47 protein-coding genes and 2 tRNA genes (2 of these 49 running past the window's edge) are annotated in these 57,321 nt (G+C 72.8%); 15 read left to right on the forward strand and 34 right to left on the reverse strand.

Going from position 1 to position 57,321, the window contains the following annotated elements:
• The 4 genes from kynU to GLX25_RS09530 form a co-directional block, all read left to right on the forward strand.
• On the forward strand, positions 1–532 hold the end of the coding sequence (gene kynU, locus GLX25_RS09515; protein WP_155842246.1) for a kynureninase. It extends 764 nt beyond the left edge of the window; 532 of the gene's 1,296 nt are visible here — the last part of the coding sequence; the start codon falls outside the window, past its left edge; it ends in the stop codon at positions 530–532.
• A gap of 83 nt (positions 533–615) precedes the next feature.
• On the forward strand, positions 616–2,169 hold the full coding sequence (locus tag GLX25_RS09520) for a PucR family transcriptional regulator (RefSeq protein WP_155842247.1): 1,554 nt from the start codon (positions 616–618) through the stop codon (positions 2,167–2,169).
• An 82-nt stretch (positions 2,170–2,251) separates the two neighbouring features.
• On the forward strand, positions 2,252–2,437 hold the full coding sequence (locus tag GLX25_RS09525; RefSeq protein WP_155050358.1) for a DUF1918 domain-containing protein: 186 nt from the start codon (positions 2,252–2,254) through the stop codon (positions 2,435–2,437).
• An 80-nt stretch (positions 2,438–2,517) separates the two neighbouring features.
• Positions 2,518–3,285: an SGNH/GDSL hydrolase family protein gene (locus GLX25_RS09530; protein WP_155842248.1), complete on the forward strand. Its 768-nt coding sequence runs from the start codon at positions 2,518–2,520 to the stop codon at positions 3,283–3,285.
• 119 nt (positions 3,286–3,404) lie between these two features.
• On the opposite strand, the gene GLX25_RS09535 is transcribed toward GLX25_RS09530, so the two are convergent.
• Complete coding sequence (locus GLX25_RS09535; protein ID WP_155842249.1) at positions 3,405–3,899, reverse strand: FBP domain-containing protein; 495 nt, start codon at positions 3,897–3,899, stop codon at positions 3,405–3,407.
• 279 nt (positions 3,900–4,178) lie between these two features.
• A complete protein-coding gene (locus GLX25_RS09540) occupies positions 4,179–5,528 on the reverse strand; it encodes an aminotransferase class V-fold PLP-dependent enzyme (protein WP_155842250.1) in 1,350 nt (449 codons plus the stop codon).
• A 308-nt stretch (positions 5,529–5,836) separates the two neighbouring features.
• Here GLX25_RS09540 and GLX25_RS09545 point away from each other — a divergent pair, with 308 nt between their 5' ends.
• Positions 5,837–7,441: a stealth family protein gene (locus GLX25_RS09545; RefSeq protein ID WP_271192626.1), complete on the forward strand. Its 1,605-nt coding sequence runs from the start codon at positions 5,837–5,839 to the stop codon at positions 7,439–7,441.
• A gap of 28 nt (positions 7,442–7,469) precedes the next feature.
• Here GLX25_RS09545 and GLX25_RS09550 read toward each other — a convergent pair whose 3' ends face one another.
• From GLX25_RS09550 to GLX25_RS09560, 3 genes are all read right to left on the reverse strand, one after another.
• Positions 7,470–8,468 (reverse strand): phosphodiesterase, encoded by a 999-nt coding sequence (locus GLX25_RS09550; RefSeq protein WP_166548659.1) that lies wholly within the window; start codon positions 8,466–8,468, stop codon positions 7,470–7,472.
• A gap of 131 nt (positions 8,469–8,599) precedes the next feature.
• Positions 8,600–9,175 carry a hypothetical protein gene (locus GLX25_RS09555; RefSeq protein WP_155842252.1) on the reverse strand — a complete coding sequence of 192 codons (576 nt, stop codon included), beginning with the start codon at positions 9,173–9,175 and terminating at the stop codon, positions 8,600–8,602.
• 120 nt (positions 9,176–9,295) lie between these two features.
• On the reverse strand, positions 9,296–10,117 hold the full coding sequence (locus GLX25_RS09560; protein ID WP_166548660.1) for a universal stress protein: 822 nt from the start codon (positions 10,115–10,117) through the stop codon (positions 9,296–9,298).
• 106 nt (positions 10,118–10,223) lie between these two features.
• On the opposite strand from GLX25_RS09560, the gene GLX25_RS09565 reads away from it, so the two are divergent.
• Positions 10,224–11,942 (forward strand): GAF domain-containing sensor histidine kinase, encoded by a 1,719-nt coding sequence (locus tag GLX25_RS09565; RefSeq protein WP_155842254.1) that lies wholly within the window; start codon positions 10,224–10,226, stop codon positions 11,940–11,942.
• The gene (locus tag GLX25_RS09570; protein WP_155842255.1) at positions 11,939–12,580 is read left to right on the forward strand and encodes a response regulator transcription factor; all 642 of its coding nucleotides are present in this window, start codon (positions 11,939–11,941) and stop codon (positions 12,578–12,580) included. Before GLX25_RS09565 ends, GLX25_RS09570 begins: the two co-directional genes overlap by 4 nt.
• A 74-nt stretch (positions 12,581–12,654) precedes the next feature.
• Here GLX25_RS09570 and rhaS read toward each other — a convergent pair whose 3' ends face one another.
• Genes rhaS through GLX25_RS09590 form a run of 4 tightly spaced genes read right to left on the reverse strand, consistent with a single transcriptional unit; the run spans position 12,655 to position 17,388 of the window.
• Positions 12,655–13,701 carry a rhamnose ABC transporter substrate-binding protein gene (gene rhaS, locus GLX25_RS09575; RefSeq protein ID WP_155842256.1) on the reverse strand — a complete coding sequence of 349 codons (1,047 nt, stop codon included), beginning with the start codon at positions 13,699–13,701 and terminating at the stop codon, positions 12,655–12,657.
• 56 nt (positions 13,702–13,757) lie between these two features.
• The gene (locus GLX25_RS09580; protein ID WP_155842257.1) at positions 13,758–14,831 is read right to left on the reverse strand and encodes an ABC transporter permease; all 1,074 of its coding nucleotides are present in this window, start codon (positions 14,829–14,831) and stop codon (positions 13,758–13,760) included.
• Positions 14,828–15,868 carry an ABC transporter permease gene (locus GLX25_RS09585; protein ID WP_166548661.1) on the reverse strand — a complete coding sequence of 347 codons (1,041 nt, stop codon included), beginning with the start codon at positions 15,866–15,868 and terminating at the stop codon, positions 14,828–14,830. The genes GLX25_RS09580 and GLX25_RS09585 overlap by 4 nt, the downstream gene beginning before the upstream one ends.
• Positions 15,865–17,388: a sugar ABC transporter ATP-binding protein gene (locus tag GLX25_RS09590; protein ID WP_166548662.1), complete on the reverse strand. Its 1,524-nt coding sequence runs from the start codon at positions 17,386–17,388 to the stop codon at positions 15,865–15,867. Before GLX25_RS09590 ends, GLX25_RS09585 begins: the two co-directional genes overlap by 4 nt.
• A 137-nt stretch (positions 17,389–17,525) precedes the next feature.
• On the opposite strand from GLX25_RS09590, the gene GLX25_RS09595 reads away from it, so the two are divergent.
• Entirely contained in the window at positions 17,526–18,542 is a 1,017-nt protein-coding gene (locus GLX25_RS09595; protein ID WP_155842258.1) for a LacI family DNA-binding transcriptional regulator, read from the forward strand.
• A gap of 62 nt (positions 18,543–18,604) precedes the next feature.
• On the forward strand, positions 18,605–19,174 hold the full coding sequence (locus GLX25_RS09600; RefSeq protein ID WP_155842259.1) for a GIY-YIG nuclease family protein: 570 nt from the start codon (positions 18,605–18,607) through the stop codon (positions 19,172–19,174).
• Positions 19,175–19,274: 100 nt separating this feature from the next.
• On the opposite strand, the gene GLX25_RS09605 is transcribed toward GLX25_RS09600, so the two are convergent.
• Both GLX25_RS09605 and GLX25_RS09610 read right to left on the reverse strand, forming a co-directional pair.
• Positions 19,275–21,314 carry a DEAD/DEAH box helicase gene (locus GLX25_RS09605; protein WP_166548663.1) on the reverse strand — a complete coding sequence of 680 codons (2,040 nt, stop codon included), beginning with the start codon at positions 21,312–21,314 and terminating at the stop codon, positions 19,275–19,277.
• A gap of 70 nt (positions 21,315–21,384) precedes the next feature.
• Complete coding sequence (locus GLX25_RS09610) at positions 21,385–22,401, reverse strand: aldo/keto reductase (protein WP_166548664.1); 1,017 nt, start codon at positions 22,399–22,401, stop codon at positions 21,385–21,387.
• A 116-nt stretch (positions 22,402–22,517) separates the two neighbouring features.
• Here GLX25_RS09610 and GLX25_RS09615 point away from each other — a divergent pair, with 116 nt between their 5' ends.
• Entirely contained in the window at positions 22,518–23,153 is a 636-nt protein-coding gene (locus GLX25_RS09615) for a hypothetical protein (RefSeq protein ID WP_155842260.1), read from the forward strand.
• A gap of 185 nt (positions 23,154–23,338) precedes the next feature.
• Complete coding sequence (locus GLX25_RS09620; RefSeq protein ID WP_155052478.1) at positions 23,339–23,626, forward strand: iron-sulfur cluster assembly accessory protein; 288 nt, start codon at positions 23,339–23,341, stop codon at positions 23,624–23,626.
• A 131-nt stretch (positions 23,627–23,757) separates the two neighbouring features.
• On the opposite strand, the gene GLX25_RS09625 is transcribed toward GLX25_RS09620, so the two are convergent.
• The 4 genes from GLX25_RS09625 to GLX25_RS09640 all read right to left on the reverse strand — a co-directional run bounded on the left by GLX25_RS09625 (position 23,758) and on the right by GLX25_RS09640 (position 29,776).
• Positions 23,758–25,149: an MFS transporter gene (locus GLX25_RS09625; protein WP_155842261.1), complete on the reverse strand. Its 1,392-nt coding sequence runs from the start codon at positions 25,147–25,149 to the stop codon at positions 23,758–23,760.
• Between the two features lie 18 nt (positions 25,150–25,167).
• A complete protein-coding gene (locus GLX25_RS09630; RefSeq protein WP_155842262.1) occupies positions 25,168–26,076 on the reverse strand; it encodes an alpha/beta fold hydrolase in 909 nt (302 codons plus the stop codon).
• A gap of 94 nt (positions 26,077–26,170) precedes the next feature.
• The gene (locus tag GLX25_RS09635) at positions 26,171–27,562 is read right to left on the reverse strand and encodes an MFS transporter (RefSeq protein ID WP_155842326.1); all 1,392 of its coding nucleotides are present in this window, start codon (positions 27,560–27,562) and stop codon (positions 26,171–26,173) included.
• A gap of 171 nt (positions 27,563–27,733) precedes the next feature.
• Positions 27,734–29,776 (reverse strand): zinc ribbon domain-containing protein, encoded by a 2,043-nt coding sequence (locus GLX25_RS09640; RefSeq protein ID WP_155842263.1) that lies wholly within the window; start codon positions 29,774–29,776, stop codon positions 27,734–27,736.
• 248 nt (positions 29,777–30,024) lie between these two features.
• On the opposite strand from GLX25_RS09640, the gene GLX25_RS09645 reads away from it, so the two are divergent.
• Positions 30,025–31,821, forward strand: a complete 1,797-nt coding sequence (locus tag GLX25_RS09645) for an acyl-CoA dehydrogenase family protein (protein ID WP_155842264.1) — start codon at positions 30,025–30,027, stop codon at positions 31,819–31,821.
• Between the two features lie 486 nt (positions 31,822–32,307).
• Here GLX25_RS09645 and GLX25_RS09650 read toward each other — a convergent pair.
• The 3 genes from GLX25_RS09650 to GLX25_RS09660 all read right to left on the reverse strand — a co-directional run bounded on the left by GLX25_RS09650 (position 32,308) and on the right by GLX25_RS09660 (position 33,081).
• Positions 32,308–32,381: transfer RNA gene (locus tag GLX25_RS09650), tRNA-Met, on the reverse strand.
• A 33-nt stretch (positions 32,382–32,414) separates the two neighbouring features.
• Positions 32,415–32,486: transfer RNA gene (locus GLX25_RS09655), tRNA-Thr, on the reverse strand.
• Positions 32,487–32,562: 76 nt separating this feature from the next.
• The gene (locus GLX25_RS09660) at positions 32,563–33,081 is read right to left on the reverse strand and encodes a DUF4190 domain-containing protein (RefSeq protein ID WP_155842265.1); all 519 of its coding nucleotides are present in this window, start codon (positions 33,079–33,081) and stop codon (positions 32,563–32,565) included.
• 341 nt (positions 33,082–33,422) lie between these two features.
• Between GLX25_RS09660 and GLX25_RS19150 the strand changes: the two genes are divergently transcribed.
• Positions 33,423–35,834 (forward strand): BTAD domain-containing putative transcriptional regulator, encoded by a 2,412-nt coding sequence (locus GLX25_RS19150; protein WP_155842266.1) that lies wholly within the window; start codon positions 33,423–33,425, stop codon positions 35,832–35,834.
• Positions 35,835–35,876: 42 nt separating this feature from the next.
• On the opposite strand, the gene GLX25_RS09670 is transcribed toward GLX25_RS19150, so the two are convergent.
• The 16 genes from GLX25_RS09670 to GLX25_RS09740 all read right to left on the reverse strand — a co-directional run bounded on the left by GLX25_RS09670 (position 35,877) and on the right by GLX25_RS09740 (position 55,373).
• On the reverse strand, positions 35,877–36,446 hold the full coding sequence (locus GLX25_RS09670; protein WP_155842267.1) for a phage tail protein: 570 nt from the start codon (positions 36,444–36,446) through the stop codon (positions 35,877–35,879).
• Between the two features lie 2 nt (positions 36,447–36,448).
• Positions 36,449–38,392, reverse strand: coding sequence for a putative baseplate assembly protein (locus tag GLX25_RS09675; protein ID WP_155842268.1), 1,944 nt, complete (start codon positions 38,390–38,392; stop codon positions 36,449–36,451).
• Positions 38,389–38,802: a GPW/gp25 family protein gene (locus GLX25_RS09680; RefSeq protein WP_155842269.1), complete on the reverse strand. Its 414-nt coding sequence runs from the start codon at positions 38,800–38,802 to the stop codon at positions 38,389–38,391. The genes GLX25_RS09675 and GLX25_RS09680 overlap by 4 nt, the downstream gene beginning before the upstream one ends.
• Positions 38,803–38,829: 27 nt before the next feature.
• Positions 38,830–40,656, reverse strand: coding sequence for a VgrG-related protein (locus GLX25_RS09685; protein WP_155842270.1), 1,827 nt, complete (start codon positions 40,654–40,656; stop codon positions 38,830–38,832).
• Positions 40,640–41,404 (reverse strand): CIS tube protein, encoded by a 765-nt coding sequence (locus GLX25_RS09690; RefSeq protein ID WP_155842271.1) that lies wholly within the window; start codon positions 41,402–41,404, stop codon positions 40,640–40,642. The genes GLX25_RS09685 and GLX25_RS09690 overlap by 17 nt, the downstream gene beginning before the upstream one ends.
• 11 nt (positions 41,405–41,415) lie before the next feature.
• Positions 41,416–41,859 carry a phage tail protein gene (locus GLX25_RS09695; RefSeq protein WP_155842272.1) on the reverse strand — a complete coding sequence of 148 codons (444 nt, stop codon included), beginning with the start codon at positions 41,857–41,859 and terminating at the stop codon, positions 41,416–41,418.
• Between the two features lie 14 nt (positions 41,860–41,873).
• The gene (locus tag GLX25_RS09700; protein WP_155842273.1) at positions 41,874–44,138 is read right to left on the reverse strand and encodes a hypothetical protein; all 2,265 of its coding nucleotides are present in this window, start codon (positions 44,136–44,138) and stop codon (positions 41,874–41,876) included.
• A gap of 159 nt (positions 44,139–44,297) precedes the next feature.
• On the reverse strand, positions 44,298–44,456 hold the full coding sequence (locus GLX25_RS18380) for a DUF6760 family protein (RefSeq protein WP_165307598.1): 159 nt from the start codon (positions 44,454–44,456) through the stop codon (positions 44,298–44,300).
• A complete protein-coding gene (locus GLX25_RS09705; protein ID WP_155842274.1) occupies positions 44,453–44,926 on the reverse strand; it encodes a hypothetical protein in 474 nt (157 codons plus the stop codon). Before GLX25_RS09705 ends, GLX25_RS18380 begins: the two co-directional genes overlap by 4 nt.
• Entirely contained in the window at positions 44,926–45,372 is a 447-nt protein-coding gene (locus GLX25_RS09710) for a phage tail protein (protein WP_155842275.1), read from the reverse strand. The genes GLX25_RS09705 and GLX25_RS09710 overlap by 1 nt, the downstream gene beginning before the upstream one ends.
• Positions 45,373–45,430: 58 nt before the next feature.
• Positions 45,431–47,002 (reverse strand): phage tail sheath family protein, encoded by a 1,572-nt coding sequence (locus tag GLX25_RS09715; protein WP_155842276.1) that lies wholly within the window; start codon positions 47,000–47,002, stop codon positions 45,431–45,433.
• Positions 47,003–47,131: 129 nt separating this feature from the next.
• On the reverse strand, positions 47,132–51,031 hold the full coding sequence (locus GLX25_RS09720; protein WP_205719856.1) for a phage tail protein: 3,900 nt from the start codon (positions 51,029–51,031) through the stop codon (positions 47,132–47,134).
• 72 nt (positions 51,032–51,103) lie between these two features.
• Complete coding sequence (locus GLX25_RS09725) at positions 51,104–51,820, reverse strand: eCIS core domain-containing protein (protein WP_155842277.1); 717 nt, start codon at positions 51,818–51,820, stop codon at positions 51,104–51,106.
• Between the two features lie 133 nt (positions 51,821–51,953).
• Positions 51,954–54,005: an ATP-binding protein gene (locus tag GLX25_RS09730; RefSeq protein ID WP_155842278.1), complete on the reverse strand. Its 2,052-nt coding sequence runs from the start codon at positions 54,003–54,005 to the stop codon at positions 51,954–51,956.
• 1 nt (position 54,006) lies between these two features.
• Positions 54,007–54,645, reverse strand: coding sequence for a Pvc16 family protein (locus GLX25_RS09735; protein WP_155842279.1), 639 nt, complete (start codon positions 54,643–54,645; stop codon positions 54,007–54,009).
• Between the two features lie 104 nt (positions 54,646–54,749).
• Complete coding sequence (locus GLX25_RS09740; protein ID WP_155842280.1) at positions 54,750–55,373, reverse strand: response regulator transcription factor; 624 nt, start codon at positions 55,371–55,373, stop codon at positions 54,750–54,752.
• A gap of 165 nt (positions 55,374–55,538) precedes the next feature.
• Here GLX25_RS09740 and GLX25_RS09745 point away from each other — a divergent pair, with 165 nt between their 5' ends.
• Together GLX25_RS09745 and GLX25_RS09750 are read left to right on the forward strand one after the other, a co-directional pair.
• Complete coding sequence (locus GLX25_RS09745) at positions 55,539–55,856, forward strand: PAAR domain-containing protein (protein WP_155842281.1); 318 nt, start codon at positions 55,539–55,541, stop codon at positions 55,854–55,856.
• A gap of 104 nt (positions 55,857–55,960) precedes the next feature.
• Positions 55,961–57,321 carry the 5' portion of a COG1470 family protein gene (locus GLX25_RS09750; protein ID WP_155842282.1) on the forward strand. 784 nt of this gene lie beyond the right edge of the window, so 1,361 of the gene's 2,145 nt are visible here — the first part of the coding sequence; its start codon is at positions 55,961–55,963; the stop codon falls past the right edge of the window.

Here is a 57,321-nt window from a genome sequence, read left to right on the forward strand (position 1 = left end):
GGCGGCCTCGCGCCACCACGAGGCGGCGCGGCCGGCGCTCACCGGGTGGCACGGGCACGCCAGGCCGTTCGAGTTCGAGGTCGGGTACGACCCGGTCCCGGGGATCGGCCGGTTCCGGGTCGGCACGCCGCAACTGCTCTCGCTGTCGGCGCTCGAGGCGAGCCTCGACGTCTGGGACGACGTCGACATGGCGCTGGTGCGCGAGAAGAGCCTCCGCCTCACCGAGCTGTTCATCTCGCTCGTCGACCGGCGACTCGCGCACTGGGATGTCGAGGTCGTGACCCCGCGCCGCTCCTCGTTCCGCGGAAGCCAGGTGGCCCTCCGCCACGCGGACGGCTACGCCGTCATGCAGGCGCTCATCGAGCGCGGCGTCATCGGCGACTTCCGCGCACCGGACCTCATGCGATTCGGGTTCACGCCGCTGTACGTGTCGCACGCGGACGTGTGGGACGCGGTCGACGTGCTCCACGACGTCCTGTCGAGCGAGGTGTGGCGCGACCCGCGCTTCGCGCGTCGCGGCGCCGTCACCTGAGGCGTTCCCGAACCACCGGGCTGTACACTCGGCGCTGAATGTTCGACTCGTCGTACATTCAGAACCGATGCGAGGAGCACCCGATGAAGCCCACCGTGCGCACCCTGCTCGCCCGCGACGACCTCGCGCTCACCCTGCTGACCGACGAGGCCTCGCTCCCCGGCACCGCGCTCGACGCGCCCGTGCCCTGGGTGCACAACTCCGACCTCGACGACCCGGCCCCGTTCATCGAGCCCGGGCAGGTGCTGCTCACGACCGGAACGCAGTTCGGCGCCGACGCCGGCAGCGACGATCCGGCGGGCTTCGACGCGTACGTCGCCCGCCTCGCAGGCGCCGGGATCTCGGCACTCGGCTTCGGCACGGAGGTGGTGCGCGCCGGCACGCCCGCGCTCCTGGTCGAGGCGTGCGCGAAGCACGGCGTGCCGCTCTTCGAGGTCCCGTACCGCACGCCGTTCATCCGCGTCGCGCGCACGATCGCCGAGCTGAACGCCGCCGACGCGAACGCCCGGCAGGCATGGGCGCTCCAGGCGCAGCGCGCGATCTCGCTCGCCGCGCTCCGCCCCGACGGCCTCGGCGCGACGCTCGGCGAACTGAGCAACCGCCTCGGCACGTGGGTCGGGCTGGTGGATGCCGCGGGCGCCCTCGACCGCGAGGCCCCCGTCGGCGGCCTCGGCCAGCCCGCGCTCGGCGAGGTCGTCGGCGAGGCCCGATCGATGCTCCGCCGCGGGCAGCGCGCGAGCCGCACGCTCGAGGCCGGCGCGTCGGTCGGCAGGCCGCAGCGGATGACCCTGCAGACGCTCGGCGCCGGAGGCGCGCTGCGCGGCGTGCTCGCCATCGGCGACTCCCCCGAGCTCGATCAGGCGGGTCGCGAGGTCGTGACCGCGGTCATCGCGCTCGCCGGGCTCGCGCTCGAGCAGAACCGCGACCTCGACCGGGCGCGAGGGCACCTGCGCTCGGGCCTGCTGCGTTCCATGCTCGCGGGCGACGTCGAGCTCGCGGCCGAGGTCTCCGCCGAGATGTGGGGCCCGATGCCCGCCGACCCCGTGCGCGTCGCGGTGGCCGACCTGCCGCCGGACCACGCCGACCGCCTCGCGGAGTTCCTCGAGTTGCGCGTCGACGACCGCGGCGGGCGGCTGTTCTTCGGCCGCGACGGCGAATCGGTCGTCGTCGTCTGCGAGGACGCCGACCGCGACGTCGCCGACGAGCTCGCAGGAGAGTTCGACGTCCCCGTCGGCGTCTCGGACGCGGCATCCGTCACCGAACTCGCGCGGCTGCACGAGCAGGCGCTGCGCGCCGTCGAGCGCGCCCGCGAGACCTCGCCGGGGGTCGTCTGGTTCGACGACATCAGCAGGCAGGGCGTGCTCGCGTTCCTCGCGCGCACCGACGCGCGCGCGGTCGCCCGCGCGACGCTCGAGCCGCTCATCGAGTACGACCGCGAGCAGGGCACGACGCTCCTCGAGACCACGCGCACGTGGCTCGAGCACGGCGGGCAGTTCGACGCGACCGCGCAGGAGCTCGGCGTGCACCGGCACACCGTGCGCAGCCGGATCGCGCTGGCGGAGAAGCTCCTCGGCCGCGACCTCTCGGGCTTCCACGCGCGCGCCGACCTCTGGGCGGCGCTCCTCGCGACGGAGTGACGACACCGGGCACTGCGGGCCGGAGGCCCTACCGGGCGCGCAGGCGTCGGCGTACCCTGACGGGAGGACGAGGAGGTTCGCGATGCAGGCGACGGTCGGTGATCGGCTGGTCATCCACGGCAAGCAGGTGGGCAGCGCCGAGAAGCACGGCGAGGTCCTCGAGGTGCGCGGGTCCGACGGCGGTCCGCCCTACCTCGTGCGCTTCGACGACGGGCACGAGGCGCTGCTCTATCCGGGCGCCGACTGCGAGCTCGAGCACGCGCACTGACGCGGTCCCGCGGTGCGCGGCAGCGACGCCGACGCGCCCGGCGGGCCGGTCGACGGATGCCTCGCGATAGCGTGGAGGACATGTTCCACTCGTACGCGGCGATCGGCGACAGCTTCACCGAGGGCGTCGGTGACGAACTGCCCGACGGCGTCTCCCGGGGCTGGGCCGACTTCGTCGCGCTCGGACTCGCGAAGGCCGCCGCACCGGAGCCCGTGCGCTACGCCAACCTCGCGATCCGGGGCCGCAAGCTCGGCCCGATCATCGACGAGCAGCTCGCGGCGGCCATCGCGCTCGGGCCCGAGATCATCAGCTTCAACGGCGGCGGCAACGACATGCTGCGCCCGCGCATGCCGGAGGAGGTCGTCGCCGATCGATTCCGGCTGGCCATCCACCGCATCCGCGACGCGGGGATCCACGTGCTGATGCTGAGCGGCGCGAACCCCACCGACCACCTCCCGCTCGGCCGCGTGTTCGACGCGCGCGGCTCGCGCCTCACGGCCGCGCTGCAGGACCTGGCGCAGCTCGACGGGGTGACGTTCGTCGACAACTTCGGCGATCGGACGCTCCGCGACATCCGCTATTGGTCGGCCGACAAGCTGCACCTCAACTCGCTCGGGCACGCGAAGGTCGCCTCGAACGTGCTCACCGCGCTCGGCGTGCCCGTGCCCGAGGAGTGGGGCGTCGCCGAGGTCGCCGCCGCCCCGGCCGGGAAGAAGAGCCGCAACACCGCGACGTACTACCGCGAGTACGTGCTGCCGTGGATCGGCCGGCGCCTCACGGGCCGCTCGTCGGGCGACGGCCGCACGGCGAAGCGCCCGACGCTCGAGCCCGTCGCGCTCGACGCCTGACCGCCCACCCCCGCCCCGGTCCTCGTGCATGAGATTCCGTCCGACGGCGCCCCGTCGAGCGGTCAGCCTCGGATTCTCATGCACGCCTGGCGTGGAGAGTTCGGATGCCTCGGTGCCGTTCAGTCGGCGAGCACGCCCTCGACGAACGCGCGCGTGCGCCGCGCGAGGCCGTCGATGCGCGCCCACGCGTGCGAGCCGCTGCGCACCTCGGCGGGCGCGAGCGGTGCGTGCAGGCGGACGTTCTCCTGGCACGACAGGTCGCTGCAGACGTAGGTGCCGACCGTGCTCCCGTTCCGGCCGGCCTCGCCCGCGCGGCGCGCCGAGAACATCGTCACCTGGTTCGCGGGCTGCTGCGTGTGGCAGAGGTTGCACATGCTCGCGCGGAACCGCGACGCGGGCGGGTCGGCCGCGCGCAGCACGATCCCGACGGGCTCGTCGTCGATGAGCGTCACGAGGTAGCCGCGTCGGCCGGCCTTGCGATCGCGCCAGGCGAGCGCGTCGACGCGCTCCCAGTCGACCAGCAGGTACTCCAGCGGCAGCTCGAGCTCCGCGAGTTCCCGATCGGTCGCGTTCACGAACGACGACCGGAGTTCGTCTTCGCTGAGCGGACGCATCCGACCCCCCTTCGACCCGAACCAGTGTAGGCGCGTCGGCGGATGCCGCGGCCGCCACGGGTATGCATGAGAATCGGCTCCTCGACATTTGCGCAGCCGCTGTCCCGCGGATTCTCATGCACCGGCAAGGCCCGCGAGCGCCGGCACGGCGCGCGAGCGCCGGCACGGCGCGCGAGCGCGAGCGCGAATGAGAATCCGGGCCTTGCCGCCTGTCCGGGCGCTGTGCGGCGGATTCTCGTGCATGGGCAGAGCGTGCGAGGGCTGCCGCATCCGATCCGGTCAGGCGAAGGTCGGTCGCGGACGGTCGTCGGTCCGCGGACACCATCCGGCGGGCGTCCGGTCGTAGGCGAAGGCCGGGCCGTCGGCCACGAGCCGGGCGAGGGCGGCCAGGAACCGGTCGACGTCGTCGGCCGACGACCCCGCGCCGAGGCTCACCCGGAGCCCGTTCGCCCGGGTCGCGAGCCGGTCGAAGAACGGGTGCGCGCAGAAGCGTCCTGCGCGCACCGAGATCCCGTGCTCGGCGGCGAGCGCGGCGGCGACGAGGCCGACCGATCCGCGCTCGAGCTCGAAGGTCGCGATCCCGAGCCGGTCGTCGAGGTCGTCGAAGCCGCGCAGCACGCGAATTCCGGGCACCGCGGCGAGGCCCTCGTGCAGGCGAGCGGCGAGCGCGTCCTCGTGGGCACGGCGGGCGTCGTCGCCGAGCCGCTCGAGCTCGACGAGGGCACGAGCGAGGGCGGCCACCCCGACCACGTTCGGCGTGCCGGCCTCGTGCCGTTCGGGCCCCGTCTTCCACGAGGCTGCGTCGACCGTCACCGCCTCGACCGCTCCGCCGCCGGCGAGGTGCGCGGGCGCCGCGTCGAGCCAGTCGGCGCGGCCCACGAGCGCGCCGGCGCCGAAGGGCGCGTACGCCTTGTGGCCCGAGAAGGCGAGGAAGTCGATACCGGATGCCTCGAGGTCGACGCGTCGGTGCGGCAGCAGCTGCGCGGCATCCACCGCCAGTCGCGCGCCGTGCGCGTGCGCGAGGTCGGAGAGCACGTCGAGCGGCAGCACCTCGCCCGTGAGGTTCGATGCGCCCGTCACCGACAGCAGCGCGGCCGGTCGGCGGGCGAGCTCGGCGCCGAGCGCGTCGAGCGTCGCGGCGAACGCAGGGCGCGCGACGAGGACGCGCCGCCCGCGACGCTCCCACGGCAGCAGGTTGGCGTGGTGCTCGATGTCGAGCACCACGGTCTCCCCGGGCACGGCGCCGGCGAGCAGGTTCAGCGCGTCCGTCGTGTTGCGCGTGAAGACCACGTCATCGTCGAGCCGGGCGCCGACGTGCCGCGCGACGCTCACGCGTGCGTCCTCGAGCAGGGCCGTCGACGCCTGCGACGCGTAGCCGGTGCCGCGGTGCACGCTCGCGTAGTACGGCAGCACGGCGGTGACATGCGCCGCGACCGCGGCGAACGCGGGGGCGGATGCCGCGACGTCGAGGTTCACGTGCCGGACCCGGCCGCCGCCGAGCACCGGCACCTCGAGGCCGGCGTCGACGAGCGCGGCGAGCGGGCCGGGGCCGCCGGTCGCGCCCGCGGAGCCGGGCGCGCCCGACGCGGCGGGTGCGGCAGCGGGCACGGTGGTCGCGGTGCTGGTCATGACGCCTCCTGGCTGGCGGGTGCGTCGAGGCTACGGAAGCCCGGTGCGGCGCCTCAACGGCGTCCCGTCACCGTGCGTCACGACGCGACACGCGGCGCAACACGGTCGCGTCGTCGAGCGCCGCGAGCGCCCGCTCGCGCGGTCGTACGATTGACCCATCCGGCGCGCTCGCGCCATCCGCCCACCGAACCGGAGCACCCCACGACGTGACGAACGAGCCCGACCAGCCCCGCGACGACCGCACCCCGATCGAGGGCGACGCCTTCCACCGGCGCGTGCCCGACGGTCGCGGCCTGCAGCTCAGCGGGGTGCCCGAGCTCGTGCTCGTCGAACCCGACGCCCAGCACGCCCGCTTCGACCGCGACGACCTCGTGGTGCGCCGCGGCCAGTTCGCGCTGCGGAACGGGCACGCGACCCCGCACGAGTCGATGGTCGAGGACCTGCTCGACGTGGCATCCGCCCTCGATGAGGCCCGCGTCGACTACCTGCTGGTGCGCCGCGACGGCGGCAGGCCGGTCATCGCCGTCGACCGTCGCGACCGCAAGCGCGTGGTCCGCTCGCTCGCGAGCGCCTTCGCGAACGAGCCGTTCTACTCGGCGACGCTCGTGCCCGAGACCGCGCCCGACGCGCCCGACGTGCTCGTCGCCGACGGCGAGCTGTCTACGAAGCGCAAGCCGCTCGCCGTGCGCCTCTACCGTCCGCGGATCGAGCCGGTCGGGCGTCTCCGCTACGGCGCGGAGTCCGCCGTCCAACTCGAGTTCTGGCGCTTCGGCGACGACGTCATCGAGGCGCCCATCGAGAACGCGCTCATGCGCCGCACCCTCCCGCGCGGCGAGGCGGTCGAGGAGACGGTGCACCTGCACGGCCGCGACTGGCGCACGCTCGAGCACATGTGGCAGCCGCTCGCGAGCGACGTCGACTTCGAGATCGACATGGTCTTCTCGTGGGTCGACGGCTCCGACGTCGAGTTCCTCCGCGAGCGCGCGCGCCGCATGCAGACCTACGTCGTGGGCGAGGGCGACGACTCCGAGGCGCGCTACCGGCAGATCGACGAGCTGAAGTACGCGCTGCGGTCGGTCTACCTCTTCGCGCCCTGGGTGCGCCGCATCTTCATCTGCACCGATTCGCGCCCGCCGGCATGGCTCGCGAAGCACCCGAAGGTCACGGTCGTACGCGCCGAGGACATGTTCGCCGACACCGGCGTGCTGCCGACGTACAACTCCCACGCGGTCGAGAGCCAGCTGCACCGCATCCCGGGCATCGCCGAGCACTTCCTGTACTCGAACGACGACATGTTCTTCGGCCGGCCGGTCTCGCCCGACCTGTTCTTCTCGCCAGGCGGCGTGACGAAGTTCGTCGAGGCGGGCACGCGCATCGGCCTCGGCGAGTCCGACCCGAGCCGCTCGGGCTTCGAGAACGCGGCGCGCGTGAACCGCGCTCTGCTGCACGAGCGGTTCGGCAAGGTGACCACGCGCCACCTCGAGCACTGCGCCGCACCGCTCCGCCGGAGCGTCATGGCCGAGCTCGAGGCGACCTTCCCCGACGAGTTCCGCCGCACCGCGGCGAGCCGCTTCCGCTCGGCGACCGACATCTCGGTGACCAACTCGCTGTACCACTACTTCGCACTGCTCACGGGCCGCGCGGTCGTGCAGACCGACGCGAAGGTCAAGTACATCGAGACCACGCTGCAGCGCGCCCTGCCCGCGATGAAGCGCCTGCTGAAGCGCCGCGACATGGACATGTTCTGCCTGAACGACGGCAGCTTCCCCGAGATCTCGGTCGAGGAGCGCACCGAGGCCGTCATCGACTTCCTCGAGCGCTACTTCCCGTTCGCCGCGCCGTGGGAGAAGCCCGAGGCGGATGCCGCGGCGCGCGCCGCCGGGACGGACGAGCGCCCGAGCCTCACCGCCTGATCGGACCGCCGCCTGATCGGACCGCCGGCTACGGACGGAGCCGCGACGGACGGAGCGCGAGCGTCGACGGCGGAACCACGACGTGCACGCGCTCGGCATCGGTGGGCGCCGTGCCGGATGCCGCGGCCGGTGCCGGCGCCGCGACGGCGTCCCGGATCACGATGCCGTCGGCCGCGAGGCGGCGGGCCGACTCCTCCGCGTCGATGACGTCGAGCGCCGCGTGGTCGCCGAGCGGCACGACCGAGTGGAGCACGGTCGTCGGGTAGACGTGCACGAGGTTGAACGCGCGGGCCCCGTCCCATCCGCGCGTGCCGCCCGTCGGAACCGTGAGGTCCTGCGTGTAGCAGCTCGCCGACGCGACCGAGACGGGGATGCCGGCGAACGTCGCGGTCGACGAGTAGTGCAGGTGCCCCGCGATGATCGAGCGGATGTCGCTGCCCGCGACGACCTCGGCCAGGGCGGACTGGTCGCGGAGCTCGACCGAGACCGCGAGGTCGAGCACGCTCGGAACCGGCGGGTGGTGCAGCGCGAGGATCGTGCCGTGCGGCGCGGGGATCGCGAGTTCCTCCGCCAGCCAGTCGAGCTGCTCCCCCGAGAGCTCGCCGTGGTGCCGGCCGGGCACGGTCGAGTCGAGCGTGATCACGCGGAGGCCGTTCACGTCGTCGACGCGGTCGACCGGGCGCTGCCCGCCGATGCCGTCGCCGAGCAGGCCGCGCCGGAAGGCGTCGCGCTCGTCGTGGTTGCCCATGACCCAGATGACGCGCGTGCCGAGCCGGGCGGCGACCGGGTCGACGATGCGCCGGATGAGCTCGTACGCCTCGGGCTCGCCCCGGTCGGCGAGGTCGCCGGTGAACACGATCGCGTCCGGTCGTCCGCCGGACGCCTCGAACTGCTCGAAGAGCTCCCGCAGGTGCCGGTCGGCCGCGACGCGGTCGTAGAGCCGGCCGCCTCCGGCGAGCAGGTGCGTGTCGCTGACGTGGAGGAGGAAGTGCGACGGCCGAGGGTGCTCGGCCTGTCGGGTGCTCACGTGGGCTCCGATCGTTGCGGGGTACGTCCGGGTGGACACGACGCTAGCGCACCACACCGATCCGAACGTCCGGTGACGGCGGAGTGTGACGGAGCTGAACGCGCACGGCGCGGCGCGCGCGACCGGCGGGCTCAGTCCTTCGTCTTGTCGGGGCGGTTGGTCGCGCCGGGCGGATCCGGACGGCCGTTCCCGTTCGACTCCTCCTTCGGCTCCGGGTCGGTCGTCGGCTCCGGGTCGATCGCCGGGTCGTCGACCGGGTCGTTCGCCGGGTCGTCGACGGGCGCGGTCGGACCGGGCGTCGCCGAGGAGGTCGGCGGCGCGGTCGTCGGCGTCGGCGATCCGGACACGGGGCTGGGCATGACGAACCCGGACCCGGGTCGGGGCCGCTCCCCGTCATCGACCGAGCCGCTGCGCTCGGCGACGGGGGGCTGCGCGATGACGGCCGCCGTCGCGGTGAACGCCGCGCCCGAGACGACGAGCGCACCGACGACGAGCACGAGCAGGCGGTGCGCGGAGACCCACGGCAGCACCGGTCCCGCGCGGAACCGCGCGAGCGTGCCGGAGACGACCGCGAGCGCCGCCGCGGTCCCGGCGCCGACGGCCGCGACGGCCCGGCTCAGGGGGCCCGTGGACCCGGCCGGAGGGGCCGCGTGTCGGCCGCGCCGGCCCGTACCCTGGCCCGCCTCGGGGTCTTGCATGCCGTCCATCGCCTCGTCCGTCGTTCCGTCGCAGTGCAGCAGCATACCCGCGGAACGGCCCGGTCACCTCCCGAACGGGGGGTCTTGACGTGAGCGAGCGGATGCGGCATCCGCTCGCCGGCGCACCGGTCAGGCGACCGCCCAGCCGACGAGGTACGCCTCGACCGCGACCTGCGGCACGACGACGACCGGCCCGGCGAGGTTCATGAGGAGGTCGGAGTTCGTGCGGCCGAGCGGCAGGAACCCGCGGCTCGCGACCCGGCGCCCGGTGACCGTGAGCACGGCGCGGCGCGACACCGCGATGAGCGCCTCGGCGGCGTCCCCGCCCATGCTGCGGACATCGACCTGGGCGTCGGGCGCGTGCTCGCCGACGAGCTCGGCCGCCCGCTCGAGCGCCCGCTCGTGCACCTCGTCGCCGTCCGCCGCGCGGAGGAGGACGATCGGCTCCCCCAGCCGGCCGGCCTCCTCCGCGGCGAAGCGGACGGCGTCGTCGCTGTCCGGTCCCTCGGAGACGCCGACCGCCACGCCCGAGCGCCCCCGCCACGACGTGACCGGCACGACCGCGCTCGGCGATGCGGCGACCGCGGCGAGCTGCAGGCTGCGCGAGCCCATCGCGCGGCCGTGGAAGTACCCGACCTTGTGCGTTCCGACCACCACGAGGTCGGCATCGCGCGATGCCTCCGCGAGGGTCAGGATGGGGCTCCCGACCGCGACGACGCCCCGGACCTCGACCTCGGGCGCGGCCCGCCGGGCGACGTCGACCTCCCGCTCGGCACGATCCTCCGCGGTCGCGCGGAGTTCGACGAGGGCCGACCCTCCGAGGCTGCCCCACCCGTCGTCGACGACGGTGACGAGGACGAGCGCGTCGCCGGTGCGCTGCGCACGCCGCGCCGCCCACTCGACGGCGGCGCGGCTCGCGACACTCCCGTCGGCGCCGACCACGATCGTCATGGGACCAGCATCCGCGCCGGTGACCCCCGTACCGGGGCCTTTGGTCCCTCGCCCGGCCGCGACACGCCGGATGGTAGATTCGCAGCATCCGCCTGATGGAGGTGGCATGCCGCACCCCGCGCCGCTGTCGTTCCCCGAGGGTCCGCGATCCGAACTGGACCGCGCCCTCGCCGAACTCGTGGAGCGTGCGGGCGAGGTCATGCGCACGCAGGGCCGGCTTCGCGCCCTGCTCAACGCGACGCGGTCGGTGATCGGCGAGATCGAGCTCGACGAGGTGCTGCGGAGCATCGTGACGTCGGCCGTCGAGCTCGTCGACGCGGAGTACGGCGCGCTCGGGGTGCTCGCCCCGCAGGGCGGGCTGGAGGAGTTCGTCCACGTCGGGATGCCCGACGAGGCCGTCCAGCGGATCGGCCACCTCCCCGAGGGCCGCGGACTGCTCGGCGCGCTCATCGACCATCCCGACCCGATCCGCCTCGACGCCATCGCCGGGGACCCGCGTTCGGTCGGCTTCCCCGACGGCCACCCGCCGATGGGTGCCTTCCTCGGCGTGCCCGTGCGGGTCCGCGACGAGGTGTTCGGCAACCTCTACCTGACGAACCGGCGCGACGGCACGTTCAGCGACGAGGACGTCGAGCTCATCTCCGCGCTCGCGACGGCGGCCGGGCTGGCGATCGACAACGCGCGCCGATACGCCGAGGCGCGGACCCGCGAGGCGTGGGCCGCGGCATCCGCCCAGGTCGTCTCGGCCCTGCTCACCTCCTCGGTCGAGGGGTCGGCGGCCCTGCTCGCCGACGAGCTCGTCGACCGCGGCGCCGCCGATCGCGTCGCCATCCTCGTGGGCGACGACCGCACCTCGGTGCGCGTGCTCGAGGTGCGCGGCGAGGAGGCCGACGCCTGCCTCGCCGGCAGCGTGATCGACGCGGAACGGACGCTCGGCGCCGTGGTGCTCGAGGGGGGCGAGACGCGCGCGACCCCGGGCGGCCGCATCGAGCCGCCGGACGCGCTCGCGCTGCACCACGACGGATCCTGCGGGCCCGTGCTGTTCACGGCACTGCGGTCGGGCGGTGCTCCGCGCGCGGTGATCGCCGCCGCCCGCCAGCCGGGCGCGCCGCACTTCACCGCGGCCGAGATGCGCATCGCCGAAGACCTGGCCGACCGGGTCTCGCTCGCCCGCGAACTCGCCGCGGCCCGCGAGGCGCAGCAGCGCGGCCTCCTGCTCCAGGACCGGGCGCGCATCGCGCGCGACCTGCACGACCACGTGGTGCAGCAGCTGTACGGCGCCGGGCTCGACCTCGAGGCCGCGGCCGCGGACTCCCCCGGCGCGGTCGCCGAACGGCTCGGGTCGGCCGTCGAGGCGATCGACGAGGCGATCGCGCAGGTGCGGACGATCGTGTACGCCCTGACGCCGCAGGACGGCGGAGCGCCGACGCTGCGACACCGCGTGCTCGACCTCGCCGGCTCCGCGTCCCGCCACCTCCCCCAGCCCGTCGCGGTCTCGTTCGCCGGTCCGGTCGACCTGCTCTCCGAGGGTTCGCTCGCCGACGAGCTCGCGGCGTCGGTCCGCGAACTGCTCTCGAACGCCGTGAAGCACTCGGAGGCGACCTCCGTCGCCCTCACGATCGTCGCGGCCGACGCGCGTGTCACCGCCGAGGTGTCCGACGACGGCCGCGGCATCGGCGACACCGCCAGGCGGAGCGGACTCGAGAACCTCCGCATCCGCGCCGAGCGGCTCGGCGGCGCGTTCGACCTCCAGAGCAGCCCCGCGGGGACCCGAGCCCGGTGGACGGCCCCCATCACCGTCCCGGAAGGAGACCCGACGACATGACCCGCGTGTTCCTCGTCGACGACCACGAGATCGTGCGGCGCGGCGTCGCCCAGCTCCTCGACCGCGAGCACGACCTCGAGGTCGTCGGCGAGGCCGGCACCGTCGCCCAGGCGCTCGCGCGGATCGAGGCGACCAGCCCGGATGTCGCGATCCTCGACATGCGGCTGCCCGACGGCGACGGCATCGACCTCTGCCGGGAGCTGCGATCGCGGCATCCCGAGCTCGCGTGCCTGATCCTGACGGCGTACGACGACGACCAGGCCGCGATGTCCGCCGTGCTCGCCGGCGCCGCCGGGTACGTGCTGAAGAACGTGCGCGGCACGACCATCGTCGAGGACGTGCGGAAGGTGGCATCCGGCCGCTCGCTCATCGACCGCTCGATCGCGGCGCGCGTCTCGCACCAGGCGAAGGCCGACGAGCACGACGACCCGCGGTTCAGCGCGCTGAACCTGCGGGAGCGGCAGGTGCTCGCGCTCATCGCCGACGGCCTCACGAACCGGCAGATCGGCGAGGAGCTCGGCCTCGCGGAGAAGACCGTGAAGAACTACGTGTCGGGCCTGCTCTCCAAGCTCGGCTTCGAGCGGCGCACGCAGGCCGCGATCTACCAGATGGAGCGGCGCTCGCACGGCGACGCCTGACGGGCTGGAACGGAACATGCCGGACGGGCCCGGGGCGTTCGCCCCGGGCCCGTCCGCGTGCGTGCGGTGACTCCTTAGAAGTCGAAGTCGCCGATGTTGTCGGCGTCGAAGACGTAGGGGTCGCCGAGCAGGACGGTGCCGTCGGCGCCGACCTCGTAGGAGCCGAGCTTGCCGGCCTCGAACGTGTCGCCTTCCTCACCGGTGATCTCACCGGTGATCAGCGCCTGCGCCGCCCACGCGGCGAGGTAGCCCAGGTCGGCCGGGTTCCACAGCGCGAACGCGGTGACCGTGCCGTCCTCGACGTACTCGCGCATCTGGTTCGGGGTGCCGAGGCCGGTCAGGGCGACCTGGCCCTGGTACTCCGAGGTCGACAGGTAGCGGGCCGCGGCGGCGATGCCGACCGTGGTGGGCGAGATGATGCCCTTCAGCTCCGGGTAGGTCTGCAGCAGCGCCGCGGTCTTGTCGAACGAGGTCTGGTCGTCGTCGTCGCCGTACACGACCTCGACGAGCTCGATGTCGGGGTGGTTGGCGGCCAGCTCCTCCTCCATCATCTCGATCCACGCGTTCTGGTTCGTCGCGTTCGCCGACGCCGACAGGACCGCGATCTGGCCCTCGTCGCCGATCTGCTCCGCGATCAGGTCGACCTGGACCTTCGCGATGCCCTCCGCGGTGGCCTGGTTGATGAACAGGTCACGGCACTCCGGGTTGGTGTCCGAGTCGAACGTGACGACCTTGACCCCGGCGCTGGATGCCTCGTCCAGGGCGTCGCAGATCGCCTCCGGGTCGTTCGCCGAGACCACCAGGGCGCCCACGCCCTGCTGCGCCGCGGTCTGGATGAAGCTGACCTGCGACGTCGGTGACGCCTCCGACGGGCCGACCTCGGCGAAGGTGCCGCCGAACTCCTCGACCGCCTCCTCACCACCGGCCGACGAGGTGTCGAAGTACGGGTTGCCCAGGTTCTTCGGCAGGAACGTGACCGACAGGTTCGCATCACCGCCATCGCCGCCGTCACCCCCGCCATCGCCCCCGCCGGACGCACAGCCCGACAGGGCCAGGACCGTCGCGGCCGCCGCCGCCGTGATCGCCACGCCGAAACGGCGCGAACGCTGCATGGTGAACATCGTTGTTTCCTTCCTTGGTGCCGGTAACCGACTCTGTGTGATTCCAGGTGGAGCGATCAGGACGACGACGCCGCCAGCTCTCGCTCCTTCTTCTTCCCGATCGCCGAGATCCGCCGACGGCGGAGCCAGGCGAGGAGGCTTGCGGACACCACCGACAGCACGAGCAGCACGCCCGTGATGACGTTGATGATGTCGCTCGTGACACCGGCGAGCCGGAGCGCGCTGCCGAGCGTGCCGATGAGCAGCACGCCGGCGATGACGCCGTGCAGGGCGCCGCGGCCGCCGAAGATCGAGACCCCGCCGAGGAGGACCGCGGCGATGACCTGCAGCTCCATGCCCGTCGCGTTGTCGCCGCGGGCGTTGTTGTAGAGCAGCGTGAAGTACACGCCGGCGAAGCCGGAGATGGCGCCGCTCATCACGAACAGAGCGAACTTCGTGCGCCCGACCGCGACGCCCGAGAACGCCGCGGCCTCCTTGTTCAGGCCGATTGCGTAGAGCGACCGACCGAACGGCGTGAAGTGGAGCAGGATCGCGAACGCGATCGCGAGCACGATGAACGGGATCATGATCCCCGGGATCGGCGTGCCCGGGATGTTGTCGCGGGCCAGGTCGGACCAGAACTCCGGGAAGTCCGTGATCGCGGTCGTGCCGAGCAGGCCCACGGCGATGCCGCGGAAGAGCGCGAGCGTGCCGATCGTGACGGCGAGCGAGGGCAGTCCGACGACCGTGACGAGGAACCCGTTGATCACGCCGGCGAGGGTGCCGACGAGGATCGCGGCGATCGCCGCGACCGGGAACGGCAGGCCGGCCTGGGTCAGGATGCCGGTCATCACGCTCGAGAGGCCGACGATCGAGGCCACCGAGAGGTCGATCTCCTCGGTGATGATGATCAGCGTCATCGGGAGGGCGATGAGCAGGATCGGCGCGATGTCCCGCAGCAGGTAGGTCACCGTGAGCGGGCTGTCGAAGTTCGGCACGACCGCGATCGAGACGGCGATGACGACGAGCAGCAGCCCGATGATCGCGGCCTCGCGGTTGGCGAGCACGCGTCGCCACAGCGGGGTCGCATACGCCTGGTACGTGCGGGTGGTCCGGGTGTCCGGAGCGGGAGCCGGTGCCGTGGCGGTCATCGCGCTGCCTCCCTGGCTTCGATGAGCTTGCGGTGTTGTCGGACGGCGAGCACGCGGTCGAGCACGATCGCGCCGATGATGAGGGCGCCGACGACGGCGCGCTGCCAGAAGTCCTGGATGCCGAGGATCGGCAGCGCCCGGTTGATGGTGAGCAGCAGGTACGCGCCGATCGCCGCGCCCCAGAGCGTTCCGACGCCGCCGGAGATCGCGACGCCGCCGATGACCGCGGCGCCGATGGCCTGCAGCTCGAGGCCGGTTCCGGCGCCCGAGCTCACGGTGCCGTACCGCGCGGCGTACAGTACGCCGGCGAGGCCCGCGAGCGCGCCGCTGAGCACGAACGCGGTCAGGATGCGCCGGGTGACGCGGAGGCCGTAGAGGTGCGCCGCATCCGGGTCGGAGCCGATGGCGTAGAACTCGCGCCCGCTGCGGAGGTTGCGCAGCACCCAGGCGGCGACGACGAGCACGACGACAGCGATGATCGTGAGGATCGGGATGAACAGGATCTGCCCGGTGCCGAGTCCGCGGAACGCGGCCGGCAGGTCGGAGGCGTTGATGCGATCGCTGCCGGTCCAGGCCACGTTGATCCCGCGGTAGATGTACAGCGTTCCGAGCGTGATCACGAGCGCCGGCACCTTGGCGAAGGCGACGAGCGCGCCGTTGATGAGGCCGAGCACCCCGCCGAGCGCGATGCCCGCGAGGAAGACCGCGAGGATCGGGATGCCGGGCACGTCGATGAAGAGGCGGCCCGTGAGGTAGGCGGTCAGGCCGAGCACGGAGCCGACCGAGAGGTCGACGTTGCGCGTGATGATCACGACCGCCTGGCCGACGGCGACGAGCATCAGCAGCGACGGGGTCAGGAGGAGGTCGCGGAAGCCGTCGGTCGAGAACAGGAAGTTCGGATTGACGAGGGTCGCGACGACGATGACGGCGAGCAGGGCGATGAGGATGCCGGTCTCGCGCGCCTTGAGCAGGTGCGAGACGATCCGCGTCGCCGCCGACGGGGTCGACGGGGCGGGTGGGGCTGCGGTCGCGGTCACTTCGCGTCCTCCTTCTCGGCCGTGGCCGCGAACATCACGGATTCGGGGGTCGCCTCGGCGCGCGGGAACTCGCCGGTCAGCCACCCCTCTCGCATCACGAGCACGCGGTCGGCCATGCCGAGCACCTCGGGCAGCTCGGAGCTGATCATGAGGATCGCGATGCCGCGCTGGGCGAGCTCGGAGAGCAGCCGGTGGACCTCGGCCTTCGTGCCGACGTCGATGCCGCGGGTCGGCTCGTCGACGATGAGCACCTTCGGCTCGGTCGCGAGCCACTTGCCGAGCACGACCTTCTGCTGGTTGCCGCCGGACAGCGTCCCGGTCTCCGCGTCGAGCGCGGCGGTCTTCACCTCGAGCCGGCTCGCCCACACGGCGGCGGCGGCGTTCTCCGCGCGGCTGGTGAGCAGTCCGCCCTTGGCGAGGGTGTCGCGGATGGCGAGCGTGACGTTCCGGGCGACGGACTCGTCGAGCACGAGCCCCTGCTTGCGCCGGTCCTCGGGGACGAGGGCGAGGCCGCGCGCCATGGCGACGCGCGGGTTGCCCTTCGGCAACTGCACTCCCCCGACGGTGACGGTGCCGGACTCGTAGGGATCGACGCCGAACACCGCCCGCGCGACCTCGCTTCGGCCGGCGCCGACGAGGCCGGCCAGGCCGACGATCTCGCCCGCGCGCACCGTGAAGCTGATGTCGTGGAAGATGCCCGGGCGGGTGAGCCCCTCGACCACGAGCACGTCCTCGCCGATCTCGGCGGGGAGCTTCGGGAAGAGCTCGGCGACGTCGCGCCCGACCATCTGGCGGACCAGCTCGTCGACGCTGGTGTCGGCGATCGGCTCGGTGGCGATGTAGCTGCCGTCGCGCATGACCGTGACCGTGTCGCAGAGCGCGAAGACCTCGTCGAAGCGGTGCGAGATGAACATGAGCGCGCGGCCCTCGTCGCGGAGGCTGCGGGCGACGGCGAACAGTCGCTCGACCTCGACGCCGGAGAGGGCGGCGGTCGGCTCGTCCATGATCAGCACGCGAGCGTCGAGCGAGATGGCCTTCGCGATCTCGATGATCTGCTGGTCGGCGATCGACAGGCCGTCCGTGATCCGGTCCGGGTCGATCGAGACGCCGAGCCGGCCGAAGATCTCCTCGGCCTCGGCTCGCATGGCCTTGCGGTCGATGCGTCCGAAGCGGTTCGTGGGCTGGCGGCCCATGAAGATGTTCTCGGTCACCGAGAGGTCCGGGAAGAGCGTCGGCTCCTGGTAGATCACGGCGATGCCGGCGGCCTTGGACTGCGCGGTCGAGTGGAAGTCGACGTCGTCGCCGCGGAGCTTGATGGTGCCCGCGTCGCGCCGGTAGAGGCCGGCGATGATCTTCACGAGCGTCGACTTGCCCGCGCCGTTCTCGCCGATCAGGGCATGGATCGAACCCTGTTCCAGGGTGATGGTGCCGGATCGGAGGGCGACGACGGCGCCGAACGACTTCACGACCTTCGACAGTTCGAGCGCTGGGGGCGCGGGCGTCGTGGGGGGCTGGGCCACGGTCACGTCCTCCTCCTTGAGGTGAAAACTTTATGAATCGATTCAGGCTCGATTCAGGCATACTCTATGGAGGACATCGGCGAGGGTCAAGTCCGACCCGGACGGATGACCTCGAAGTTCGATTGCGAAGGAGCAGGATGGCCGCGGTCAGCATTCGCGACGTCGCCCAGCATGCGGGCGTCTCGGTGGGCACGGTCTCCAACGTCCTGAACCGGCCCGGCGAGGTGTCCGCCGAGTCGGTGCGCCGCGTGCAGGAGGCCATCGAGACGCTCGGCTACGTGCGCAACGACGCGGCGCGGAAGCTCCGCGCCGGCGTGAGCACCACCGTCGGCTTCGTCGTGCTCGACGGGCAGAACCCGTTCTTCGGCGACGTCGTGCGCGGCGCGGAGGACGAGGGGTCCAAGTCGGGCATCGCGATCCTGTACGGCAACACCGACGAGGACCCGAAGCGCGAGCGCATGTACCTCGACCTCTTCGAGGAGCAGCAGGTCCGGGGCGTGCTCATCTCCCCGTACGGCGACATCAATCCGCGCCTCGAGCGACTCCGCGCGCGCGGGATCGCGGCCGTGCTCGTCGACCGCTTCAGCGGCGACGGCCGGTTCAGCTCCGTCTCGGTCGACAGCGTCACGGGCGGGCGGATGGCGGTGGAGCACCTGATCGCGACCGGACGCCGCCGCATCGCCTTCGTGGGCGGGCCGTTCGAGATCCGCCAGGTCACGGACCGCCTCGCGGGGGCCCGCGCCGCCGCCGAGAACGCCGGCGAGCACGTCGACCTCGAGGTCGTGGCGACCGATGCGCTCACGGTCGCCGACGGGGCCGCCGCCGGCGCCCGGGTCATGGCGCGCCCCCGTTCGGAACGGCCCGACGCGATCTTCGCGGCCAACGACCTGCTCGCCCTCGGCCTGCTCCAGGCGCTCACCGTCGAGGGTCGGACGCTCGTCCCCGACGAGATCGCCCTCATCGGCTTCGACGACATCTCGTTCGCCGCGGCGGCGGCCGTGCCGCTGTCGTCCATGCGGCAGCCCAGCCGGATGATCGGGCGCACCGCGCTCCGCATCCTCCTCGAGGAGACCGCCGACCCCGAGCTGATCCCGCGCCAGACGGTCTTCCAGCCCGAGCTCGTGGTGCGCGCGAGCACGACGCCGCGCCGCTGAACGCGCGCTCCCGACTGCGCCTGCGCGCCCGCGCGTCGGTGGGCCGGCGTAGCGTGCGGCGCATGGCGACGGATGCCGCGGCCTGCACGGCCGTCGACGAGCGCGGGCCGTGCGGCGCGCCCGCCGAGCCCGCCGCGCCGCTCGCGCTCTGCACGACCCACCTGCTCGCGGCCCACGACTGGATCGCGCGCTCGAGCGGCGTCACCGACGTGCTGCCCGGCGCGTGCCTCGTGTGCGGCTCGCGGGTCGGCGTGCGCTACCCGTCGGGGTGGGTGTGCGCGGTCTGCGAATGGCGGCTGGGCGAGGTTCCGGATGCCGAGCTCCCGCCGCCGCGCGTCGACGTCGTGTACTACGTCCGCTGGCGCGAGCGCGTCAAGATCGGCACGTCGTCGAACCCGAGGCAGCGGCTCCCGACGATCCCTCACGACGAGGTGCTCGCGTTCGAGCGCGGCGGCCGAGCCCTCGAGCAGCGCCGCCACGCCGAGTTCGCCGAGTCACGCTGGCCGGGGGGCGAGTGGTTCCGCTTCCACGAACCGCTCGTCAGGCACGTCGCCGCGCTCGCCGAGGGCGACGAGGATCCGTGGGATCGCTACGACCGCTGGCGCAGCGAGGAGCTCGCCCGCCGCGTCTGAGCGCGCCCGCACTTCCGGTTCTCGTGCATGAGGATCCGGCCCGGACGCCGCTGTGCCGGGGCATCCGCCGGATTCTCATGCACGAATGGACGGGTCGCGTTCAGGACTTGCCGTGCCTCGGCTTCCGCGGCTTGCGGTCGCCCGAGTCCGACCCGTGCCCCCGGGAGTCGTAGCCGCGGGAGTCGTAGCCGCGATCGCGGTCGTAGCCGCGGGAGTCGTAGCCGCGATCGCGGTCGTAGCCGCGAGCGGCGCCGCCCTGCCCTCGGTCACGGTCGTACCCGCGGTCCCGGTCGCCGTCGCGACGGTCGCGGTCGTACCCGCGGCCGCCGCCCTGCCCGCGGTCGCGGTCGTACCCGCGGTCGCGGTCGTACCCGCGGTCGCGGTCGTAGCGGCCACCGCCGCCGCGGCGGTCGTCGTACTGGCGGCGAGGCCGCCCGCCGGTGTCGAGGCGGAGGTCGATGAGCCGGCCCGAGATGCGCGTGTCCGCCAGGCGCTCGAACACGTCCTTCGGCAGGTTCGCGGGCAGCTCGACGAGCGAGAAGTCCGCCTGGATGCGGATGGCGCCGAAGTCGTCGCGCGCGAGTCCGCCCTCGTTGGCGAGCGCGCCGACGATCTGGCCGGGCATCACCCGGTGCCGCTTGCCGACGTCGAGGCGGTAGGTCGCCATGCCCTCGCGCGGCTGGCGCGGGCCGCGGTCGCCCCGCTCCCGGTCGCCGTCGCGCCCGCGGTCGTCGCGGTCGAACCGGTCGCGTCCGCGCTCGCGCGGCGCGGGCTCGGGCTCGGCCTCCATGAGCAGCGGCGAATCGCCCTGCGCGACCACGGCGAGGGCGGCGGCGACATCCGTCTCGGGCACGTCGTGGTGACGCACGTAGTGGGCGATGATGTCGCGGAAGCCCTCGATGCGGGCGGACTGCTCGAGCGCGGCCGAGATGCGGTCGTCGAAGCGCGAGAGCCGCGACTCGTTGATCTCGTCGACGCTCGGCAGCTGCATGGGGGTCATCTGCTGCTTGGTGGTGCGCTCGATGCGGCCGAGCAGGCCGCGCTCGCGCGGCGTCACGAAGCTGATCGCGTCGCCCGTGCGGCCCGCGCGACCGGTGCGGCCGATGCGGTGCACGTACGGCTCGGGGTCGGTGGGGATGTCGTAGTTGACCACGTGCGTGATGCGCTCGACGTCGAGGCCGCGGGCCGCGACATCCGTCGCCACCAGGATGTCGAGCTTGCCGCTCTTGAGCTGCTCGACGGTCCGCTCGCGCTGCGCCTGCGCGATGTCGCCGTTGATCGCCGCGGCCTCGTAGCCGCGGGCTCGCAGCTTCTCGGCGAGCTCCTCGGTGGCGTTCTTGGTGCGGACGAAGATGATCACGCCGCCGAAGTCCTCGACCTCGAGGATGCGCGTGAGCGCGTCGACCTTGCGGGCGTGCGCGACGACGAGCACGCGCTGCGTGATGTTCGCCGAGGTCTGCGTCTTCGCCTTGACCGTGATCTGCTCGGGGTCGTTGAGGTACTGCTCCGACATGCGGCGGATGGCGGCGGGCATCGTCGCGGAGAACAGCGCGACCTGCTTCTCATCGGGGGTGTCGGCGAGGATCGTCTCGACGTCCTCCGCGAAGCCCATCTTCAGCATCTCGTCGGCCTCGTCGAGCACGAGGTACCTGAGGCCCGACAGGTCGAGCGTGCCCTTGTCGAGGTGGTCGATCACGCGGCCGGGCGTGCCGACGACGATGTGCACGCCACGGCGGAGCGCCGAGAGCTGCACGCCGTAGCCCTGGCCGCCGTAGACGGGCAGGATGTGCAGGTCGGGCAGGTGCGCCGCGTACTTCTCGAACGCCTCGCAGACCTGGAGCGCGAGCTCGCGCGTCGGGGCGAGCACGAGCGCCTGCGGGCTGCGGTCGGAGGTGTCGAGGCGGGCGAGGATCGGCAGCGCGAACGCGGCGGTCTTGCCGGTTCCGGTCTGCGCGAGGCCGACGACGTCGCGCCCCTCGAGGAGCGTCGGGATCGTCGCGGCCTGGATCGCGGAGGGCGTCTCGTAGCCGACGTCGTCGAGCGCCTTGAGCACGGCCCCCTCGAGTCCGAGATCGGCGAAGGTGGGCGTCGCGGGCTCCTCGGGAGCCTCGGCCTCGGTGGGGATGTCGTCGGAAGTCACATTTCAGGGTAGACCTCGCCCCTGTGCAACCGCCCCATGCGGTGACGGATGCCGCGCCGGCGCGCCGCACCTACCCCCAGGTCCGCGCGCTCCGCGCGGCCCAGTACGCCTCGGGCCGCTCGGCGAGCGCCGCGAGCGCTGCGAGGGTCGCGGCATCCGTCGCCGGCGCGCGCGAGGCGAGATTCGCATCGAGCTGCTCGGGCGTCATCGCCCCGGAGAGCACGACGTCGGCCCACGGCTGGGCGCGCGCGGCGCCGATCGCGAGCGCGTCGAGGCCCTGGCCGTCGGCGGCGGCGAGCGCGGCGGCATCCGTCTCGTCGCCCGCGGGGGTCAACCGCCCGTTCGCGACCGCCTCCTTCACGACGACGAACCAGCCCGCGTCGTGGGCACGCGCGAGCGCGGGGCCGGCCGAGGGCTCGAGCAGGTTCCACGTCGCCTGCACCGTGCCGAACGGCGAGTCGGGCAGGGTGCGGGCGGCGTCGAGCGCGTCGGCCTGGTGCGGTCCGCTCGTCGAGATGCCGATGGCGATGCCGGATGCCGCGAGCTCGCGCAGCCGGTCGAGCAGCCCCGCGTCGGCGAGGGCCGGGCTCTCGGGGGTCAGCGAGTGCACGAGGTACCGGTCGGGCGGTCCGCCGAGCGCGTCGAGCGTCTCGGGCCACTGGCCCTCGAGCATGGCGAGCGAGTGCTCCTTGGCCTCGTGCACGTCGGCGTCCATGCGCCAGTCGCCGACGTAGGCGTAGCCCCACTTCGACTCGATGGCGAGGGCGGCGCGACGCTCGGGGTGCGCGGCGAGCCAGGCGCCGAGGAACTCCTCGGCCCGCCCGTACGACCGGGCGGCATCGATGAAGCGGATGCCGCGCTCCCACGCCGCGTCGAGCATCGCGTGCGCTCGGCTCCGCATCGCGTCGACGCTGCGGTCGTCGCCGAGTGACGCGTCGCGACCCGCGGTGATGTAGGCGGGGCGGCCGAGGGCGGCGAGGCCGAGGCCGAGCGGGGCGAGCCGACCGGGCGGGGTCGACGTGGCGGAAGTGGCCGACGCGGCCGACGCAGCGACTGGCGCCGGGTCGTGAGCCGAGGGTTCGTGCACGATGCGTGAGCCTACGCGCCACCGGCGACGGGCGCATCGGCGGAGTACGCTCGTCGAGGATTCGGACGAGTCGGAGAGCGAGGCGGGGCGTGAGCCGAGGGAGCGAGCAGCGTCAGGTGACCACGGACCGGCTGACGCGCGCGGCACGCATCGCGCTCGGGTCGGGGCGGGCGCTCGACGATCGGCTGATCGCCGACATCTGCGAGCAGAACGGCGTGGACCCCAAGGCGTTCCGCCGGTTCTTCGAGACCGACGACGCACTGCTCGATGCGGTCAACGAGCAACTGGTGCACGACTGCGTGAGCCGGCTCCGCTCGGCGGTCGACGCGTTCGACGCGATCGAGATCGTCGAGTCCGAGCGCGACGCCGACTCCGCCGACCCGGTCGAGGTCGCGGCACGGATGCTCGCCGACTCGTGGCCGCTCGATCGCGGCGGCCTGATCATCCGCGCGCAGCGGCGGCTGCGCGCGCTGACCTCGCAGGGCGGGGGCGGCGATGCAGCGGCGGCGGCCGAACGGTCGTTCGTCGAACGACTGGTGCCCGTGTTCGAGGACCTCATGGCGAAGCTCGACCGGCGGTTCACGTGGTCGCCCACCCTCGCGGTGCGGGTCGTCGTCGACACGTACGAGCGCTCCTTCGAGAGCTGGCTCCTCATGGGCAACCGCGAGGAGGACTTCGACGCGTCCCCCTACGCGATGCGCACGCTGCCCGTGCTACTCCGCGGGACGAGCGAGCCGCTCCCGCCCGCGTGAGCGCGACCCCGCGGCATCCGCGTCGGGCTTCGCCTCGGCCCTCGCAGACGCCCTCGCCGCCGCGTCGCGAACGGGCGCGACGCGCGCGGGCGCGAGCGTACGCGACGAGCGAAACGCCCGCGGCGGGGTGGCGGTCCTCGGCCCGATCTGGAATCGTGGCCGACTCGCGATCAGAGGAGGACGACATGCTCACACTGACCGACACCGCGGCGACCGTCGTGAAGGAGATCGTCGCCGGCAACGGCGCCCCCGAGGGATCGGGGCTGCGCATCGAGGCCGAGGACCAGGACGCCACGCAGTTCGGCGTCTCGATCACGCCCGCCCCCGAATCGGGCGACGCCGTGGTCGAGCAGTCGGGTGCCCGCGTGTACCTCGGCGAGCGCGCGACCATCGCGCTCGACGACAAGACGCTCGACGCCAGCGTCGCCGAGGACGGACGCGTGTCCTTCGACATCCTGCCGCAGGCGCTCTGACGTCGCGTCCGCCCTCGGGCGGCGCAGGCGACGGGTCGGTCCCCGCCGGACTCCGGTTCGGCGGGACCGGCCCGTCTTGCGTTCCGAGGCCGGCCGCTGAGCGCTCAGCGCTCGCCGGCGCGCGCCGGGCGCTAGGTCGGCGTGCGCGTGCGCGATCCCTCCGACCGGATGAGCCAGACGGCCACGATCGTCCCCACGACGCCGAGCACGGCGTCGACGAGGAACGCGTTCCGGATGCCGACCGTGAACGCGGCCGCGGCGAGCACGATCGCCGTGTTCACGCCCAGCCCGAGCGAGCCGCCCGCGACGTTGCCCATGTAGACGATGCCGCCGGCGAGGCTCGAGTCCTCCGGCCGCACGGCCGTGACGGCGGCCGTCGTCACCGCGGAGAAGTACAGCCCGACGCCGATCCCGCACAGCACGAGCCCGGGGACGAGCGGCAGGTAGCCCGTGCCGATGACCAGCGCGAGCACGAGCACGCCGGCCGAGAGGCAGGCCGCGCCGATCCCGACCACGAGCCGGCTCCCGATGCGGTGGTACAGCGGCCCCGCCGCGAACGAGACCGCGGCGAAGGTGAGCATCATGGGCAGCAGGCCCGCGCCCGCCGCGAAGGCGCTCCATCCGAGTTCCTTCTCGAGGTACTGGGGCACGTAGACGAGCACGCCGAAGAACACCGAGCCGAGGAGCAGGATCGAGATCAGCGCACCGCTGAACTGCCGGCTCGAGACCACGCGGCGCGGCACGAGCGCATCGTCGCCCTGCCGGCGCTGGATGAGCACGAAGACCGGCAGCAGCAGCACGCCGACGGCGATCATCCCGAGCACCCACGGCGACGCGAAGGTGTTCGCGCTGCCGACGTCGAGGGCGACGAGCACGAGCACCACCGCGGCCGACAGGCTGGCGATGCCCGCGTAGTCGACGCGGATGCCGCTCCCGCGCTTGGACTCGGGCACGTTCCGGAGCACGACCAGCACCGCGAGCAGCGCCACGGGCACGTTGACGAAGAAGATCCACCGCCAGCCGAGCGTGTCGGTGAGGATGCCGCCGAGCAGGGGTCCGATCGAGTTGCCGAGCCCGGCGACGCCGATGATGAGGCCGCCCGCGAGCCCGCTCCGGGACTTCGGGATGATGTCGTAGACCATGCCGAGGACCGACGGCCACATCATCGCGCCGCCGATGCCCATGAGCGCGCGGGCGGCGATGAGCAGGCCGATGTTCGGCGCGAGCCCGCCGAGCAGTGAGAACGCGCCGAAGATCAGCGCGCCGATCACGAAGACGCGTCGCCGGCCGAAGAGGTCGGCGAGCCGGCCGCCCGTGACGATGAGCACGCCGAACACCACCGTGTAGCCGTTGATGACCCACTGCGCCCGGTTGAGGGTCGTGTCGAGGTCGTGCTCGATGCTCGGCACCGCCACGGTCAGCGCCGTGAAGTCGTTCGCGACGACGAGGATGCCGAGCGACAGGGCGACGAGGGTGACGATGGCGCTGCGGTCCAGTCGCTCGGTCGTGCTCGCGTCGGCCATGGCTCCGCCCGGGTCCTCTCAGTCGTCCTTCGCCGACGGATGGTGCACGCCGCGGTGGATCTCGACGACCCGGGCGCCGCCGGTCCAGGTCGGGTCGTCGAGGATCGACAGGTCGTCCATGAAGCGCCGGATGAGGTGCGCGAGCGCACGGGCGTGACTGAAGTTGATCGCGTGCGCCGCGCCCTCGATCGTGACGGCCAGCACGTGGTTGTCGACCTGCCCAGCCACCTCCTGCACGCGCGCGGGCCCGGGCATCAGAGGGTCGCGGTCGCCGAGGACGACCAGCGTCGGAAGCTGCAGCTCGAGCAGGCGCTGGAGCGACGGGTACTGCGTCAGCGCCCGGAAGAGCTTGAGCGTGCTCGGCACCCCGAAGCGCGCGTAGTCGGGCACGGCGACGCGTGCCATGCGGGGCGGCTCGCGCGTGCCGTCCTGCGCGAGCTGCCGGATCGCCCGCGACAGCGGCCGGTTGAACACCCCGCCTGCGGGCGACACGAGCACGGCGCGCTCGATGCGATCCGGGAAGCGGTCGGCGAACTCGAGGATCACCGGGCACCCCATCGAGTTCCCGACGAGCGTCGCCTTCTCGACCCCGCGGTCGTCGAGGAACCGGGCCGCGGCCCGGGCGAGGTCCGGGATGTCGAGGCCCTGCGGGTGCCGGCCGCTGCGACCGAAGCCGGGCAGGTCGGGCACGAACGTGTGGAACTCGTCCGCGAGCAGTTCGGCGGTCGGCAGGAGGTACCGGCCCGACATGCCGAACCCGTGGACGTGCATCATCACGCGGGCATCCTTCGGCGGGTTCGGCGACTCCCGATAGAACACGTCGACGCCGTCGACGACGGTCCAGCGGTCGATCAGTCGCGAGGCGGCACGTCTCGGAGTCCGCCGCTCGCGCCACCGATCGGCGGCCGCCGCGCTCGTCTTGGCCATCGACGCACCCCCTCGTCGGGCTCATCAGACCACGAACGCCCGGCCGGTCGGCGGGACCTCCGACCTACGGCCGGGGTCGGTGGCGCCACGGGCCTCAGCTCGTCACGGCGGGCGCCGCCTGCTCGGCCGGCCGGTGCTCGATGTCGTCGACGTGCGCTCGGGGCATCGCCACGGCACCCGCGATGGTCGCGACCGCCGCGATCGCCACGCCGATGAACACCGCAGCGGATGCCGCCTGGATCGCCGCACCCGAATGGGCACCCAGTCCGGACTCGCCGATCACGCCGTTGGCGACCGCGCCGAAGATCGCGACGCCGACCGCGCTGCCCATCGATCGGAGGAACATGTTCGCGCCGGTCACGACCCCGCGCTCCGACCACGGCACCGACGACTGCGCGGCGATGAGCGTGGGCGACGCGACGAGGCCGAGCCCGAGTCCGACCACGAAGCACGCGAGCGCGGCCGTGACGGGGTTCGGGACGAACGTCGCGGCCACGAGGCCCGCGGCGCCGAGCACGGTGATGCCGAGCCCGAGGAACGCGGTGTTCCGGAAGCCGATCCGCAGGTACAGCCGCCCCGACTGCGAGGCGGAGATCGGCCACCCCAGCGTGAGCGCGGCGACCGCGAGCCCGGAGATGATCGGCGTCGCACCCGCCGACACCTCGAGGAACGTCGGCACGTACGAGGTCAGCCCGATCAGCACGGCGCCCACGCCGAGCGAGATCAACGACGTGGTGACGATGAGGCGCCGCGAGAAGACCCACAGCGGCAGCACCGGCTCCGCCGCCCTCCGCTCGATGAGCACGAACGCGACGATGAGCAGGGCCGCGACCCCGAACGCGCCGATGCTCTGCCACGAGGTCCACGCCCACGCCTGTCCGCCCTCGAGCACCGCGAGGATGAGCAGCGTGAGCCCGATCGTGAGCACCGCGGCCCCGGCGATGTCGATGCGGTGCTTCTTGCGCTCCACGGTCTCGTGGTAGTTGCGGATCAGCATCCACGCGGCGATGAGGCTGAGCGGGATGTTCACGAAGAAGATCCACCGCCACGAGAGGAACTCGGCGAACAGTCCGCCGAGCGAGGGGCCGATGACGGATGACGCGGCCCACACGCTCGCGATGTACCCCTGCACGCGCGCGCGTTCCCGCACGGTGTAGATGTCGCCCGTGATGGTGATCGAGACCGGCAGCACCGCGCCGGCGCCGAGGCCCTGGATCGCGCGGAAGACGATGAGCGAGGTCATGTCCCACGCGAAGCCGGCGAGGATCGAGCCGACGAGGAAGGCGCCGATGCCGACCAGCATGATCGGCTTGCGCCCGACGGTGTCGGCGAGCTTGGCGTACACCGGCACCGACACGGCCTGCGCGAGCAGGTAGATCGAGAACAGCCACGGGAATTGGGCGAACCCGCCGATGTCGGCCACGATCGACGGCACGGCCGTCGCGAGGATCGTCGCCTCGATCGCCACGAGCCCGGTGCAGAGCATCAGGGCGGCCAACACGGGCCCGCGTTCGGATCGCAATCCGACGGCGGTCTGTTCGGTCACGTGGTTCTCCTCGCCGGGTCGGTCGAGGTGAGACACGGCCCACTGAGGGCCAACGCGATCGGGCGCCGTGCATTCCCGTCGGTTCGGAGATCCCCCGCCCGGCGGTGCCGGTCAGTCCTTCATGCGGACGAGGATGCCGCCCGCGTACCCGACCGCGGCGCCGATCCAGATCACGGGCAGTCCGACGTCGAGCGCCGACAGCGTCATGCCCGGCGTGACGGCGAGGAAGACGAGGTACCCGGCTCCGAGCAGCACGACGAGCACCGCCGACTTGCGGGAGAGGCCGCCGTCCTTGCCCGCGATGCCGAGCAGCATGAGCACGCCGAGCACGACGAGGAGGATGCGCACCGGTCCCTCGACGAACTCGGACTGCAGGCCGCTCGACGTGAGGATCGACTGCACGATCGCGACCGGGTTCAGCTGCGGCGGGCCGATCCCGTCGAACCAGGGCAGGAACAGCGCCCCGACGATGACCATGAGCGCGCCCAGGGCGATCAGCCACCGCCCGACGGCCGGGCGATGGTTGGGCCTCGTCTGCTCGATCTCGATGCTCGCGTCGAGGTCCTGGCTCCCGTCGGAGGCGGTGACGTGCAGCCGGCGGGACCCCTGCTGGCCTGCGGGCGGGCGCGGGCTCGTCAGCGACACCCTCGAGTAGCCGATCGCGCCCGGCGCGACCAGGATGGTGGCGGGATCGAACGTCGCGCGGACCGCACCGTCATCCGATCGGCCGGAGATCGCCACGTTCAGAGGCCTCACCCCGCGTCGATTGTCGATCTCCACGGTGAACCGGCCCTGGCGGCCGTGGCCGAGGTCGAGTCGTTCCGGGTTCGCGCGCAGCTCCGCGGTGGCGATCGCCGCCGCGGAACTCGTCATCTCCAGTTCCGCCTGCCCCGAGACATCCGTCGTGCCGTCGCTCGCGACCACGGTGAACGGATGGGTCGCCTGGGACCCCGGCGGCGGCGGGACCGCGCGGACCAGGCCGCGTGCCTTCGTCACCTTCCCGGCCGCCGCGCCGAACCGCGCCGGGGTGAACGCGAACGAGAGCCGCTGTTCGGGATCGGTGCCGGTGAGGCCGACGATGACGTTCGAGTGTCCGGCGCGGTTGTCGATGAGGACGTCGAACTCGGCGTCCTGCGCGTCCTCCAAGCGGATGGTGCTCGGCTGGACCTGGACCGTAATGGGCACGTCGACCGGCGCGGCCTCGGTGCTCTGGACGAGCGTGATCGTCGTCGCGATCGGCCCGTCGCCGTCGGTCGCCGCGACCGAGAGCTGCCGATTGCGCTGTTCACCGGGCGGAGGCTGCGGCGCCGTGAAGCCGACGCGGACCTCGGCGGTCGACCCCGGCTCGACCTCGACCGTCGTCGAGGGGAACCGGAAGCGCACGACGTCCTCCGGATCCTTCGCCGAGAGGTTCAGCGTCTGCGGGAAGTTCGCGGTGCGATTGTCGAGCGTCAGCGTGAACTCGCCCTCGCCGACATCCTCGAGCCGGATCATCGCCGGGTTCGCCGCGATGCCGACGCGCGGGCCGTGCCTCGGCACGTCGACGACGACCGTGGCGAGGGCGTAGCGTCTCGCGTCCTCCTGCGAACTGATCCGCAGGGCCGCCTCGACCCGCTGCGCGACGACCATCGGCCCGGGGCGCATCACGAGCGTCAGTCCGACGTCGTCGGAGGCTCCCGGCATGAGGTGGATCTCGGGGACGACGAGGTCGAGCCACTCCGGCGGGTCGACCAGCACGACGTCGTATCCGTCGACGACCTTCGTCGGGTTCTCGACCTCGACCTGCACCTGCGCCGGTTCATCGGGCGTGAGCGTGACCTCGGGCGTCGCGACGGTCACCTCGGGCGATCCGGGCGCGGGTCCGTTCCCGGCCGCCGCGGTCGTTCCGGCCGGCGGGGCGGATGCCCCGTCACCGCCGGGCGCGCCGTCCGCGCCGTCCCCGCCGGGCGTTCCGACCTCGGTCCCCCCATCGGGCGCGGGTCCGGGCGACTCGGTCGTCGCGGCCCCGCTTCCGCCGGCCCCGGACGGCGGCGCCGACGCGCCGCCCGACGCGGCCGCCTCCTTGTCCCACCCGAGGTAGGAGTTGCAGTTCGTGCACCAGCGAGCGTCGGGCGCGTTCATCGCACCGCAGTTCCAGCAGCTGCGATCGGCCATCCGTCCCCCCGCTCACGGCATCGCGACGCCGCATCGGAGACGATGCCGTGACACCGATGTTAGGGAACCCGGTAAGGGCACGGCCAGCCCCATGCCCCAACAGGCAGGCATCGATGCCCCGCGCGCCCGCCTCGGGCGGGCGTGCCCGACTGCCGGGACGCACAAGCCCGGCGCCGGTTCGACCGACCTCGTTCGTCGATAGCGACAGATTCGGCCCGCACCCGGATGCCCGCGCCTACAGTCCGAAGATGACTGATTTCCGTCCGCCCGTCGCCGACCTGGCGTACGCGCTCACGCACGTCGTGGGATACGACCGGGTCGCCGAGCTTCCGGGCTTCGAGCACGCAGACCTCGACATGGTCACCGACATCCTCGAGGAGGTCGGCGGCTTCATGGCCGAGGTCGTCGCCCCCACCAACCGCGCCGGCGACCTCGAGGGCGCCCGCCTGAACGCCGACGGCACGGTGACGACGCCGACCGGGTTCAAGGAGGCGTACGCCGCCTACGTCGAGGCGGGCTGGGGCTCGGTCCCCCTGCCGGAGGCGTTCGGCGGCGGCGACTTCCCGCGCACGATCGGGCTCGCCATCCAGGAACTGATGATGGAGGCCAACATGGCCTTCGCGCTCGCGCCCCTGCTCACGCAGGGCGCGATCGAGGCCCTCCTGCACTACGGCAGCGATGAGCAGAAGCAGGCGTGGCTGCCCAAGATGGTCAGCGGCGAGTGGGCCGGCACGATGAACCTCACCGAGCCGCACGCCGGCTCCGACGTGGGCGCCCTCTCCACGAAGGCCGTGAAGCGCGCCGACGGCACGTACGGCATCACCGGCCAGAAGATCTTCATCACGTTCGGCGACCACGACCTGAGCGAGCAGATCGTGCACCTCGTGCTCGCCCGCACGCCCGACGCGCCAGCCGGCACCAAGGGCATCTCCTGCTTCATCGTGCCGAAGTTCCTGATGAACGACGACGGCTCGATCGGCGAGCGCAACGGCGTGCACACGGTCGGCGTCGAGCACAAGATGGGCATCCACGGCTCCCCCACCTGCGTGCTCTCGTACGAGGACGCCACGGGGTACCTCATCGGCGACGAGAACCTCGGCATGCGCATCATGTTCGTGATGATGAACAGCGCCCGCCTCTCGGTGGGCACGCAGGGGCTCGCCGTCGCCGAGCGCGCGTACCAGCAGTCGCTCGACTACGCGACGGAGCGCATCCAGGGCCGCGCGCTCGGCGCAACGCAGGACTCGCCGATCATCGACTTCCCCGACGTGCGCCGCATGCTCATGACGCAGAAGTCGTACATCGCCGCGCTCCGCCGCATGATGCTCCTGAACGCCGTGCAGGTCGACATCTCGACCCACCACCCGGATGCCGCGACCCGCGCCCGCGCGGACGAGATCGTCGGCCTCCTCACGCCCATCTGCAAGTCGTTCGGAACCGACCTCGGCAACGAGCTCACGTCCCTCGCGCTGCAGATCCACGGCGGCATGGGCTTCATCGAGGAGACCGGCGCCGCCCAGCACTACCGCGACGTGCGCATCGCCGCGATCTACGAGGGCACGAACGGCATCCAGGCCGCCGACCTCGTCGGGCGCAAGCTCGGCGTCCGCGGCGGGGCGTCGTTCCTCGAGTTCATCGCGACCATGCGCGAGCTCGACGGCGAGCTGGCGGCCGCGGGCGACGAGTTCGCCTCCATCCGGGCGCAGCTGAGCACGAGCCTCGACATGCTCGAGCAGACCACCGCGTGGATGCTCAGCACCGGCGCCTCCGACCCCAACTCGGTGCTCGCCGGCTCCAGCCCGTACCTGCGCATCTGGGGACTCGTGGTCGGCGGCTGGCTCCTCGCGAAGTCCGCGCTCGCCGCTCGCGACCTCGACGGCGACGCCATCGCGGCGACGCAGCTGCCGCTCGCCCGCTTCTACGCCGAGCAGCTGCTCCCGGCGGTCTCCGGCCTCGTCCCCGCCGCGACGGCCGGCTCGCGCGACCTGTTCGCGCTCGACGCCGACGCGCTCGGCGACGTGGTGCGGCGCACGGCGCGCGTCTGACGCCTCGCCCGGCGAGATCGCGGGGGTCGTGCCGGTCGGCGCGGCCCCCGCGCGGCTGTCAACTCAGCTCGTCGCTGAGCGTCAGGGGCCGAGTGCCGTATCAGGCATGCACGAAGTCTGCGCTTTTGGCATCGCGAAATCGGGATTATTGTCATACTCAGATCGGAGTTCTTGGCAGGCTCGGATGTGGGATTCCGACAGGCAGCCGACGATGCGGGAACGCCCGTTCCCGCCAGGGAACGTCCTCACCGGCGTACGCGGTTCCCGCGCTCAGCACCCCGCGACAGCCGATTCCCCTCATCGCCGAGCGTGCGGTGGGGCTCCTCGTCGATGCCCAGTCGGGCCCGATGCACGAGGCCCTCGGCTACGGGCTCGAGCTGAGGGAGTCACGCGGGTACAGCGACCCGATGGCGTGACGCGGACCGGCAAGCTGTTCCCATGTCCGCTGGAAACGACAAAACCCCCGGATGACCGGGGGTTTTCCTGTAGCGAGGGCGGGACTCGAACCCGCGACACCACGATTATGAGCCGTGTGCTCTAACCACCTGAGCTACCCCGCCGCGAGGCTTCTCCGGCCGGGCCGGAGGAACCAGAGCCCCGAGTCAGGATTGAACTGACGACCCCTTCCTTACCATGGAAGTGCTCTACCACTGAGCTATCGGGGCGTGCGCCGCTGTCGCGGCAACCACACGAGAATATCACCTCGGCGCGTGTGCGCTAAATCGTGGGTCGGCTGCCAGGTCAGAGGCTCGTCGGCACGCCCGACGTGAATGCGGAGCCCGCGAAGACGGCCACGATGAGCAGCACGTAGAGCCCGATCGCGACGAGCATCCCGATCGTCAGGACGTAGCCGAAGATGAGCCCGGTGAGGGCCGCGCCGGCGCCCTGCTCGCCCGTTCGGCGGATCTGCGAGCGGGCGATGTGGCCGCACACGATAGCTGCGATCGAGCTGATCGGACCGAGGAGGAGCGCGCCGAGGCCCAACCCGAACGCGACCCACGCGAGCACGTTCTGCGGCGCGGTGACCGGCGGCGTCCAGGGGGCGGGAGCGGCGCCGTACGCGGACCCGTGGGCGGGAGACCCGTAGGCGACCGGCGCACCGTACGGGGCGACCGAGGGCGCCGGCGCGGATGCCACGGGGCCGGGCGCCGCAGGCGCCGCGAGCGGCGCGGTGCCGTACGACAGCGTCGGAGCCTCGGACGCACCCGCGGGCGGGGCCGGAGGCGCGGGCGGGAGGGGCGGCGGCGTCTGGGCGCTCATGCGGTGCGGCTCCGGTTCGGGTCGGGGAGGTCGGTGGGTCCGGCGGCAATGCTATCGCCCGCGACGACGGCGGATCGAGGCATCCGTCGCCTCGAACCTCGGATGCAGGTGCCTGCGCCGGGCCCGACCGCACCTTCAGGGACTGCACCGATGCGAGCGGTCGGCGGCCTCGGTAGGCAGGAACCCGGAAGATCGACCATGCGGCGATTGCGGAGCCGGGATCCGTTGCGGCAGCATGGCGAGGGAACCGGCAGTGCACGATGGCGATTCGGGGACGCGACGCACGGCCGCCCGGGGGAACGGTCCCGGGTCGGTTGGTCTCCCGTCTGCATGCGCGGCTCGTGTCCGTCGTCGCACCGGCCGGCGCCGGGAAGACCACGCTCATCAGCGGCCTCGGTTCCGTGCTGGGCAGGACGTCCGTCGTCACCGTCGATCCGACGCATCCGCACCCCGAGCGACTCGAGGCGGCGATCGACGCGGCCGCCGCCGCCGGCGCGGAGACCGTCGCACTCGACGACGTCGGGTGCGCACCCGGCACGCCCGTCGAAGCGGCGCTCGCGCGCATCGTCGGCGATTCGACGCGGATGCCGCGGCTCGTGCTCGCGTCCCGCCTCCCGTTGCCCTCCCCCGTCGTCCATGCCGCGGCCGATCGAGCGGCGACGATCACGGCGCCCGACCTCGGCCTGCGCATCGACGAGATCGCGCTCCTGTTCGGCGAGGTCGCGGGTCGGCGGATCGGCCTGGGCTGCGCATCGCGCGTCGCACGGGAGACCGCCGGCTGGCCCGCCCTCGTCGAGCTGCTCGCCCGGCGCGCGCGACGCGTCGACCCGGACGCCGTCGAGTCCGTCGTGGAGTCCGACCTCGGGTCCGACTTCGCTGCCGGGTGCCTCGAGACGGCGCTCGATTCGCTGCCGCGAGACGTCCGCCGCGCCCTCGAACGCACGAGCGAGCTGCCGAGGCTCGACTTCGCCGAATGCGCCCGGGTCCTCGGCGCACCGGACGCCGGCCGCCTGCTCAGCGCGGTCGACTCCGGGTCGGTGATGCACGAGGTCGTGCTCGGTCATCGCGTCGTACCTCCGGTGCTCCGCCGCCACCTGAGCGAGTGCCGCACGCTCGCGGTGGATCCCACCGTGCCGCAGGCCGCGGAGTCGGCGAGCGCCCGCCGGCGATCCGCCGAGGCGATGCCGCCCCGGCCGCACGCGGCGCCTGCGGCGCCCCCGGCCGCCCCGGCGACGCGGCCGCCCGCCCACGCCGATGTCGCGCGCCCACCCGACCGGTCGCGCACGCCCGTCGTCGACCCGTTCGAGGCCGCCCTCTCCCGGCTGCGCCGCGGCGACGTCGTCGGCGCCATCCCCTTCCTCCGTCGCCTCGTCGACGGGGGCGCACCGGGGCAGGTCAGGTCGGCACGCCTCGCGCTGCTCGTGATCCGCGAACCGCTGAGCCCCGGTCACGTGACGCTCGACGCGCTCGCGGCCCTCGAGCGGGAGTGCGTCGAGGCGGCGGACCCGCGGCTCGCGCCCGCCTGCCAGGGCGCGATCGCGGCGATCGCCGGCCTGCCGCAGTCGGCCGTGCGCGGGATCGTCGCCTCGTGCGACTCGGCCGGCGAGCCGTTGACCGCGGCGACGGTCGCCGGAGTGGACCTCGTCGTGCGACTCCGGCGCGGGCAGGCGACCAGCGCCCAGGCTGCGGCCGTCGCGGACCGGTTCGATCGCCTCGGCTACGGGGACGTGGCGGCGTGGTCGCGGACCTGCGGCGCGCTCGCCGCGGCGGCTTCCGGCTCGGCGCAGACCCGCGACCTGATCGTGGAGGCGGACGGGTCCGTCCGATCCTCCGGTGCGGAGGGCGCGCGGGCGCTGCTCGAGGTCGCGCAGTCCCTGGCCCCCGACCGTGCGGCGACGTGGTCCGGGCCCCGCCCCACCTGGCGACGACGCGCGCTCGAGACCGGGCTGCCGCGGCTGCCTTCGCTCGTCACCGACGCCTTCGCGCGGCAGCCGCGCCCCACCGGCGGTGAGTGGTCGGAGGCCGCCGGCTCCCGCCTGCCACGGCTCACGGTCGAGTGCTTCGGCGGATTCCACCTGCGAGCCGACGGCGCCGAGATCGACCTCCGGCGGGTGCGCCCGCAGGCCCGTGCCCTGCTCCGGATGCTCGCGCTGAACTCGGGTGCGCCGGTCCACCGCGAACTCATCGCCGACATCCTCTGGGGCGACCTCGGCACCGACTCGGCGGTGCACGCGCTGCACGTGAGCGTGTCGAGCCTCCGACGCGCCCTGCCGCGCCCGCGCGCCGACGCCGACAGCTCGATCGTCGAACGCGTCGGCGAGGCCTACCGGCTCGGCGTGCTCGATCGTCGCGACTGCGACCTCGCCGACTTCGACGATCACCTCGCCGAGGCGGCAGCGGCCAAGCGCCGGGGCGATGCCGAGTCGGCGGCGCACGGGCTGCGCGCCGCGCTCGACCGCTACGCCGGCGACGTGCTCCCCGAGGACGGGCCCGCGGAGTGGGTGACCGGCGCTCGCGAACGGTACCGGCTTCGAGCGTCCGAGGCCGCGGCCTCGCTCGCGCACCTCGAACTCCGGCTCGGCTCGGCGCGCGCCGCGGTCGCGACCGCCACCAGGGCCGTCGACATCAATCCGTGGCTCGACGAGGCGTGGCGCACGCTCGTCGAGGTGCAGCGCCGCTCGGGCGACGTGCTGGCCGCCGAACGTGCAGCCGAGGGCTACCGCCGCATGCGCGTCGAGCTCGGGGTCGACTGACGGTGACCGCAACGGCGGGCCGTCAGCCCGCGACCGGCACCGTCAGCCCGCGACCACGACAGTCAGCCCGACCGGCAGGTGCGCGGGGACCACGGCCGCGGCGACGCGCTCGAAGCGCCGCTCGAGCACGGCCCGGTCGCCCGTCGGCACCGTGACGGTGATCGCCAGGCGCAGCTCGTCCGATCCGGGCAGCGGCGTCCCCGGCGTCGGCGACCAGGCCGTCGCCCCCGACTCCTCGAGCTCGACCTCGGCCTCGGGTCCGGCGGCGAGCCGAAGGGCGTCGCGGATGCCGCCCGGCGTCCCCGCGCGTCGGTGCAACGCCGCGGCGCCCGCGACGATCGAGCGGCGCTGCTCCTCCGTCCACGCATCGTCGAGGGCGACGTCGACCCACGTCGCGAGCCACTCGAGGAAATCGACGGGGGCCACGGACGGCCGGACGTAGGCGTCGAGGTTGTCGAGCACCGCGTACACGGGCGCGATCGAGTCGTCGAACGCCGTGATCCACTGCATGAGGAACCGGTCCTCCTGCAGGATGCCGGGCAGCCGCTGGCCGATCGGCACCGGGTTCGCGAGCGGCATCCGGTTGATCGGCTCGTTCACGATCCCGCGCATCGTCACACCCCCGACGTCACCCGGACGCTGTGCGCGAAGCTGTAGACGAGGGCGGATGGCGCGAGTCCGATCCGCTGCACCGGCTCGCCGCGTTCGCCCGTCGCGGGATCGGCCTCGAACAGCAGGACGTCGTCGACCAGCTCGGTGCCGGGCAGGCCCTGGAGCACGGCGTACACCTCGCCCGCGAGCACCGGGCGTCCGAAGGGCCATCCGGTGCCGTCGTTGCCGCCGTGGATCGGGTCGAAGTGGCGGTAGAGCGTGGCGAGCGCCTCGTCCTGCAGCCGCTTGACGGCCACCCGCGGGCCGGCGACCAGTCGCGCGACCACCGTCACGCCGCGGTACTCCGGCGGCTCGATGACCAGTCGCGTGCCCGCGATCCGTCGCGTCTCGAGCTCGTCGGAGATGGCCTCCAGCAGCTCCGGACCGGGTTGGAGGTCGGCGTACTCGATCCGCCCGCCCGGGTCGACCGCGACGGTCGGCACCACGAGCAGCCGGACCCCGGCGCCGCCGCCGTCGTCCACCGGGAGCGCGCGCGTGCGGCCGACTCCGGGCGCCGCGCGCTTGGCGAGCTGCTCGAAGTCCCCGAGCGTCACCGCCCGGTCGCGCGTGCGGAGCGCGAGGGGACCGCGCACCTTCGCCTCCTCGACGGTCTCGCCGTCGGTGCCGTCGTGCGCCGCCTTCCGGTTGACGGCGCCCTTCACGAACGGCACGGTCGACCGGAGCACCGAGAGGCTCGCCGCCGAGACGTTGCCGTCGAGTCCGCCGCCGACCCGGTACCGCGGCACGCGCAGCGGCGCACCCTTCGGCGGGACCGCGCCGTACCGGCGGAGGCTCCCGTCGGGCTCGCGGACGGCGGGCGGGAATGCCACCGTGCCGTTCGCGCGGTCGACGACCACGTGCCGGTCGTCCTCGCCGGACCCGGCGAACGAGTCGACCTCGGTCCACTCCTGCCATCCGCTCCCCGAGCCGACCTCGACGACGAAGGCCTCGCCGTCGTCGACGACCGGACGCTCCTGCAGCGCGAACGACTGCCCGGGCACGCCCTCGGAGAGGCCGAGGATCTCCTCGTCGACCGTCCGCGCATGCATCGCGACGGCGACGCCGCCCACCGTGTCCGCCGACGCCTCGCGCACGAGCGGCGGCTGCTTGTAGGTCGGCACGCCCTCCTCGCGCTCGACGATGCGGCACCGGATCCACCCGGCGTTCTCGTCGCCGATGACGGATGCCACGTGGTCGCGCGCCACGATGAGGCGCACCTCGCCGGCCTGGTTCAGTCCGCCGGTGCGGTCGGAGACGAGGTCGCACGGGGTCCACCCCGAACCGTTCCACGACTCCCACACGGTCGGCGGGTCGCTCGGGTCGACGCCGACGCCGCGGACGGTGCAGTCGAGCCGGATGCCGATCGCGAGCCCGGGCGCCGGCTGGTCGAGGCCGATGAGCAGCTCGTCGCCGGTCTTGGGCGGCGTCGAGAAGGCCTCCAGCGGGTCCGATCCGAGTCGCGCACCGCGGACGGTCGCGTGCTCGCCCGACCGGCTCCCGACGTGCGCGAGCGATCGGGGCGGGATCCGGAGCTCACCGGTGGTCTGGAAGACGATCGACTCCGCCTGCTCGTTGCGCGGGGTCGCGACCTCGGTGCGGGCCGGGACCACGACGACGTCTGTGCGCGGGGCGGCGAGCCACATGACGACGTCGGCGGTGGCCGCCGTCGGCGGGTAGAGCGTGATGCCGATGAGGTCGAGGAAGGCGACGTAGAGCTTGTCGGGCACGCGGTTCAGCCGGTAGAACAGCTCGTCCGTCATGAACGCGAACGTCTCGATCAGGGTGACGCCGGGGTCGGAGACGTTGTGGTCCGTCCACTTCCGGCAGCGCAGTGCGGCGAGCCGCTTCGCGTCGTCGACGAGGTCCTGGAAGCGTCGGTCGTCGAGGTTCGGTGCTGGCAGGCTCATTGCGTCGCCTCCGATGCGCGTTCGGGGATCACGTAGAAGGGGAAGACCAGGTTGCGCGGGTCGTTCGACCCGCGGATCGCGTAGCCGATGTCGATGAGGAGCAGCCCCTCGTCGGCACGTCCGTAGGAGACGGCCACCCGGGTCACGTCGATCCGCGGCTCCCACTGGCGCAGCGCGGTGCGCACCGCGTCGCCCACGGCGCCCGCCGTCGCCGCGTCGGCGGGCGCGAAGACGTAGTCGTGCACGGCGCACCCGAACTCGGGTCGCATGGGCCGCTCACCGGGCGCCGTCGCGAGGATCAGGTGGATGCTCTCCTCGATCTCGTGCTCGTCGGAGGAGAGCGCGATCCGGCCGCCCGCGTCGACGTGGACGGGATACGACCAGCCCCGCCCGACGAACTCCTGCGACATCTCCGTCCCTCCGTTCCCGTCTCGGACTCAGTTGATCTTCACGAGGCTGCCCGACACGACCGTCGACCCGGAGGACGACAGCTCGGCCGAGGCCTTCCCCGTGAGGGAGACCTTCGCGCCGCTCAGGTCGAGCGACGTCGCACCCTCGATCGCGACCTTCGGCGCCGAGAGCTTCAGCTCGGACTTCGCCTCGACCTCGACCTTCGTGCCCGCGACCGACACGTCGCCGGAGGCGGTGACGGTCGCGTCGCGCTCGGCCGTGACCTCGACCGGGCCGGCGGAGATGATCCGGATGCCCTTGTCGGCGGTCTGCGTAAGGGTCACGTGCTGGCTGCCCTCGTTCGTGGACACCCGGAGCGACTCCTCGCCCGGGCGCTCGAGGAACTCGACGAGCATGCCCGTGCGGGACGCGAAGCTGCGCCGCACGACGGAGCCCGACTCGACGGCCGACGCCCACCCGCCCTGCGGCGCGTCGAGTCCGTTGTAGAGCCCGCCGAGCACGACCGGGCGATCGAACGACCCCGACTCGAAGGCCACGAGCACCTCGTCGCCCACCTCGGGCATGACCATCGACCCGCGATCGCCGCCGGCTCCGGCCTGCACGACGCGCGCCCACCCGCTCACGTACTCGTCGGAGAGGATCGGGAACGTGAGCCGCACCCGGCCCTCCTCCTCCGCCCCGCCGCTGCCCTGCACGTCGCTGACGAGCGCGCTGACCACTCCCGGCATCGACGCGGCGGCACCCCGGTCGGGCCTGGTCCCGGCGCCGAGCAGGGAACGGTCCGACGCGTCGCTCACCGTGAACGACGTCGTGTAGCCCTGCTCCGGCGTGAACTCGTGGCGCGACTCGGTGACGACGTAGCGCCCGTCGAACGGCGCCCCGAAGCCCTGCAGGCGGACGGCGGTGCCGGATCGGATCCCTGGGTTGCCGAGGATCTGGGCCTCGATCTCCGCGAACCCGCCCGCGATCCGCGCGGAGAGCGACTCCGCCAGCCGGTCCTGCGGCTGCTGCGCGCCCGTCCCCGTGCCGCTCACGTAGCGGGGGCTCGAGAACACGTTCGCGACCTTCACGGGGTCGAGCGTGGGCAGGTCCGCCGATTCCGTCTTCGCCGGTGCCGTCGAGACGACCTTGTCCTTGGCGGCGACGTCCCAGCCGCGGACCTCGACCTCCGGCACCTGCTCGGCGCTCGTGATCGTGGACCGGAGGTAGATGATGTTCCGTCCGTGCTCGATGACGATCGGGTCGTCGACCGCCGTGGCCGTGTCGTCGGACGCGGTCGTCGCGGCGGTCGGGGGCCCGAAGTCGAGCCGGCCCTCCGTGACGGCGAACACGCAGCCCGAGTCATCCGCCAGTCGTTTCAGGAACACCCAGTCGCTGATGTCGTCCTGCGTGGTGTGCGCCCGCACCGTGGGCGGACCCGAAATCGTGCCGGCCCGGAGCCCGGCCCGCTCCGCGACCTTGCGCACGATGTCGGCCGTCGACATGTCGACGTACGCCGCGATGCGCCGGCCGCGGAACAGCCGGTGGGAGGCGTCGAGTCCGCGGACCCTGGTGCGGAGCTCCCCGCCGACGTCCTCGCGATCGAGCGCGGTCACCTCGCCCTCGAGGAGCTTCCGCTGCCCCTCGGCGCCGTTCTGCGAGACGCTCAGCACCACGGCGGCGCCGATCTCGAACCCGCCCTGCGCGAGCACGGTCCCCGCCGAGTCGAGGAACTCGAGCTCGAACGAGTCCGGCAGGTTCGCGGCATCCGTCACGCGACTGCTCGCGAGCACCGAGGAGACCTCGGGCGGCAGCGTCGAACCGGCGACCGAGACGAGCACGAGGCTCGTGTAGGCGTCAACGGACGAGGGCACGGGCGATCTCCTTCCTCGCGATCACGCGGCCGTCCGCGCGCGAGAGCTCCTCGATCGTCGGCAGCAGCACGGTCGTGCCAGGGCGCAGGCGCAAGGGGTCGTCGATGCCGTTCACGTCGGCGAGGTCGCGCCAGCGCGCGGGGTCGCCGTACTCGGCGTAGGCGATCGCGGCGAGCGAGTCGCCCTCGCGCACCACGTGCGAATGGCGCGGCTGGAGGCCGCCGGAGGTCGGGTTCTGCTTCGACGGCTCGTTCGCGAGCTCCTCGAGCGCGACCGTGCACACGGCGCGGAGCGGCGTGCCGTCGGGCGAGAACAGCGTGTACTTCGCCGCGACGCTCTTGATGTACCCGACGAAGCCCGTCAGCACGCCCCAGCGGAACTTCACCCACGGCGCCGACGGCCGGTTGCCGTCGACCGATGCGCTCGTCGGCGTGCACGCCTGGAACAGCGCCTCGACCCGCTTGACGACGCTCCCGTCGCGCTGCCGGGTCTCGTCGAAGTACATCTCGACGCTCATCTTCTGCGGGTCGGGTCCCTGGTACGTCGTCGGCGGCGCGGAGGCCGACTTCTTCTGGCTCTTGCTCTCCCACTTCGCCGATTTCGTGACGGTCAGCTCCTTGGGGTTCAGCTGGAAGTCGATCGTCGTGATCTTCGCGCCGACCTTGCCCGGCTTCTGCCCCGGCTCGTGGACATCGATGGCGGCGTGCACGAGGCTCGTCGTGTCGGATGCGGTGGTCGTGATGGGCATGTCGTTCCGCCTCAGTACGTCGAGCCCGTGCGGACGAAGCCGTTGTGGGCGATCTCGAGCGACTCGGTGAGCACCTTGGGCTGGTCCGGGCTCAGCGCCGGGCCCGTCCACTTCACCGGGATGACGTCGTGCAGGTCGTAGGCGGCGACCGGCTTGTTGTCGGCGCTGCGGATCTCGATGCGTCCCGTGCCGCGCGACGGCCCGGTGACCGCCGCGACGACCCAGTTCACGATGGTGTCGGCGGTGTCCTTGCTCACCGGGCGCGACAGCTTGATGTTCGGGTACTTGAGTCGGGTCGGGAACTGCCACACGAAGCCGTTGTTGCCGCCCTCCTCCCTCGACTCGAGCACCACCTCGACGCCGAGGCCGTCGCAGGTCGCGAAGTCGCCCAGGTCGTGCTCGTCGAGGTGCACGAGGTAGTGCACGCCGACGGCGATCTCGGTGTCGGTGAGCATGTCGCCTCCTTCGTTCAGATCCCGTCGATGCGGATGCCGCGGCGCTCGCGATCGAGCAGGAGCTCCGCCTTGATGCGCCGGACCAGCGGGCCGTAGATCCGCCGCACGAGCTGTTCGACCTCGCCGGCCCCCGCGGTGCCGCCGCCGAGCGCCGCGCCGGCGGCGGCCGCGGCGTCGTCGACCGCCGCGGCTGAGGCGCCGCGCGCCGAGTCGGCCGCCTGCTCGGCCCGCTCGCGGAGGTCCGATGCGGTCGAGGAGGCGGCGTCCCGCGCCCGGTCGGCGGCGCCGGATGCCGCCGCCTCGACGCGCGACCTCGCCTCGCCGGCGGCCTCACCGAGGTCGGGCACGCGTCGGCGGAGCGACGAGAGGTCGGGCAGGTCGCCCGCGCCCGGCATCGACGGGATCGACGGCAGGCCGAAGCGCTGCACCGCGAGCGGCCCGCGGGGCGGCGACGTGGCGGACGCGGGGGTTCCGGCGGCCGCCACGGACCGCTGCACGGTCGCGCTCGCCGGCGCCGTCAGGACTGAAGCCGCCTCCCGCGGGCCGGGTCCGGACGGCGTCCCGCCAGGCATCGGGTCCGCCGATGCACCCGATCCGAACCCGGACGGCGCTGCCGGCGCGCCGGTCGCGATCGGACGTCCGGATGCCGCGTCGACGAGGTCGGCGACGCTCGCCGCCAAGTCCGGGCCCTCCCGGCCCACACCGGCCGGCGGGTCGTTCCCCGCCTCGGGTGCGACGACGCGCGCGACGACGACCCGGCCGCCCGCGCGTCCGGCAGCGGGCGCCCACGCCGACGCGCCGGTGACCGATGGCACGATCCGCCGGGACGGCGTGAGCGAGACCGTCGGGAGCGCGGCCTGCGGTCCGGGCAGGTCGCCCCCGGCGCCCAGTCGCTGCACGACCGCGGAGGCGCCGACCAGGCCGCGGGCCGCGACGGGCGTGGCGGATGCCTCAAGCGATGCGGAGGTCGTGGGAGTCGCGTTCGTCGCTTCGACCCCGTTGCCGTCGCCCTCGCGGTCGCCCGATCGCGCGGAGGAGGTCGGATCGGTCCCGTGCTCGATCCCCGTGTCCGTCGCCGCCAGCGGGAACCCCGATCCGGGGTCGGCCCACCCGGATGCGATCGGGCCGGGGCCGGGCGCCGACATCCCCGTGCCCGGGCCGCGGTCGCCGAGCAGCGGCAGTCCGGTGACGACGACCTCGTCGGAGGCCGCCCATGCCGACTCGGTCTCCGGCTCCCCTGCAACGGCGCCTGCCGCGGGCGACGGGTCGGGCGAGGTCGCGTCGTCGATGGGATGCTCCGAGCTCGGCCTCGACGCCTCGGCGCCAGGAGATCGGTCCGCGCCGTCCGATTCCGGGCTCCGCTGCACCGCCGCGGGCGCGAGCGGCGCACCGAGCCCCGGGCGCCGCGCCGCAGACGGCGCCGGCGGCGCCGGGAAAGGTGCCGTCGGGACGCCCTCGCCGGCGGCCGGGCGGTCGATCGGCGGATCGACGGTCCGTGCGGCGATCGTCGGCACCTCGCGCCCACTCGGTCCGCGACGCGGTGCGAGCGGCTCGGGGCCGGCGGGTCCGTGGGAGTCGGCGAGCTCGTCGGCGGGGGCCGACGTGCGCTGCACGGGGAGACCGCCCGGAACGGGCCCGGCTCCGAGCGGGCCCGTCGCCGGTGCCCTGCCGGCCTCGGAGTCCGACGCGACGCCGCCGATCCCGCCCGGGCGGGACGCCGTCGAGCCCGACCGCGGGTCGGCGCCGAGCGTCGGGGCCGCGGGTCCCGGTCCGTGCGGTGTCCGCTGGACGCGGGCCTGAGCCGTGTCCGGCGCGGCCTGGTCGTGCGCGGCCCGGTCGGGTTCGATCCGATCGGGCGCGGCGTGGTCGTGCCCGGCGTGGTCCGGCGGTGCCGGATCCGGCGCCGTAGTCGCGGCGGCGTCGTCGGGGACGGAGTCCGACCACGAGTCGCTCGCGCCCGCCGTGTCCGCGGCCCCCGTTGCATCCGTCGCCTGCCCCACGACCGGCTCGGGCTCGCCCGCCCGCTGCACGGCGACCGCACGACCCGTCCGACCGCCCGATGGAGCGGGAGCACCCGACGGCCTCGGCCGCAGCGGGAGGTCGACCGCCGTCGCGCGCTGGACCGGCGCGCCGAGCGCCGCATCGTCGACCCCGACGGTGCCCGACGGCGCGCGGGCGTCGACGAGATGCCCCATCGTCCCGAGCGACGCCGGCACGACCCGGGTCGGCAGCGCATCGACGAACCCCGGCCGCAGCGTGGCCGGCGGAGCGCTGTCCACCTCACGCTGGAGCGGCGGGAGGAAGGCCCAGCCGGCGGGGGCGACGGCCGTGGCATCCGTCGCTTCCGAGGTGCGCGCGGCGCCAGAGGCATCCGTCGGAGGCGGGTCGGCCGCAGCCCTGCCCGTCCGTTCGGTTCGCTGCCACGGCCACCGCACCGCTCAACCGCCCTCGTTCAGCCGCGTGTTGATCGCCGCGATCTCCTGCACGTAGCGTCGACGCGCCGTGTGCTCCATGTCGAGGATGTCCTCGAGCGACCAGTGGAAGTGATAGGCGACGTACGCGACCTCCTCATGGATGCGGTCGGCCGGGTACGTCATGATTCCCCCAGGCGCCCACCGGCGAGGTCGGCCGTGAACCGGTGCGAGCACTCGGGGCACGTCACGGCGATGCGGGTGTGGCCCTCGGCGTTGATCCGCCGGTAGAAGTCCTGCAGGAACGCGACATCCGACGCGAACATGTTCTCGATCACCGAGCCGTCGACCGAGGGCAGGGTGCCGAGCGACGTGATCACGCGGCCGAGGAGCACCACCGTCGTGAACGCCGGGTTCTCCTGGACGCGGGCGTCGTACAACGGCAGCAGTTCGTCGCGCGCCGTCGCGAGGCGCATGACGCCCCGCCGGTGCACGGTCCCGTCCTGGCCGACGTAGCCGCGCGGCAGCTCGAAGGCGAACTCGGTCCGCATCACGCCGTCGTCGGCCGCCGCCGGCCCCGCCGAACCGGACCGCCCCGGGGCGTTCTCCACCCCGGGCGCGGTCGTGCTCGGCATCGTCGCGATGACCCGCTGCATCAGGTCACCTCCGACTCGTCGAAGCAGATGGTGAACTTCTCGGTGGCCTGCTCGGTCGCGCCGGCCTTCAGGGAGTTGATCTCGACCGAGCGCACCCAGCAGTTGCGGAACTCGTACTTCTTGAGCGTGCCGCCCTCGTAGTCGAGCAGTTCGACCGAGGCGTTCTTGCGGGCGCCGGCGACGTCGCCGTTCATCACGACCTTCAGCCAGTCGCTGATCGTCTTGGACTCGGTGAGTCCGCGGGTGACCGTGAACTCCCCCGTCTTGGCGCGACCGATCAACTGGCGGGCCACGTACTTGCCGTCGGCCAGCTGCTGCTTGAGTTCGATCTTGTCGACCTCGTTCTTGAGGCCCGCGACCTCCGTGACCTTCGGGATCTCGATGCCGTCGATCGTGACCTTGAACGCGTAGGCCGGTGAGGAGTCGAAGGAATCGGCGAGTGGCATGGCATGCTCCTGGGTTCGGTTCGGTCTGTTCGGATGGTGGTCGGGGTTGCGCCCGGAGTCACTCGGTCACGAGGCTCGTGCCGCCCGAGAACTGCGAGAGCTGGAAGACGACGAACTCGGCCGGCTTCACCGGGGCGACGCCGATCTGGCACACGACCTGCCCCGAGTCGATGACGTCGGCCGGGTTGGTCTCGTCGTCGCACTTGACGAAGAACGCCTCGTCCGGCGTGCGGCCGAACAGGGCCCCCTTGCGCCATTCGCCGATCAGGAACGCCGAGATCGAGCGGGTGAGCTTGCCCCAGAGCGCCGGGTCGTTCGGCTCGAACACCGCGAACTGCGTGGCGTTGAGGATCGACTTCTCGAGGTAGTTGAACAGCCGTCGGATGTTGACGTACCTCCACGCCGAGTCGCTCGAGAGCGTCCGGGCCCCCCAGACCCGGATGCCACGGCCCGGGAAGCTGCGGATCGCGTTCACGCCGATCGGGTTGAGCAGCTCCTGCTCGGTGCGGGTGAGCTGGGTCTGCAGCTCGACGGCGCCGCGGACGATCTCGTTCGCGGGCGCCTTGTGGACGCCGCGCTCGCTGTCGTTGCGCGCCCAGAGGCCCGCGATGTGGCCCGACGGCGGTACGGAGCGATTCACGCCGGTCGCGGGGTCGAGCACCGTGAACCACGGGTAGTAGAGCGCCGCGAACTTCGAGTCGTGGCCGGACTTGTTGCGCCGCCAGTCGACGATCTCCTGCGCCGACAGGTCCGGCGGCGGGTCGAGGATCGCCATCCGGTCGCCCATGAGCTCGCAGTGGGCGACCACGGCCTTCTGCACGGCCTGGACCGTGGTGAGGTCGATCGCGCCCTGCTGGAAGGCCGCCATGAGGTCCGGGATCGCGACCATCGTGACGTCCTCGACCTCCTCGAGGCCGCTGAAGCCGGTCCGGTCGGACGAGTCGCCGATGTAGTCGCGGGCAGCCAGCCCGTCGAGCACGACGGGCTGCTCCTCGGGCTCGGGCACCTCGAGGTCGAAGACGCCGTTCTGCGGGCGGACGGCCCCGGCGGCCGCGTCGGCCTCCTCGACGACGACCGCCTTCGACTCCGCGAGCTTCGTCACGACGAAGTTCGGGCTCGCGGGGCTCGCCGAGACGCCGTCGTACACCTCCGGTGAGCGCCCCTCGACCGTCACGGCGATCTTGAAGCTGCCCTCCTCGGCGCCCTCGGCCTCGGTGTCGCTCACCTCGACCTTGACGGGCTTCGCGTTGGGCGAGGCGTTCTTGGCCGTGAAGACGTAGTTGCCGATCTTCGCCGTCTGCGGGCCGGCCGGCAGCTGCTTCTGGGAGCCCTTGCGGCCCCCCTTGCCTCCGCCGCCGTCGCTCGAACCGGCGCCGACCCGCACGATGTAGCAGTTGCCGCCGCCGTTCAGGAAGTAGCCGTAGACGGCGTACGCGAGGTACGCGCCTTCGACGAGGCCTCCGAACTTCTCGACGTACTGGGTCCAGTTGGACACGAGGGTGGGCTGGTTCTCGGGGCCCTTGGGCGCCAGGCCGATGAACGCGGCGACCGCGGTGCCGACGCCCTCGATCGGCCGGGTGCCGGCCTCGATCTCCTGCACGTACACACCGGGAGAGAGGTAGGTGGGCATCGGAGGCTCCTTCGCTGGATCAGGTCTCTCCAGCGTCCGCGCGCGCGTGCCTCGACGTGCAGTCTGTCGGTGCGTGCGGGTGGGTAGTCGTGGCTGCGCGATCGGGCAGGTCGATGCCGCACTGGACGGCTACGACCGCGCACCGTTCCCGAGCTGCTCGGCGCGCAGCGGAGCGGATCGGTTCAGGCGGTCGAGCTTCTCCTCGACGTCGAAGGCGCCCACGCCGTGCGTTCCGGCATTCATGTTCAGCCACTCATTGATCGCGTACACGCGGTTGCCGACCTGTACCTCGGGCTCACCGAACGATCGGAGGCGACGCTCGATCAGCGGCCAGACATGGAGTGGCTGCACGGTGATGCGCTCGCGCAGTTCTCTCAGCTTCTCATCGCTGGTCAGGTCGATACCGCCAGTCGCCTGTCGCCAGACGGAGGCAGCGTTGAGGGTGACCGTCACCTGCTTGTTCACCACTGCTGCATCGAAGGAGTCCTTCATCCTCTTCACGCAGTGATCGCACGGGAGCCTGTTCATGTCGATCACGATCGGGGTCGGCCCGGTGCTCGGCAGCGATCCGGTTCGACGCTCGCGCGCGATGCGCTGGAGCAGTGCGGGAGCTCGTTTCTCGATGTGCATCTCGGCGTGACCGCGCCCTCGTCCACTGAAGCCGTTGGCCGGCCCGAAGCGTCTGCCGTCGCCGTAGCTCACGAATGCCGATGTCGTACCCGTCAACATGCGCAACTTGAGCGCGAGTGCGAGAACTTCCGAAGCGGAGGTCGCCAACTCGATCCGCTCCGCCACACTGGCACTCGCGTAGACCGCGGGAGGCTTCGACTTCGTGCCGGGGTCGAGCCGCAGGCCCTTCAGACCGAGCGGTTGGAGCGTACTCCACGTCGCTTTCAGGGCAGCGTGGGCTTCCTTGGCATCCGCGAACGATCTGCCTTGGAGCATGTTCGCCGCTCGACGCTTCACCTCGGCCGGTGAGAGCTTCCCTTCGGCCGGTTGCTCGCCTTTGGACCGGATGGAGGCGACCTTCCCCTTCGCCCAGGCCTTCCCGGCCTCGACCTTCCCCTTCGCCCACGCCTTGCCCGCGGCGACCTTCGCCTTGACCTTGGTGCTGATGCCCTTGATGCCGCGGATGATCGGGCCGGCGACCTTCAGTCCGGTCTTGATGAGGAAGTCGAGGGCCTTGTTGATCGGCCGCTGGATGGCCTGGATGATCGAGCGGATCTTCTCGCCGATGCCGCCGATGCCGAGGACGCTCGCGATGAAGCCGATGAGGATCGGCACCATCTGGCCGAGCGCGCTCTCGACCTTGTCGACCACGACGCCGACCCGGCCCTTCGCGATGTCGACCACGCCGTCGATGACCGTGTTCACGAACTGGGCGATGCGGGCCGCGTTGTTCACGAAGAACATGACGACGTCGTAGATCAGCTTGCACGCCTTGATGAACGCGGCGGCCGGGTTCAGCAGGCTGATCAGCCAGGTGATGCCGGCGGTGATGATCTTCGTGATCACGAAGTCCTGGATCTGGTCGACGATCATCGCCTTGATGTCGCCGATCTTCTCGACGAGCTTGTCCCAGAGCCCCGCGATGCCCTGGTCCTTGATGACCTGGAAGATCTCGACACCCCGCTCGACGGCCGCCATGGCCGTCTCCCCGATCTGACGCACGAGCCGGTTGCGGATGTTCGCCCAGGTGAGGCCGAACACCGAGGCGAGCAGCTTCACCACGCCCTTGAGGTCGAACGTGTCGGGGATCTCGATGCCCGCGTCGCCGAGCTGCCCGAAGAGCCATCCCATGAGGCCCTTCTTCAGGTGCGTGGTGATGTTGGCGAAGAACTTGTCGATACCGCCCTTGATTCCGCTGATGAGGTTGCCGAGGAAGCCGACCGGGTCGCCGACGATGTCGCCGACCACGCTCGCAGCGCGGGCGAGCGCGTTCCTCAGCATCGCTGCGAGTTCCCGGATGGTGTTGATGACCGCCTTGATCGCACCGATCGCCTTGTCGACGAGGCCGCGGTTCTCGGCTTGGAGGGCTTCGATCCGCTCGTCGAGTCCCTTGCGCGCCTCGACGTACTTCGTCGCGAGCGCGTCGACGATCTCGTTCTGCTTGTCCGCGACCTCGCTCTCGAGCTGGTCGAACCGGTCTCCGATGTCCTTCGCCGCCTCCGAGCCGACCTTCTGCAGGTCCCGCGGGAGCGACTTCACGTAGCTCGCGATCTCGCTGCGGCCCTTGGCGATCCGCTGCTTCGCCGCGGTGAGGGCCGAGCCGACGATGTCGGCGACCCTCGAGATCACGCCGTCCATCTGCGCGAGGTAGAGCTCGCGACCGGCGACGTAGAACTCGTTGACCTTGTCGGGCATCCCGAAGAGCTTGTCCTTGGCCCAGCGGAGTCCGCCGAGCCATCCGCCGTACCGGTCTCGCTTGTAGGCCGACATCTTCGCCGCGACGTACGTCTCGAAGCGCGCCCTCGCTGCAGCCTCGCCCCGCTCGAACTCCGCCTCGACCTTCGGGTCGATGCCGTCGAGGATCTTCTTCACGTCGGTCTCGGTGGCACCGAAGATGCCCTGGATCCTCGCGGTGACCTCGGCGCGCCGCTGCTCGTCCTTCGACTTCGCCTTGCCCTTCTCGGCGACGAGCCTCGCGAGCGCGGTCGCCTTCGTGCCTTGCATGCCCTGCACGCCGGCCGCGGTGGTCGCGCCGGCCTGGGCCTTGCCCTGGGCGATGGTCGCCTGCTCCTGTGCGCGGTACTCCGCCGGCGCGGTGTCCGCGTGGGCCGCCGCGGTCCGCTTGTCGGCGAGCGCCCCCTGGAACTCGGGCTCGCCCGACTTCGCGAGCTGCTCCTCGGTGACGTTCGCCTCGGCCATCTCCTGATCGACCTCGTGCTTGCCGGCCTCGAGGTTGACCTGCTCCTGCGGTGCGGGCTTCGGCACGGCGCCCGCTGCGGGGATGGCGGCGACCTGGCCGGGGTTCTCGACCGCCATCGGCGTCACGGGCTTGGGCACGGCCTTCGACGGGTCCGGCGGCGCGGCGGTGGCCTCCTCGATGTCGTGCGCCGATCCTTCCTTCCCCTGCGTGACGAGCCCCTTGACCTCGCCCTTGACCTCGCCGGCCTTGCCGGACTTCGCGTAGTCGTCCGCTTGCTTGAGCGTCTTCGGCGACTTCGCCTCGATCGCGGTCTTGACCGCCGCGATGAACGCCTTCTTGTCGAAGGTGCCCGGCTGCTGGGCGTCCATCGAGTCGACCTTGGCGGCCTTGGCCTGGCCGGCGACGTCGTCGCTCGGGGCCAGGGCGGCGCCCTGGGCCTCCTTCGCCTTCGACGCGGCGGGCGGGTGCGCCCGCTTCGCCGCCGCGAATCCCGCGACCCTGCTCCTGACCCGGGTGAACGCCGGGTCCTGGGTGGGCCGTACCCCGGGCGGCGCCACCGGGGGACGCAGGAGCTGCTCGCCCGTCAGGGGCGTCGGCCCCACGGCCGCCCCGGGGGCGCCGCCGCGCGCCGCGCCCGCGCGAGGTACCGGGGCGGCCGCGGGCCTGCGTGCCGCGGACTTCGCCGCGGCCGCCCGTCCGAGCGGCGACACGGGCGGCACGGGCTTCTTCGGCGGGACCGGCTTCTTCCCCGGCACCGAGCTCGGACCGAACCCGGTCAGCGTCACCGCGAGCGCCGAGGCCGGCGGCTTCAGTCCCTCGAGGTCGACGGGGATGCCCGCGGCCTTCGCCCGCTTGAGCCCCTTCTCCACGCGATCGATGTCGGGTTCGTCCCGTCGCAGCTCGACGAGGGCCCCGTCGATCTCGACGACGGCGTCGCCGCTCGGCCGTCGCCACTTCGCGGCGACCAGGGCGCTCACCGCGGCGTTCCCGGCCGCGCGCTGGAGGGCGAGGATCGCCTCGCCCCCGGGCGGCGGCGCGCTACCCCGGCCCGCGTTCCGTCGCGCCGCGGCGAGCGCGGCGGTGGTCGCCGAGCGGATGCCGCCGGGCGGATGTCGATCGACGGCCGGTCGATCGCGTCCCGTCTCCACGGCGAGTGTCATCGACGACGGCTCCGGTCAGGTGTCGTGCGTCGGTCCGGGCGGGGCGGATGTCTGCAGCATGCCGTTCGCGGCTCAGCCGGCCGCTTCCTCCTCCGGCTCCTCCTCGGCGCCCTGGCGCTGCACGAAGAGACCCTGCACCGCCTCCTCTTCCTCCTCCTCGCCCTGCCGCTGCACCGTGGGAGGCGCGCCAGAGTCGATCGCGTTCCGCTGCACCGGCGCCGGCTCCTCCATCGCGCGGGTCGCGTTGTCGGACGCCGCCCGCTCGAATCGGTCGCCGGGGTCGCTCACGCTGATGCCGCCGCCGGCGGGCGACCCGTCGACCGGGCCCGAGCGCTGCTGCATGACGTGGGTGAGCTCGTGCGCGATGGTCGTCCGGCCCGCGCTGCTCGACGGATCGTAAGCGTCGCGCTGGAACACCACGTGCGAGCCGACCGTGTACGCGTGCGCGTTCACGGATCGCGCGGACTCGTGCGCCGGGGCATCCGTGTGCACCTTCACGTCGCCGAAGTCCGCGCCGAGCCGCTGCTCCATGTCCGTCCGCAGCCCGGGCTCGAGCGAGGCGCCGCCCGACGAGATCACGTCGTGAACGGGCGAGCGTCCCTCCTCGACGAGGTCGCTGACCGCGCTGTTGCCCGCCTCGCGCTGCAGGCGGAGCATCCCGGCGGGTCCGATCGCATCCGCTCGACGGGCGGCGATCCCGGCCGCGTCGGTCGCGACCGAGCTCTCGCGCGCGGTCTCCGCCTTCCGGACCGCCGCCGGTTCGGCGGGGTCCCAGTCGTGTGCGTGCATGGTCCACCTCCACGATCGCCCGATTCCATTGCACCGCCCCGGCGCCCCTCGCGGGCGAGGTCTGCCCTTTCGGGCACCTCGAACCGCCCGTACCGTCGCGCGGCGGACGGGCCGGGCGGGAACGCGGGTCCCGTCATCCGCTCCCCACCTCGGCCCAGTACCGCCCGAACTCGCGCTCGACGACGAGCCGGCCGAGCTTGCGGTACTCGCGGTGCACCGCGACGATCAGGTGCCGCATCCGCACGGTGCCGCGCTCGGCGGCCGCCAGGTAGGCGGCGGTGATGGCGGCCGAGCGGATGGCTCCTCCCGCGAGCTCGAACGACTGCCCGAGGAACTCCAGGTCGATGTCGTCGTCGCGCCCCAGCCGGCTGCCGAGGCTCCGGTCCCACAGCCGCGAGCGGTGCGCGGCATCCGGCATCGGGAAGTCGACGATGACGTCCAGGCGCCTGGTGAACGCCTCGTCGATGTTCGCGCGCAGGTTCGTCGCGAGGATCGCGAGGCCGTCGAAGGTCTCCATGCGCTGCAGGAGGTAGGCGCTCTCGACGTTGGCGTAGCGGTCGTGCGCGTCCTTCACGTCGCTCCGCTTGCCGAACACCGCGTCGGCCTCGTCGAACAGCAGCACCGCGTTCGTGCCGGTCGCGGCCCGGAAGATCCGCTCGAGGTTCTTCTCGGTCTCGCCGATGTACTTGTCGATCACCGTCGACAGGTCGATGACGTAGAGGTCTAGGCCGAGCCCTCCGGCGACGACCTCGGCCGACATCGTCTTCCCCGTGCCGGAGTCGCCGGCGAACAGCGCGACGACGCCGTGGCCGCGGCCGCCGCCCGGACGCATCCCCCAGTCCCCCAGCACCTGCTCCCGGTGCCGCGCCCGCAGTTCGATCTCGCGGAGGGCGTTCAGCGGCGCCGCCGGCAGGACGAGGTCGTCCCAGCCGACCCTCGGGTCGACGCGACGCGCGAGCCGGTCGAGCGCGGACGCGTTCTCGGCCCGCGCCCCGGCGGCGAGGTCGTCCGCGGTGAGCTCCCCGGTCCGGGAGACCGTCGCCTGCGTTCGCGCGGTGCGCGCGGCACGCTGCACCTGTTCCGGTCGGAGCCGGAACTGGCCGGTCACCTCGGCGATGTCGATGGACTCTGCGCTCGGCCCGAGGAGGTCGCGCCACAGTCGGGCCCGGTCGTCGACGGTCGACGGTTCGACGTCGATCATCGCCGGGAGTTCGCGCCACCACGTGGGGTTCCAGGTCGAGTCGCCGATGAACACCGTGGGCTGCGGCGAGTCGGCGAGCACCTCGACGAGGGCCGCCGGGGTCTCCTCGGTGAGCGGCCCGACGATGAGGCCGGAGCCGCGGAGCCGGGCCTCCCGCACCGCGGCGCGCGCGAGCGGGATCGCCTCCTGCTCGCCGCCGAGCCGGGAGAGGTCGAGGAAGAGCGCGCCGAGCCCGTGGGAGCGGAGGCCGCGATTCGCGACGGCCTCGCCCGATCCGGTGGCCGGCTCCCGCAGGTGGATGAGGCGGATGCCCGCCGCGAGTGCGGCGGACACCCGGCTCGGGTCGCCCCATTCGACCGACGACGGGTCGCGGAGCACCCCTTCGAGTGCACGGTCGGGCCCGTCGTCGCCGAGCAGGTGCCCGACCACGCGATCGGGGACCCGCACCGCCCGGCCGGGCAGCGGCCGATCGTCGTCCTCGACGACGACGAGCCCGCCCGACACGAGCGGCCCCGAGATGAGCCGGGCGCGATCGGCCGCCGACGTGAGGGGCACGCCGCACAGCTCGAGGGCGAGCGCGAACGACGGTCGGCGCCGCCCGACGTCGTCGTTGAGGTACCCGAAGAAGCGCTCGAACCTGGGGTCGAGGTCGGCCGCCAGCGCGATCACGAGCAGGTCCTCGTCGATCGTGCCCAGCCCGAAGGCCTGCGAGAGTCGCCGGAGCCGGAGCGCGTGCCCGGCGGCCTCGGCGAGGTCGGCGGCCTGCTCGGTCTCGGCGAGTCGAGCCGAGGCATCCGACCAGTCGGGCACCCCCGGTGCCCCCGCCAGCAGCCGATCGACCATCTCGTCGCTGAGGTACAGCCCTCGGAACGGGTCGTCGGGCTGCGGGTCGACCGCGCGCCGCGCGGCAACCAGCCGTCGGATCCGGTCCTCGATGACACCGACCCGACCCAGCAGGTGCACGATACCGGGGTCGGAGATCATGTCAGCTCCTCGAGCGCTTGCCGCCGACGCGGACGCGCGGCCGGCTGCGGACCTCGTCGGGCACGCCGAGCGAGTCGGCGCTGATGCGCGTCTCCACGCGATCGACGGGCGGACCGACGGGGTACGAGATCCCCCGCGTCATCGGCGCGGTGATCACGACGTCGAGCGACGGCTTGAGCTCGCCGCCGAGCGACGACCACACGTCGGCGAACGCGCGGTCCTCCGGCGGCGGCAGCGCCACGTTGATCGAGCACGGCAGTCCGGTCTCGGCGAGCGTGTCGACGACGAACGAATCGGGCACCGCGTCGTACTGCAGGAAGCACCGCAGCAGCGCGTCGAGCAGGCGATGCTCGTCGTCCGGCCGCTGGGTCCACGCCGTCACGAGGTAGGAGAGCTTGAAGAACCGTGGCGCGGGGACGCGGCTCGTCACGGCGCCGTGCTCGTCGCGCTGCTCGGTGAAGCCGTGCTCGCGGCGGCGCACGTCCTCGCGGATGTCGTAGAGGAAGAGGTCGACCGTCGGCGCGTTGCGGCGGGCCGCCCACTCCTTGGTGGGCGCGTCCAAGGCGACCTCGATGTCCGCGGCGATCCCATCGGAACGCCGCACCAGGGCGCGGATCGCGTCGTCGATCTCGCCGATCATGCGTCAAGTGTCGGCCCGCCGCCGCGCGACGGCCGGTGGGGCCGGGGCATCCGCGGGGGCAGCGTCGGATTCCTCCTCGGGCAAGCCCCGGTCGCACGGTGCACTCAGATGAGGCCCTCGCGCATGGCGTAGGCGACGGCGTGCGAGCGATTCCTGAGCTGCAGGCGCGTCGTGACATCGTGCAGCACGTTCTTCACGGTGCGCTCGGAGTAGCAGAGCTCGGCCGCGATGTGCGCCGTGTCCCACCCGTCGGCGACGAGCCGGAGCACCTCGATCTCCCTGGACGCGAGGCCCGTGAACGCGATGCCGCGCGGGTCGAGCACCGTGCGCTGGAGCCGGCCGACCTGGTCGAGCAGCCGCCCGAGCAGGTCGGGTGGGACGGTTCCCTCCCCGGCCGCCGCCGAGACGATGCACGACACGAGCCGATCGGTCGTCGCCTCGGATCGGCGGACGAACCCGACCGCGCCGCTCTCCACGGCACGCACCAGGTCCTGGTCGTCGAGCTCGGCGGCGATCAGGATGACCCTGGCCTCGCCGTTGCGGCGGACGAAGCGCAGCGTGTTGAGCGACTCGTCGTCGACGGCGTCGACGATCACGAGCACGACGTCAGGCGGCTCGTCCTCGTCGGCGGTCACGATCCGGACCTCGGGTCGCGGACGCAGCGCGCTCGTCACCCCGGCTTCGGAGATGGGATCCCGCGCGTACACGCGGACGGCGATGCGTGACATGGCATCCTCCTCGGCGTCGTCGGACGGCCCTCCCGGCGCCGTCCCGTGGATCGTGTCAAGGGCCGCTCTCCGCGCACTCAACGTGTCCTCAACGGGCGACGGCGTTGCCTGTTCGCCCGCCCGGGCGGACGCCGCGTCCTCGTTCGCCACGCGTAGCCTCGGGGCATGCCCGTGGGTCCCGCGCTCCGCGTCGGCGACATGGCCGTGTGCCCGCTCGTCGACGGCGTCACCCCGCACGTGGGCGGCCCGATCACCCCCGTCGCATCCGTCCCGACCGTGCTCATCGCCGGCATGCCCGCGGCGGTGGCCAACGGCATCCCTGGCGGGATCGTCTGCGCCTCGCCCGCGCCGAACGGCATCGCGATGGGCAGCTCGACCGTGCTGATCGGCGGGTTCCCGGCCGCGCGGCTCGGCGACACGTCGATGCACGGGATGCCCGTCGTTCCCGGCCCGGGTGCGCCGACCGTCATCATCGGCGGCTGAGGCGAGCAGCGCCGTCGGCGGCTGACCGAAAGGGCACCGCTCCTGCCCGGAAGGCGGGTCGGAGGGCCGACACGTGCGGCACGCCGGTTCGTAGCGTCGGATGCATGGCCACCGTCGCCGACATCGAGCCTGCCTCGCTCACGATCACGCCCGGCACGGCGGAGCAGTTCACGCTGACGCTCCGCAACGAGGGCGACGACGTCGAGGCGTATCGGCTCACGGCGATCGACGACGCCGCCGAGCACGTCGTCATCGAGCCGGACACGCTGCTGCTGCACCCGGGCGAGTCCGGCACCGCGACCGCCACCATGCGGCTCGAGCACACGGGCAGCTGGGCCGTCGGGGAGATGGTGGTCCGATTCCAGGTCGTCCCGGCCGGCGCGCCCGACGACTTCCTCGTGCTCGAGGCGATCGCGACGATCCAGTCGTTCAGCGACGTCTCGGCCGTGCTGTCCCCGCCCTCCCTCGAGGGACGACGCGGCGCGACGACGCGCATCGCCGTCTCGAACAACGGGAACGCCCACGCCGACGCCGACCTCGCCGTCTCGGCCGGCAACCTCGAGCTGACGATCGACCGCCCACGGGTGGCCCTCCCGGCCGGCTCCACCCAGGAGGTGAGCCTCCGCGTGCACGCCCGGAGCCTGCTGTGGCGCGGCGACCCCGAGCAGCACGACTTCACCGTCTCGGTGTCGCCGGAGAACCAGCCGTCGGCCACGCTCGAGGGCACGTTCCGCCAACTGCCGCTGCTGCCCGGCTGGACGTTCATCGCCGCGATCGTCGCGGCCGCCGTGATCGGGCTCGCCCTGATCATCGGCCTCGCCGTCCTCCTGTGGAACAGCCTCACCGGCGCGGCGCCGGTGGCCACCACCGAGCCTCCGACCGAGACGCCGACCGTGACCGCGGCGGCCGAGCCCGTGAGCGTCGTGACGGAACTGACTGCTCCGGCGGACCCGGATCCCGCCGACGGCACCGTGGTCGCCACCGTCGCGGTCGACGCGGCGGATGCCCCGGAGGACTCGCTCGTCGCCGTCGCCGTCTCCTGGCCCGACCAGCTCGCCCTCGCGGGCGACTCGTGCATCGGGTGGCTCGACGGCGCGACCGACGAGCTCCAGGAGCCCGGCGCGCCCGGGCTCGTGCGTCCGGGCGACCAGTGCCTGATCGATCCGGGTGCGCTCCGCTCGCAGGCCGACCTCGAGTTCACGCTGCCGCCCGAGGGGTTCTCGGGCACGGTGAGCGCGAAGCCCAGCCGGCTCGTGAGCGTCGAGGACGGCACGGTCGCCGAGGTCGATCCCGGAATCCGCACGAGCTCGGCCGAGCGTCTCGAGGTCGCACTCGACCCGCCGCCGTTCTGGATGCAGGTCGAGGCGTACCGGCCGAACCCCGAGTCGAGCACCCGCCAGTACGTGATGGCCGTGCACCGCACGCTCGACGCGGACTCGGACGACGCGCAGTTCGCGTTCCGGAT

This window comes from Agromyces luteolus (assembly GCF_009729855.1).
Taxonomy (GTDB): Bacteria; Actinomycetota; Actinomycetes; order Actinomycetales; family Microbacteriaceae; genus Agromyces; species Agromyces luteolus.

What these genes read in the sequence shown, in the direction of transcription:
- GLX25_RS09645 (WP_155842264.1), top strand. Translation starts at nt 30,025, where the DNA reads ATGACTGATTTCCGTCCGCCCGTCGCCGACCTGGCGTACGCGCTCACG.
- GLX25_RS09660 (WP_155842265.1), bottom strand. Translation starts at nt 33,081, where the DNA reads ATGAGCGCCCAGACGCCGCCGCCCCTCCCGCCCGCGCCTCCGGCCCCG.
- GLX25_RS09595 (WP_155842258.1), top strand. Translation starts at nt 17,526, where the DNA reads ATGGCCGCGGTCAGCATTCGCGACGTCGCCCAGCATGCGGGCGTCTCG.
- GLX25_RS09735 (WP_155842279.1), bottom strand. Translation starts at nt 54,645, where the DNA reads ATGATCGGCGAGATCGACGACGCGATCCGCGCCCTGGTGCGGCGTTCC.
- GLX25_RS09600 (WP_155842259.1), top strand. Translation starts at nt 18,605, where the DNA reads ATGGCGACGGATGCCGCGGCCTGCACGGCCGTCGACGAGCGCGGGCCG.
- GLX25_RS09535 (WP_155842249.1), bottom strand. Translation starts at nt 3,899, where the DNA reads ATGCGTCCGCTCAGCGAAGACGAACTCCGGTCGTCGTTCGTGAACGCG.
- GLX25_RS09540 (WP_155842250.1), bottom strand. Translation starts at nt 5,528, where the DNA reads ATGACCAGCACCGCGACCACCGTGCCCGCTGCCGCACCCGCCGCGTCG.
- GLX25_RS09675 (WP_155842268.1), bottom strand. Translation starts at nt 38,392, where the DNA reads ATGAGCCTGCCAGCACCGAACCTCGACGACCGACGCTTCCAGGACCTC.
- GLX25_RS09725 (WP_155842277.1), bottom strand. Translation starts at nt 51,820, where the DNA reads ATGCACGCACACGACTGGGACCCCGCCGAACCGGCGGCGGTCCGGAAG.
- GLX25_RS09740 (WP_155842280.1), bottom strand. Translation starts at nt 55,373, where the DNA reads ATGTCACGCATCGCCGTCCGCGTGTACGCGCGGGATCCCATCTCCGAA.
- GLX25_RS09630 (WP_155842262.1), bottom strand. Translation starts at nt 26,076, where the DNA reads ATGGCCAAGACGAGCGCGGCGGCCGCCGATCGGTGGCGCGAGCGGCGG.
- rhaS (WP_155842256.1), bottom strand. Translation starts at nt 13,701, where the DNA reads ATGTTCACCATGCAGCGTTCGCGCCGTTTCGGCGTGGCGATCACGGCG.
- GLX25_RS09525 (WP_155050358.1), top strand. Translation starts at nt 2,252, where the DNA reads ATGCAGGCGACGGTCGGTGATCGGCTGGTCATCCACGGCAAGCAGGTG.
- GLX25_RS09625 (WP_155842261.1), bottom strand. Translation starts at nt 25,149, where the DNA reads ATGGCCGACGCGAGCACGACCGAGCGACTGGACCGCAGCGCCATCGTC.
- GLX25_RS09715 (WP_155842276.1), bottom strand. Translation starts at nt 47,002, where the DNA reads ATGCCCACCTACCTCTCTCCCGGTGTGTACGTGCAGGAGATCGAGGCC.
- GLX25_RS09670 (WP_155842267.1), bottom strand. Translation starts at nt 36,446, where the DNA reads ATGCGCGGGATCGTGAACGAGCCGATCAACCGGATGCCGCTCGCGAAC.
- GLX25_RS09530 (WP_155842248.1), top strand. Translation starts at nt 2,518, where the DNA reads ATGTTCCACTCGTACGCGGCGATCGGCGACAGCTTCACCGAGGGCGTC.
- GLX25_RS09570 (WP_155842255.1), top strand. Translation starts at nt 11,939, where the DNA reads ATGACCCGCGTGTTCCTCGTCGACGACCACGAGATCGTGCGGCGCGGC.
- GLX25_RS09730 (WP_155842278.1), bottom strand. Translation starts at nt 54,005, where the DNA reads ATGATCTCCGACCCCGGTATCGTGCACCTGCTGGGTCGGGTCGGTGTC.
- GLX25_RS09620 (WP_155052478.1), top strand. Translation starts at nt 23,339, where the DNA reads ATGCTCACACTGACCGACACCGCGGCGACCGTCGTGAAGGAGATCGTC.
- GLX25_RS09745 (WP_155842281.1), top strand. Translation starts at nt 55,539, where the DNA reads ATGCCCGTGGGTCCCGCGCTCCGCGTCGGCGACATGGCCGTGTGCCCG.
- GLX25_RS09720 (WP_205719856.1), bottom strand. Translation starts at nt 51,031, where the DNA reads ATGACACTCGCCGTGGAGACGGGACGCGATCGACCGGCCGTCGATCGA.
- GLX25_RS09565 (WP_155842254.1), top strand. Translation starts at nt 10,224, where the DNA reads ATGCCGCACCCCGCGCCGCTGTCGTTCCCCGAGGGTCCGCGATCCGAA.
- GLX25_RS09710 (WP_155842275.1), bottom strand. Translation starts at nt 45,372, where the DNA reads ATGCCACTCGCCGATTCCTTCGACTCCTCACCGGCCTACGCGTTCAAG.
- GLX25_RS09520 (WP_155842247.1), top strand. Translation starts at nt 616, where the DNA reads ATGAAGCCCACCGTGCGCACCCTGCTCGCCCGCGACGACCTCGCGCTC.
- GLX25_RS09680 (WP_155842269.1), bottom strand. Translation starts at nt 38,802, where the DNA reads ATGTCGCAGGAGTTCGTCGGGCGGGGCTGGTCGTATCCCGTCCACGTC.
- GLX25_RS09705 (WP_155842274.1), bottom strand. Translation starts at nt 44,926, where the DNA reads ATGCAGCGGGTCATCGCGACGATGCCGAGCACGACCGCGCCCGGGGTG.
- GLX25_RS09640 (WP_155842263.1), bottom strand. Translation starts at nt 29,776, where the DNA reads ATGGCCGATCGCAGCTGCTGGAACTGCGGTGCGATGAACGCGCCCGAC.
- GLX25_RS09560 (WP_166548660.1), bottom strand. Translation starts at nt 10,117, where the DNA reads ATGACGATCGTGGTCGGCGCCGACGGGAGTGTCGCGAGCCGCGCCGCC.
- GLX25_RS09555 (WP_155842252.1), bottom strand. Translation starts at nt 9,175, where the DNA reads ATGGACGGCATGCAAGACCCCGAGGCGGGCCAGGGTACGGGCCGGCGC.
- GLX25_RS09695 (WP_155842272.1), bottom strand. Translation starts at nt 41,859, where the DNA reads ATGCTCACCGACACCGAGATCGCCGTCGGCGTGCACTACCTCGTGCAC.
- GLX25_RS18380 (WP_165307598.1), bottom strand. Translation starts at nt 44,456, where the DNA reads ATGACGTACCCGGCCGACCGCATCCATGAGGAGGTCGCGTACGTCGCC.
- GLX25_RS09690 (WP_155842271.1), bottom strand. Translation starts at nt 41,404, where the DNA reads ATGCCCATCACGACCACCGCATCCGACACGACGAGCCTCGTGCACGCC.
- GLX25_RS09635 (WP_155842326.1), bottom strand. Translation starts at nt 27,562, where the DNA reads ATGCTCTGCACCGGGCTCGTGGCGATCGAGGCGACGATCCTCGCGACG.
- GLX25_RS09580 (WP_155842257.1), bottom strand. Translation starts at nt 14,831, where the DNA reads ATGACCGCCACGGCACCGGCTCCCGCTCCGGACACCCGGACCACCCGC.